Source organism: Halomonas sp. (genome assembly GCF_034520545.1).
Classification (GTDB): domain Bacteria; phylum Pseudomonadota; class Gammaproteobacteria; order Pseudomonadales; family Halomonadaceae; genus Halomonas.
Map to the genome: position 1 here is coordinate 55,557 of NZ_JAXHNN010000015.1, position 57,671 is coordinate 113,227.

At 61.5% G+C, this 57,671-nt stretch carries 48 protein-coding genes and 2 pseudogenes (1 of these 50 only partly in view); 37 read left to right on the top strand and 13 right to left on the bottom strand.

From position 1 onward, the window contains the following. Nucleotides 1-78: 78 nt before the first annotated feature. The gene (locus U5L98_RS16335) at nt 79-1,137 is read right to left on the bottom strand and encodes an NAD(P)/FAD-dependent oxidoreductase (protein ID WP_322559328.1); all 1,059 of its coding nucleotides are present in this window, start codon (nt 1,135-1,137) and stop codon (nt 79-81) included. 105 nt (nt 1,138-1,242) lie between these two features. On the opposite strand from U5L98_RS16335, the gene U5L98_RS16340 reads away from it, so the two are divergent. Further along, a complete protein-coding gene (locus tag U5L98_RS16340) occupies nt 1,243-2,148 on the top strand; it encodes a TIGR01777 family oxidoreductase (RefSeq protein WP_322559329.1) in 906 nt (301 codons plus the stop codon). Here U5L98_RS16340 and rapA read toward each other — a convergent pair. Both rapA and U5L98_RS16350 read right to left on the bottom strand, forming a co-directional pair. Beyond that, the gene (gene rapA, locus U5L98_RS16345) at nt 2,145-5,093 is read right to left on the bottom strand and encodes an RNA polymerase-associated protein RapA (protein ID WP_322559330.1); all 2,949 of its coding nucleotides are present in this window, start codon (nt 5,091-5,093) and stop codon (nt 2,145-2,147) included. The genes U5L98_RS16340 and rapA overlap by 4 nt on opposite strands. Before the next feature lie 126 nt (nt 5,094-5,219). After that, nucleotides 5,220-6,020 carry a TlpA disulfide reductase family protein gene (locus tag U5L98_RS16350; RefSeq protein ID WP_322559331.1) on the bottom strand — a complete coding sequence of 267 codons (801 nt, stop codon included), beginning with the start codon at nt 6,018-6,020 and terminating at the stop codon, nt 5,220-5,222. A gap of 115 nt (nt 6,021-6,135) precedes the next feature. Between U5L98_RS16350 and U5L98_RS16355 the strand changes: the two genes are divergently transcribed. The 3 genes from U5L98_RS16355 to U5L98_RS16365 all read left to right on the top strand — a co-directional run bounded on the left by U5L98_RS16355 (nt 6,136) and on the right by U5L98_RS16365 (nt 8,567). Then, entirely contained in the window at nt 6,136-6,375 is a 240-nt protein-coding gene (locus tag U5L98_RS16355) for a hypothetical protein (RefSeq protein WP_322559332.1), read from the top strand. 148 nt (nt 6,376-6,523) lie between these two features. Then, on the top strand, nt 6,524-8,020 hold the full coding sequence (locus U5L98_RS16360) for a DASS family sodium-coupled anion symporter (protein ID WP_322559333.1): 1,497 nt from the start codon (nt 6,524-6,526) through the stop codon (nt 8,018-8,020). Between the two features lie 94 nt (nt 8,021-8,114). Then, nucleotides 8,115-8,567, top strand: a complete 453-nt coding sequence (locus U5L98_RS16365) for a universal stress protein (RefSeq protein ID WP_322559334.1) — start codon at nt 8,115-8,117, stop codon at nt 8,565-8,567. A 68-nt stretch (nt 8,568-8,635) separates the two neighbouring features. Here U5L98_RS16365 and U5L98_RS16370 read toward each other — a convergent pair whose 3' ends face one another. After that, nucleotides 8,636-10,219, bottom strand: a complete 1,584-nt coding sequence (locus tag U5L98_RS16370; RefSeq protein ID WP_322559335.1) for a BCCT family transporter — start codon at nt 10,217-10,219, stop codon at nt 8,636-8,638. Between the two features lie 421 nt (nt 10,220-10,640). Here U5L98_RS16370 and U5L98_RS16375 point away from each other — a divergent pair, with 421 nt between their 5' ends. The 7 genes from U5L98_RS16375 (at nt 10,641) to U5L98_RS16405 (ending at nt 15,924) form a co-directional block, all read left to right on the top strand. Further along, nucleotides 10,641-11,948, top strand: coding sequence for a site-specific integrase (locus U5L98_RS16375; protein ID WP_322559336.1), 1,308 nt, complete (start codon nt 10,641-10,643; stop codon nt 11,946-11,948). 150 nt (nt 11,949-12,098) lie between these two features. Next, nucleotides 12,099-12,755, top strand: coding sequence for a hypothetical protein (locus tag U5L98_RS16380; RefSeq protein ID WP_322559337.1), 657 nt, complete (start codon nt 12,099-12,101; stop codon nt 12,753-12,755). An 87-nt stretch (nt 12,756-12,842) separates the two neighbouring features. After that, a complete protein-coding gene (locus U5L98_RS16385; RefSeq protein WP_322559338.1) occupies nt 12,843-13,151 on the top strand; it encodes a hypothetical protein in 309 nt (102 codons plus the stop codon). After that, on the top strand, nt 13,148-13,564 hold the full coding sequence (locus U5L98_RS16390; protein WP_322559339.1) for a hypothetical protein: 417 nt from the start codon (nt 13,148-13,150) through the stop codon (nt 13,562-13,564). The genes U5L98_RS16385 and U5L98_RS16390 overlap by 4 nt, the downstream gene beginning before the upstream one ends. Nucleotides 13,565-13,640: 76 nt before the next feature. Beyond that, complete coding sequence (locus U5L98_RS16395) at nt 13,641-14,159, top strand: hypothetical protein (protein WP_322559340.1); 519 nt, start codon at nt 13,641-13,643, stop codon at nt 14,157-14,159. A 113-nt stretch (nt 14,160-14,272) separates the two neighbouring features. Further along, nucleotides 14,273-15,334: a helicase RepA family protein gene (locus U5L98_RS16400; RefSeq protein ID WP_322559341.1), complete on the top strand. Its 1,062-nt coding sequence runs from the start codon at nt 14,273-14,275 to the stop codon at nt 15,332-15,334. Nucleotides 15,335-15,567: 233 nt separating this feature from the next. Next, the gene (locus U5L98_RS16405; RefSeq protein WP_322559342.1) at nt 15,568-15,924 is read left to right on the top strand and encodes a hypothetical protein; all 357 of its coding nucleotides are present in this window, start codon (nt 15,568-15,570) and stop codon (nt 15,922-15,924) included. Nucleotides 15,925-15,974: 50 nt separating this feature from the next. On the opposite strand, the gene istB is transcribed toward U5L98_RS16405, so the two are convergent. Next, nucleotides 15,975-16,730 carry an IS21-like element helper ATPase IstB gene (gene istB / locus U5L98_RS16410; protein ID WP_322559343.1) on the bottom strand — a complete coding sequence of 252 codons (756 nt, stop codon included), beginning with the start codon at nt 16,728-16,730 and terminating at the stop codon, nt 15,975-15,977. Between the two features lie 16 nt (nt 16,731-16,746). Continuing rightward, nucleotides 16,747-18,285, bottom strand: a complete 1,539-nt coding sequence (istA, locus tag U5L98_RS16415) for an IS21 family transposase (protein ID WP_322559344.1) — start codon at nt 18,283-18,285, stop codon at nt 16,747-16,749. A 376-nt stretch (nt 18,286-18,661) separates the two neighbouring features. On the opposite strand from istA, the gene U5L98_RS16420 reads away from it, so the two are divergent. The 17 genes from U5L98_RS16420 (at nt 18,662) to U5L98_RS16500 (ending at nt 42,730) form a co-directional block, all read left to right on the top strand. After that, on the top strand, nt 18,662-19,159 hold the full coding sequence (locus tag U5L98_RS16420) for a BrxE family protein (RefSeq protein WP_322559345.1): 498 nt from the start codon (nt 18,662-18,664) through the stop codon (nt 19,157-19,159). After that, complete coding sequence (locus U5L98_RS16425; protein WP_322559346.1) at nt 19,156-19,941, top strand: BrxA family protein; 786 nt, start codon at nt 19,156-19,158, stop codon at nt 19,939-19,941. The genes U5L98_RS16420 and U5L98_RS16425 overlap by 4 nt, the downstream gene beginning before the upstream one ends. Beyond that, nucleotides 19,922-20,494: a BREX protein BrxB domain-containing protein gene (locus U5L98_RS16430; protein ID WP_322559347.1), complete on the top strand. Its 573-nt coding sequence runs from the start codon at nt 19,922-19,924 to the stop codon at nt 20,492-20,494. The genes U5L98_RS16425 and U5L98_RS16430 overlap by 20 nt, the downstream gene beginning before the upstream one ends. 14 nt (nt 20,495-20,508) lie before the next feature. After that, the gene (brxC, locus tag U5L98_RS16435; RefSeq protein WP_322559348.1) at nt 20,509-24,183 is read left to right on the top strand and encodes a BREX system P-loop protein BrxC; all 3,675 of its coding nucleotides are present in this window, start codon (nt 20,509-20,511) and stop codon (nt 24,181-24,183) included. Nucleotides 24,184-24,186: 3 nt separating this feature from the next. Further along, nucleotides 24,187-26,088, top strand: coding sequence for an Eco57I restriction-modification methylase domain-containing protein (locus tag U5L98_RS16440; RefSeq protein WP_322559349.1), 1,902 nt, complete (start codon nt 24,187-24,189; stop codon nt 26,086-26,088). After that, nucleotides 26,085-27,965: a hypothetical protein gene (locus tag U5L98_RS16445; protein WP_322559350.1), complete on the top strand. Its 1,881-nt coding sequence runs from the start codon at nt 26,085-26,087 to the stop codon at nt 27,963-27,965. Before U5L98_RS16440 ends, U5L98_RS16445 begins: the two co-directional genes overlap by 4 nt. Next, complete coding sequence (locus U5L98_RS16450) at nt 27,962-28,384, top strand: hypothetical protein (RefSeq protein WP_322559351.1); 423 nt, start codon at nt 27,962-27,964, stop codon at nt 28,382-28,384. Before U5L98_RS16445 ends, U5L98_RS16450 begins: the two co-directional genes overlap by 4 nt. Continuing rightward, entirely contained in the window at nt 28,384-29,694 is a 1,311-nt protein-coding gene (locus U5L98_RS16455) for a KGGVGR-motif variant AAA ATPase (RefSeq protein ID WP_322559352.1), read from the top strand. Before U5L98_RS16450 ends, U5L98_RS16455 begins: the two co-directional genes overlap by 1 nt. Next, entirely contained in the window at nt 29,691-31,151 is a 1,461-nt protein-coding gene (locus tag U5L98_RS16460) for a hypothetical protein (RefSeq protein WP_322559353.1), read from the top strand. Before U5L98_RS16455 ends, U5L98_RS16460 begins: the two co-directional genes overlap by 4 nt. 56 nt (nt 31,152-31,207) lie before the next feature. Beyond that, on the top strand, nt 31,208-33,154 hold the full coding sequence (locus U5L98_RS16465; RefSeq protein ID WP_322559354.1) for a DUF262 domain-containing protein: 1,947 nt from the start codon (nt 31,208-31,210) through the stop codon (nt 33,152-33,154). Continuing rightward, a complete protein-coding gene (locus tag U5L98_RS16470; RefSeq protein WP_322559355.1) occupies nt 33,151-35,676 on the top strand; it encodes a PglZ domain-containing protein in 2,526 nt (841 codons plus the stop codon). The genes U5L98_RS16465 and U5L98_RS16470 overlap by 4 nt, the downstream gene beginning before the upstream one ends. A gap of 3 nt (nt 35,677-35,679) precedes the next feature. Next, entirely contained in the window at nt 35,680-37,773 is a 2,094-nt protein-coding gene (gene brxL, locus U5L98_RS16475; RefSeq protein WP_322559356.1) for a BREX system Lon protease-like protein BrxL, read from the top strand. Nucleotides 37,774-37,871: 98 nt separating this feature from the next. Continuing rightward, complete coding sequence (locus tag U5L98_RS16480) at nt 37,872-38,168, top strand: SOS response-associated peptidase family protein (protein WP_322559357.1); 297 nt, start codon at nt 37,872-37,874, stop codon at nt 38,166-38,168. Between the two features lie 553 nt (nt 38,169-38,721). Continuing rightward, entirely contained in the window at nt 38,722-39,180 is a 459-nt protein-coding gene (locus tag U5L98_RS16485) for a translesion error-prone DNA polymerase V autoproteolytic subunit (protein ID WP_322559358.1), read from the top strand. Beyond that, on the top strand, nt 39,177-40,451 hold the full coding sequence (locus tag U5L98_RS16490; RefSeq protein ID WP_322559359.1) for a Y-family DNA polymerase: 1,275 nt from the start codon (nt 39,177-39,179) through the stop codon (nt 40,449-40,451). Before U5L98_RS16485 ends, U5L98_RS16490 begins: the two co-directional genes overlap by 4 nt. A gap of 127 nt (nt 40,452-40,578) precedes the next feature. Next, nucleotides 40,579-41,880, top strand: coding sequence for a hypothetical protein (locus tag U5L98_RS16495; protein ID WP_322559360.1), 1,302 nt, complete (start codon nt 40,579-40,581; stop codon nt 41,878-41,880). Between the two features lie 82 nt (nt 41,881-41,962). Then, nucleotides 41,963-42,730: a DUF1883 domain-containing protein gene (locus U5L98_RS16500; RefSeq protein ID WP_322559361.1), complete on the top strand. Its 768-nt coding sequence runs from the start codon at nt 41,963-41,965 to the stop codon at nt 42,728-42,730. A gap of 283 nt (nt 42,731-43,013) precedes the next feature. Here the strand turns inward: U5L98_RS16500 and U5L98_RS16505 are convergent, their stop codons facing one another. From U5L98_RS16505 to U5L98_RS16525, 5 genes and pseudogenes are all read right to left on the bottom strand, one after another. Continuing rightward, a complete protein-coding gene (locus tag U5L98_RS16505) occupies nt 43,014-44,375 on the bottom strand; it encodes an IS1380 family transposase (RefSeq protein WP_322559362.1) in 1,362 nt (453 codons plus the stop codon). Between the two features lie 216 nt (nt 44,376-44,591). After that, the gene (locus tag U5L98_RS16510; RefSeq protein ID WP_322559363.1) at nt 44,592-44,966 is read right to left on the bottom strand and encodes a histone-like nucleoid-structuring protein, MvaT/MvaU family; all 375 of its coding nucleotides are present in this window, start codon (nt 44,964-44,966) and stop codon (nt 44,592-44,594) included. A gap of 387 nt (nt 44,967-45,353) precedes the next feature. Then, the gene (locus U5L98_RS16515) at nt 45,354-46,223 is read right to left on the bottom strand and encodes a hypothetical protein (RefSeq protein WP_322559364.1); all 870 of its coding nucleotides are present in this window, start codon (nt 46,221-46,223) and stop codon (nt 45,354-45,356) included. A 165-nt stretch (nt 46,224-46,388) separates the two neighbouring features. Continuing rightward, nucleotides 46,389-47,564: pseudogene (metK, locus tag U5L98_RS16520) on the bottom strand (methionine adenosyltransferase); the annotation flags it as partial. Further along, entirely contained in the window at nt 47,561-48,238 is a 678-nt protein-coding gene (locus U5L98_RS16525; RefSeq protein WP_322559366.1) for a hypothetical protein, read from the bottom strand. The pseudogene metK and the gene U5L98_RS16525, both read right to left, overlap by 4 nt. Nucleotides 48,239-48,633: 395 nt before the next feature. Here U5L98_RS16525 and U5L98_RS16530 point away from each other — a divergent pair, with 395 nt between their 5' ends. Further along, a complete protein-coding gene (locus U5L98_RS16530) occupies nt 48,634-48,975 on the top strand; it encodes a YbjQ family protein (RefSeq protein ID WP_322559367.1) in 342 nt (113 codons plus the stop codon). A 79-nt stretch (nt 48,976-49,054) separates the two neighbouring features. Here the strand turns inward: U5L98_RS16530 and U5L98_RS16535 are convergent, their stop codons facing one another. Next, nucleotides 49,055-49,954 carry a LysR family transcriptional regulator gene (locus U5L98_RS16535; protein ID WP_322559368.1) on the bottom strand — a complete coding sequence of 300 codons (900 nt, stop codon included), beginning with the start codon at nt 49,952-49,954 and terminating at the stop codon, nt 49,055-49,057. Nucleotides 49,955-50,149: 195 nt separating this feature from the next. On the opposite strand from U5L98_RS16535, the pseudogene U5L98_RS16540 reads away from it, so the two are divergent. The 6 genes and pseudogenes from U5L98_RS16540 to U5L98_RS16565 all read left to right on the top strand — a co-directional run bounded on the left by U5L98_RS16540 (nt 50,150) and on the right by U5L98_RS16565 (nt 56,581). Further along, nucleotides 50,150-51,115: pseudogene (locus U5L98_RS16540) on the top strand (TAXI family TRAP transporter solute-binding subunit). Nucleotides 51,116-51,136: 21 nt separating this feature from the next. Continuing rightward, the gene (locus U5L98_RS16545) at nt 51,137-53,035 is read left to right on the top strand and encodes a TRAP transporter fused permease subunit (protein WP_322559369.1); all 1,899 of its coding nucleotides are present in this window, start codon (nt 51,137-51,139) and stop codon (nt 53,033-53,035) included. Next, nucleotides 53,032-54,435: an acyclic terpene utilization AtuA family protein gene (locus U5L98_RS16550; protein WP_322559370.1), complete on the top strand. Its 1,404-nt coding sequence runs from the start codon at nt 53,032-53,034 to the stop codon at nt 54,433-54,435. Before U5L98_RS16545 ends, U5L98_RS16550 begins: the two co-directional genes overlap by 4 nt. Beyond that, nucleotides 54,422-54,772, top strand: coding sequence for a hypothetical protein (locus tag U5L98_RS16555; RefSeq protein ID WP_322559371.1), 351 nt, complete (start codon nt 54,422-54,424; stop codon nt 54,770-54,772). The genes U5L98_RS16550 and U5L98_RS16555 overlap by 14 nt, the downstream gene beginning before the upstream one ends. Nucleotides 54,773-55,037: 265 nt before the next feature. Continuing rightward, nucleotides 55,038-55,409, top strand: coding sequence for a hypothetical protein (locus U5L98_RS16560; protein WP_322559372.1), 372 nt, complete (start codon nt 55,038-55,040; stop codon nt 55,407-55,409). Nucleotides 55,410-55,762: 353 nt separating this feature from the next. Continuing rightward, nucleotides 55,763-56,581, top strand: coding sequence for a hypothetical protein (locus U5L98_RS16565; protein ID WP_322559373.1), 819 nt, complete (start codon nt 55,763-55,765; stop codon nt 56,579-56,581). Between the two features lie 404 nt (nt 56,582-56,985). Here U5L98_RS16565 and U5L98_RS16570 read toward each other — a convergent pair whose 3' ends face one another. Beyond that, entirely contained in the window at nt 56,986-57,186 is a 201-nt protein-coding gene (locus U5L98_RS16570; protein ID WP_322559374.1) for a hypothetical protein, read from the bottom strand. Between the two features lie 127 nt (nt 57,187-57,313). Between U5L98_RS16570 and U5L98_RS16575 the strand changes: the two genes are divergently transcribed. Both U5L98_RS16575 and U5L98_RS16580 read left to right on the top strand, forming a co-directional pair. Beyond that, complete coding sequence (locus U5L98_RS16575; protein ID WP_322559375.1) at nt 57,314-57,568, top strand: hypothetical protein; 255 nt, start codon at nt 57,314-57,316, stop codon at nt 57,566-57,568. A 23-nt stretch (nt 57,569-57,591) separates the two neighbouring features. Beyond that, nucleotides 57,592-57,671, top strand: partial view of an McrB family protein gene (locus U5L98_RS16580; RefSeq protein ID WP_322559376.1) — the beginning only. 2,431 nt of this gene lie beyond the right edge of the window; the window shows 80 of its 2,511 coding nt (coding positions 1-80); the start codon lies at nt 57,592-57,594; its stop codon lies off the right edge, out of view.

The following is a 57,671-nucleotide window of genomic DNA, read 5'->3' on the forward strand; positions in this document are numbered from 1 at the left end:
GCTCGACAGTTCGGATAGCGGTAGCCGTGGGCGAGCAGGATCAGGGCGTTGGGCATGGAAGTCTCCAGTCGCGATGGGTCAGGGGGTGTCGGCCGCCAGGGCCTTGCCGAGGTGATGGCCGGAGAGCCAGGCATCTTCGACCCGTGGCCCGCGCCAGCCGTCGCCGCAGAGTGCCAGGCCCGTGGACGAGCGCTGGTAGTCGAGGTTGACGGCCTCGCCTGCGGCAAAGACATCCGGCTGGGCGTAGCGCCAGAGGTGGGCGCCCAGGTCGCTGGGCTCGGGCAGGGTGGCACCACTCGGGAGATGCTCGCGGAAGGCCTCGAGCAGTTGGCGGGCCACGGCCTCGGCGTCGAGCGTCAGGTGGGCCTCGCTCCACTCGAGCCTTGCCAGCAGGCTGAGGCTTTCGCCTTGCCCGTGTCGGCCGGGCTTGTGGTCGTTGCGGGTGACGAAGCGCAGAAGGTCGGCGGTCGGTGTCCGGTCAGGGCCGGGATCCAGACGCACCGCCTGCCAATCGTCGTCGACTCCCGGCAGGGACGGCAAGGGGGCGTCGAAGCATGCCCAGGCGGTCCAGCACGGGCGCTGGATCACCGCCTCGCAGGCCTCCGCCATGGCCGGCTCATGGTCGACCAGCAGTTCCGCGGCCTGTGGCGTGGGTATGGCGATCACTACACGCGCGAAGGGGCCATGGCGCTGCTGATGCTGGTCCAGTAGCCACCACCCGTCTTCTCGAGAATCGAGGTGTTCGATACGTGTGGCGGTGACGATGTCGAGTCCCTCGGCCAGTCGGCGGGGCACGGCACTCATGCTCGGGATGCCGATGAAACGTTCTACATCGTCCCGGTGACGCTGCCAGCCCGTCTCGGCCACTTGCCACAGGGCCTCGGGCCAGGTGGCGACATGGCCAGCATCCTGCCAGTCGGTCACCCGGCGACCGAAGGCCGGGTCGCGCACGCTGAAGAATTGGGCGCCAAGATCGACCACGGCGGCCGGCAGACGCCGGCTGGACATTCGGCCTCCAGGGGCTCGGCCCTTGTCGAACAGGCGCACAGGCAGGTCGGCAGATCGCAGGGCCTGGCCGCAGGCGAGGCCGGCAATACCTGCGCCGATGATGGCGGTGGAATCGTGAGGCTGGGGCATGGTCATCTCGTGCAGTCAACGACGTTGATGGCTAGACTAGCAGAAGTGTACAACGGCTGTATAACTCACGGTGGCTTGTCTTAATGGCATGGGGAGGGATTCTGGATGCGAGTGCTGATCACGGGCGGCAGCGGTTTTGTCGGGCAGCGGCTCTGCCGGCGACTGAAGGAGGCTGGGCATCGCCTGCTGGTGGTGTCGCGGGAGCCGGAGCAGGTGCGCGATCGCCTGCCTGAAGGTAGCGACATTCGCCGTTCGGTGCTGGACTTTGTCGATACGCCGCCGGACGCCATCGTCAATTTGGCTGGCGAGCCGATCGCCGCTAAACGCTGGAGTGACGACCAGAAGAAGCGCCTGATCGATTCCCGGGTCAACATCACCCGGGATCTGGTAACGCTCTGCGAACAGCTTCAGTCCAGCCAAGGTCGCACACCTCAAGTTATGGTGTCGGCGTCAGCCATGGGCTACTACGGTGACCAGGGCGAGCACGAGGTCACCGAAGAGACACCGCCCCATGACGAATTCGCGCACCGTCTCTGCAAGCGCTGGGAGGATACCGCCCGGAAGGTTGAGGACTACGGCGTTCGCGTGGCTCTGCTGCGCATTGGCTTGGTGCTGGATGTTGGCGGCGGCAGCCTGGAGAAGATGTTGCCGCCCTTCAAGATGGGGCTAGGCGGCCGTTTCGGCGACGGCAAGCAGTTCATGCCCTGGGTCCACCGTGAGGATCTGGTCAGGGCTATTATCTTCCTGCTAGAGCGCGACGACCTGGAGGGGCCCTTCAACGGCAGCGCGCCCCACCCGGTCACCAACGCCGAGTTCAGCCGCACCCTGGCGAAGCAGCTGGGGCGCCCGGCGATCTTCCCGGTGCCGGCCATCGTGCTTGAGACCGCCTTCGGCGAAATGTCGCGGCTGCTGCTCACCGGGGCCGATATGCGCCCGGCCCGATTGCTCGAGGCCGGCTTCGAGTTCAAGTTCGAGACCCTGGAGGCTGCCCTGGCAGACATCCTGGGCTAGCGTGTTTCATCGCTCACGGTCACAATCACCCGCACCGCGTCGAGGCGCAGTCGTGTGCCCTCGATGGCCGCGTCCAGGGCGGCACGTTCGGCACGCAGTGCCTCCAACTCGTCGGCGCGTACCGCCGGGTTGAGACGTGAGAGCGCCTCGAGGCGGCTGAGCTCGGCATCCAGATCGGCCCGCATGCGTCCCTGAGCGGCTTCCACGATGCTGGGCAGTTCCCGCTCGGCCTCCGCCTCGGCCCCGTCGAGCAGCTCGCGCAGCTGCTCGTGGCGGCTCTTGATCAGATCTCGGGCCACTGCCTTCTTGACCTTCTGCACCGCTTTGGAGAGGCCGGTAAAGGAGATCTTGGCGGTCAGGTTGGCGCCGGATTCATCGAGCAGCACTCGCACCGCGGTGGGCGGCAGGAAGCGGTTGAGGTGCAGGTGCTTCGGTGCCGGGCAGTGGGTGCGGAAGACCAGCTCGACCATCAGCCGGCCGGCGGGAATCGCCGGGTGCTTGAGCAGGGCCAGGGCAGTGTTGCCCATGGGCCCGTCGAGAATACGCCCCATCATCTCGCGCAGCAGCGGGTGCTCCCAGGAGAGGCGCTGGACATCGTCCCGGGCGAGTGCCCGGGCGCGGGAGAAGGTGGCCGAGAAGCCCTCCTCGCCCTTCACCAGGCCCGGCAGGCCGTCTAGCATCTGCGGGCTCGGCTGCAGGTGCAGGATGTCGCCGCCCAGCTCCTGGCTGTCGACGCCGAAGATATCCAGCGCCTGGTCCAGGTAGCGGGCCAGGGCCTTGTCGGCGTCGAGCTCGCGGATCGCTTCGATCACCGTATCGGCGCGTTCATGGCGGCAGGCGTTGAGCTCCAGCAGGCGATTGCGGCCGGCGTCGCGCTCGGCCAGTCGCGCCTCGAAAAGCGCCCGGGTCTCGCCGATCACCTCCTCGAGGCTCTCGTCGTCGAGCAAGCTGTCGGCCAGGGTATCGCCGAAAGCGGCGTAGATCTCGCTGCCCAGGCCATGAGGCGCGCTGAAGGCGTCCATGCCCTGATGGTACCAGCGCAGCAGCTTCTCGCCGGGGCTGTCGGTGAACACCGGCACATGTAGCTCGATGGCGTGGCGCTGGCCGATGCGGTCGAGCCGGCCGATGCGCTGCTCCAGCTGGTCGGGGTGCAGCGGCAGATCGAACATCACCAGGTGGCGGCAGAACTGGAAGTTGCGCCCTTCGGAGCCGATCTCCGAGCAGACCAGCACCTGACAACCCTCCTCCGGGTCGGCGAAGGCCGCCGCGGCGCGGTCGCGTTCCACCAGCGAGAGCCCTTCGTGGAAGACCGGAGCCTGGTAGCCGCCGAGGACCCGCAGCCCCTCGGCCAGGCCCAGGGCGGTCTGGCGGTCATGGGCGATCACCAGCACCTTGTCGTCGGCGAAGCCGCCCTCGGTGTCGTCGGCGAGTCGCTCCAGCAGCCAGGTCACCCGCGGATCGAACTGCCACCAGGGTTCGGTGTTGAGCGGGTCGTCGGTCAGCGCCCGGTACATGGCATCCGGGTAAATCAGCACCTCCGGATGGTCGAGGCCGGTCTCGATCAGCAGCTCGTCCAGGTAGTCCTCGTCGTGGGCCAGGCGGCGCAGCACTCGGCGATAGGAGGAGGGCGCCTCGAGCGCAGCGATGTGCAGGTGGCGCTCCGGGAAGCCACCCACGTGGCGGCGACTGTTGCGAAACATCACCCGGCCGGTGCCGTGGCGGTCCAGCAGCTGGTCGCGCAGCTGATCGCGGGCGGCGGCGTGCTGGTCGTCGCCGCGCTCGGGGTCGGCCAGGGTATCGAGCAGGGCCAGACTGTCGCGCTCGACGATCACCGCGGCGACCCGTCGGCGATCGGCGTCTTCTCCCGGCAGGCGTTCCAGGGCGTCGATCGCCCCGGCCACTTCAACGTAGTGCTGCTCCTCCTCGCGGAAGGCTTCGAGGCTGTGGTAGCGGTCCGGGTCGAGCAGACGCAGCCGCGCGAAGTGGCTGGTGAGGCCCATCTGCTCCGGGGTGGCAGTGAGCAGCAGGATGCCGGGCACCTGGGCGGCGAGGCGTCCTACACAGTCATAGCCGGGGCCGCTTTGCTCCGGGCTCCAGTCAAGGTGGTGGGCCTCGTCGACGATCAGCAGGTCCCAGTCGCAGGCCAGTGCCTGATGTTGGCGGTGGGGGTTGGCGAATAGCCAGTCCTGGCTGGCCAGCACCAGCTGGCCGGTGTCGAAGGGGTTGGCATCGCCGTGGGCCTGGCTCTGCTGCTCGTCGAGCAAGGTGACCTCGAGAGCGAAGCGGCGCAGCAGTTCCACCAGCCACTGGTGGGTCAGGCTCGCCGGCACCAGGATCAGTGCTCGCTCGGCGCGACCGGTGAGCAGCAGGCGATGCAGGATAAGGCCCGCCTCTATGGTCTTGCCCAGCCCTACCTCATCGGCCAGCAGTACCCGCGGCGCGTGGCGGCGGGCCACCTCGTCGGCGATGTAGAGCTGGTGGGGTATCAGGTCGATGCGCGGGCCGGCCAGGCCGAGCGCCGGGTTCTGCTCGATGCGGTGGAAGTGGTGCAGGGTGCGAAAGCGCAGATCGAACCAGTCGTTGCGGTCGACCTGACCGGTGAGCAGGCGGTCGCGGGCCTGGTCGAACTGCATGGTGTCGGCGAGCCGCGCCTCGGGCATCTCGCAGAGCTCGCCGGCGTCGTCCTCGCCAATATAGACGATCAGGCCGCCGACCTCCTTGCTGTCGTCGACGGTCATCTGCCAGCCCTCGGCGGACTGGATGCGGTCGCCGCTGCCGAAGGCCACCCGGGTCAGGGGGGCGTTGCGACTGCTGTAGGTGCGGGTTTCCTGGCTGGCGCCGAAGAGCACGGTGACGCTACGGGCATCGCTATTGAGAATGGTGCCCAGGCCGAGTTCGGCCTCGCCGTCGCTGATCCAGCGCTGGCCGGGAGAGAAATCGCTCATGGTGCCTCGAGGATGCTTGAGATCGTTTCGGTGCCGCTGACCACACCCGGCCCGGCGGCAGCAGGGCGCGATATCTTACAGCAAAGCCCGCCGCGGCTTAAGCATCGGTGATGACCTCTGCGATGATCAGCGATCCTCCAGCCACGTCGAGAGCTGGGCACGAGTAAGTTCCCCCACGTGCTGCTCTAGGGCGCGCCCCTCACCGTCGAACAGCAGGGTGGTGGGCAGACCCGGGGACTCGGCCAGCACCATCAGCCGCTGGCGCGGGTCGAGCAGGGCATGGCCGAAGTCGAGGCCCTGCTCGTCGAGGTAGCGCACCACCTGCAGCAGCTCCTCGCCCTGGTTGACGATCACCACGGTAACCCCCTCGCGGGCATCGGCCTCGGCCAGCAGCGGCATCTCGCGGAGACAGGGCGGGCACCAGGTGGCCCAGAGATTGACCACCACCCGCTCGTCGGACAGCGATTGCAGGTTCACCTCCTCGCCCTCGAGGTTCTCCAGGGCGAGGTCGGGCAGCTCGCGCAGCGCCATGCCGCCGCCGAACGGGGCCAGGGTGACCAGCGTCAGCCAGAGCAGCGAGGCGCCCAGCGCCAGGCCCATGCCGCCCAGCATCGCCCCCAGCCGATCGCGCAGCGACCAGGCGGTCCAGCCCAGTGCGGCCAGCAGGCCCCAGAGGCCATGGTAGCCGGGCTGCCAGAGCTTGAGGATGTCCAGCGGCGCTTCGGCATAGGCACCCAGGTTCATCAGCACATGCCCCAGGCGGGCGCCGATTAGCCAGGCCAGCAGCAGACCGTTGAACCAGCGCGTATGGCGGCCCCGCGGGAGGCCGAGCAGGAAGGCGCTGGCCGCCAGCAGGAACAGGGCGGCGAAAAAGGCATAGAGGCGGGGTAGCGCGATCAGGACGGGCCCCAGGGCGATGGCATCCATGTCGTGACGGTGACTCCGAGAGGTCGGCGGCGGGCGCCGCAGCGGTTACACTGAGCGCATTCGTTTCGCCAAGCCTACTGCCGGCGGGCAGGGCTGTCATCCAGCGGGAGCACTCATGGCACGACCGGCCTTCGATACCCTGCGCGCCCTGGCGATCGCCAGCCAAGCAACGGGTTTCATCCTGATCATCACCCTGGAGACCCTGATGGGCGATGCCGCGCGTCCCTGGCAGGGCTGGACCCTGGCGGCCATGGTGCTGGCCGCACTGTGGCTTGCTCTGGTGCGGCTCTACCGGCGTAACAGGGCGCGCAAGGCTATGGCCAGGCGCCTGGCTGACGACGATGATGGGAGCTGACCTCCTAATGCGCGCACAACAAGTTGACACGCGTCGCGCGCCACGCCTTGCACGACTCGAGAGCCTGCCGGGGCTGGAGCGCTGACGCCATACGCTGACCGTGTATGCTGGAAAATAACCGACGACATGGAGAACAGGGAGCGGAGCCATGACCGACTCGACGCCCGAGGATGCCTCGGAGGCATCGCCGTCACGCCTGGTACGCTTAAAGGTTCCGCTGGGGCTGGCCCTGGGACCGTTGGCCTTCCTGCTGTTGGCGCTGATGGAGGCACCGGCTGATATGCCGCCAGCGGCCTGGCAGGTGGTGGCGCTGACCGCCTGGATGGCGATCTGGTGGGTGCTGGAGCCGGTGCCTATCGCGGTCACCGCGCTGCTGCCGGTGGCCGTGCTGCCGCTCATGGGCGTGGCACCCATCGACCAGGTGGCGGCGCCCTACGCCAATCCGCTGATCTTTCTCTTCCTCGGCGGCTTCCTGCTGGCCGAGGCAATCCAGCGCTGGAGCCTACATCGGCGCATCGCCATGTTGGTGCTACGCCTCTCCGGGCTACGCCCGGACCGGCTGGTGGGCGGCTTCATGGTTGCCACGGCGGGGCTGAGCATGTGGGTCAGCAATACCGCCACCGCGGCGTTGATGGTGCCTATCGGTATCTCGGTACTCGCCATGCTGGAGCGAGAGGGTGGCGAGGGCGCCAGCCATAACATGGCCCTGACCCTGCTGCTGGGGATCGCCCTGGCTGCCAATATCGGCGGCATGGGCACCCTGATCGGTACGCCGCCTAATGCGCTGTTGGCGGGCTTCATGGCTGATAACTACGACATCAAGATCGGCTTCGCCCAATGGATGCTGGTGGCCGTGCCTCCCGCCCTTTTGCTTCTGGTGCTGGCCTGGTGGCTGCTGACTCGCTGGATCTACCCGGTGAGCCACAACGAGTTGCCCGGCGTGGCGCAGATGCTCCGAGAACAGACCCAGGACCTGGGGCGCATGAGCCCTCCCGAGCAGCGAGTGGCGGCGGTCTTCGCCCTTGTTGCCCTGGCCTGGGTCACCCGGCCGCTGCTGGAGGCCTGGCTGCAGGTGCCGCTCAGTGATGCCGGCATCGCCGTAATCGGGGCCCTGCTGCTGTTCGTGGTGCCGGCTCGCTGGCGCCAGCGCCAGTTTCTGATGGACTGGGACAGCGCTCGTCAGCTGCCCTGGGGGGTGCTGGTGCTGGTTGGAGGCGGGCTCAGCCTGGGCACGGCGATTGAAGGAAGTGGCCTTGCTGCGGCGGTGGCCGAGGGGCTGGGGGCCTTCGGCGCCTGGCCGACCTGGGGCATGGTGGCGATGGTCGTGGTCGTAGTGATGCTGATGAGCCATGTAACCAGCAACACGGCCACTGCCGCAGCGATCCTGCCGTTGACCGCTGCACTGACCGTGAGCCTGGGGGCCAGCCCGCTGTTGCTTTCGGTCCCGGTGGCTATGGCGGCGAGTTGCGCCTTCATGCTGCCGGTGGCGACTCCGCCCAATGCCGTGGTGTTCGGCAGCGGTCGGCTGAGCGTGGCCGAGATGATGCGCGCTGGGGCACTGGTGGGGCTGGCTGCGATCCTTGTCATCACTCTGGTGGTGTTTGTCCTGGCTATGCCGGTGCTGGGATTCGGCTGGAGTGCTTGACCCAAAACAATGCTGGATCGTCATCAGCGTCTAGGCTTAAGTCAGGAGGGGTGCCGTGGGGTATCCCGACATATCACCAAAAAGGGCAGCTATCATGTACCAGTCAATCCTTGTTCCCGTCGACGGTTCCAGCCATGCCGAGCAGGCGCTACAGGTAGCCGCTCAGCTGGCGAGGGGGACATCAGCCACCCTGCACTTGATGACCGTAGCCGAGTTCCCGCCGGACAACCTCGGTCTGTTCACCGGCGGTACTCCCGAACCCTTCACCGAGGAGGAGCGCGAGAAGCTGGCGGCCGGGATGAAGGAGGAGGCCCACAAGACGATCGACAAGGCGCGAGCAGCGGTCGACCTCGCCGACATCGAAGTCAAGGAGGTGGTCCGTCAGGGCCGCGAGGCGGAATTGATCGTTAAGGAGGCCGAGGCGCTCGGTGTCGATGCCATCGTCATGGGCAGCCGCGGCGTCAGCGACGTGCGCGGCATGGTGTTCGGCAGCGTCTCCCACAAGGTCAGTCATACTGCTGGCTGTTCGGTCATCACCGTGACGTGACGAGGGGTCTCCTTCTGGTGTGTTTTTCGCGCCCGTGTCGCTCTCCTGCAGCGACCGGGCTTGGTACCTTACTCCCGTGGCGGTGAGGGGTAGACATAGTGGTCGCGGCGCCCGGAACTGTGTGCCTGCTCCTGGTTCAAGCCCCTGATCAACCCCCAACCCATCAGTACCAACGCCAGCGAGAAGGGTAGCCCCATGGCCACAGCAGCAGTCTGAAGGGGATTGAGTGCCGCGGTGGCGTCGCCGGCGACGGCCCAGCCAGCAGCCAGCAGCACCGCGGCGATCACGCCCTCCAGTACCGCCCAGAACAGGCGTTGTGCCTTTTTGGGGTGCGGGTCGCCGCCATTGGTCAGCATGTCCACCACCAAGGAGCCAGAATCCGACGAGGTGGCAAAGAACAGCGAGATCACCAGGATCGCCAGCAGGGATGCCAGGGTGCCCAGCACGGGCCAGATGGGCAACTGGTTGAGCAGGATGAACATGGCGTCGTTGGTGCCGGCATTCACCAGGGGATTTTCCGGGTCATTCAGGATTCGCTCCAGAGCACTGCCCCCGAAAATGGCGAACCAGACGATGGAAGCGCCGACTGGTGCCATCAGCGTGCCGCCGATGAAGGAACGGATAGTGCGACCCCGGGAGACGCGCGCGATGAAGATGCCGACAAAGGGCGACCAGGAGATCCACCAGCCCCAGTAGAAGAGCGTCCAGTTACCTAGCCATTCCGATCCTGCTGGCGAGAAGGAATACATCTGGAAGCTGTTCTCCGGCAGATGCTGGAGGTAGTGGCCAGTGCTGTTGACCATCAACTCGAGGATAAAGATCGTCGGCCCGGCCACAAACACGAAGACGGCCAGCAGGCTCGCCAGGTACATGTTGAGCACCGACAGTCGGCGGATGCCGGCGTCGAGGCCCAGCATGACCGAGGTGACCGCGACAGCAGTGATCAGACCGATGATGATGACCTGAGAGGTCGCCCCGATCTCCACGCCGAAGACCTCGTTGAGACCGGCATTGATTTGCGTGGCACCGAGTCCCAGTGAGGTCGCCAGCCCGAAGAGGGTGCCGAAGACGGCCAAGATGTCGATGAGGTGTCCCACGGGACCGTAGATGTGCTTGCCGATCAATGGGTATAGCGCCGCGGCTGGGCGCATGGGGAGGCCCTTGCGGAAGCAGAAGTAACCCAGTGACAGACCGACGACGATGTAGATGGCCCAGGGGTGCAGGCCCCAATGGAAGATAGTGATCTCCATGGACTCTAGAGCGGCCTGACTGGTGCCTCCCTCGCCGATGGGAGGATTATTGAGGTGGAAGACAGGCTCGGCGACGCCGAAGAACACCAGGCCGATGCCCATGCCGGCGGTAAACAGCATCGAAAACCACGAGAGGGTAGACCACTCGGGGCGACTGTCGTCGGGCCCCAGGCGAATTCGCCCCCAGCGGCTGCACATCAGCACCAGTACCAGGACCAGAAAGCCGCTGGCGCTCAACATGTACCACCAGCCGAAGACCTGGGTGATCCAGTTGTTTATATCGGTGGCGATGGTGCCGAGATGAGAAGGCGCCGTCACACCCCAGCTGACGAAGGCCAGCGCCAGGATCGCCGAGAAGAAAAAGACCGGCAGATTGGTATGTTTGCGTAGGTAGTCGCGCATCGCGACACCTCCTAAGCCATTGGTTGTATTAAATAGTGTAGGGCACACTCGCGCGGTAACGCCCGTCATGCAGAGGTCTCTCCCGGAATCAAGAGCGGTGACCGAATGCTGGCGTACGGTCGGAACCCTGCCGTATGTCGCCTGGAACACAACCAACGTAAAACGGCCACTTGCTGCTATGAGCTAAGTGGCCGTTTTTACTATGTTTCTGGTCGGAGTAGCAGGATTAGAACCTACGACCTCTGCCTCCCGAAGGCGTTTAAACCATATTTCAGAAGAAACTAAAAGAAACAATAAGCGCTTATTATATCAATAAAATCAACGTACTATAGATTAAGTCTTGTGTGCTGCTTGTTGCCTGTTTTTGCCTATTATAGCCTGTACTTGCTACCTATTTGCTACCTAGAAAAAGGAGCCAGGCATGGTGGGCAATGGCAACCTGAAGCTGACAACCAAGGCGTTGGAGCAGCTTTCCAAGGCGCCACCGGGTGATAACGTCTTTGACACCGAGCTACCTGGTTTTCATGTGCGGCCCGGTAAGCGCGGTTTAACCTTTCGGCTCTACTACCGCACCAAGACCGGCCGGCAGCGTATCCTGACGCTCGGCCGCTACGGCACCCTGACGGCCGCCCAGGCCCGCAAGAATGCCACCGAGGCGCTTGCCATCGTTGCGCAAGGCGGCGATCCGCGTGCAGTGCTGGAGGAGGCCAAGGCCGAGGAGGAGCGACAGCAGCAGCAGACAGTCGGCGCCTACTTGGATGGCCCCTATGCCGTGGCTCAGCGGCGAAAGAAAGATGGTGATGCCACCTTGCGCCGCATCAAGCATGCGTTCGAGGGCTGGCTAAACAAACCCATGAGCGAGATCACTCGCGCCGATCTTGAGCGCTGGCAGGGTGAGCGTGAGGCCAAGGGCGAGGCATACACCACCAGTAAACGCCACCTCGGCGCGCTCAAGACGATGCTGGCGCATGCTGCCGATCGCAAAGTGATACCCACCAACCCTCTGGTGCGCCTCAACCTGCAACGCCCGGCTATGAGCGAAGAGGAAATGGCCGAGCAGGCGTCAAAGCGTCGCTACCTGGAGGCCGATGAGGTCGAAGCGCTGTTTACCGGCCTGGATGCGTACCAAGACGCCAAGCGCGATCAGCGTCGCAGCAGCCGCGCCCACGGCAAGGCGTATCTTCCCGACCTGGATAGCGTCGTCTATGTCGATCACGTCGCCCCCTGGATTTTGATGATGTACTACACGGGCTTCCGGCCGGGCGACCTGTTCGGCCTACGCTGGGAGCACGTCAATCCGGACTTCAGCACCGTCCGCAAGGTGATTGAGAAGACGGCGCACCACCACCACGAGCCAATGACATTTCCTCTGTCTACTGCCGCTGTGGATGTGCTCAAGGCATGGCATCGGCAGCAGGGCGAACCAAAGACCGGGCTGGTATTCCCATCAGGGCGCAACGGTAAGCGTATGAGCGGGACCGCGATGCAGAAGCCATGGGCGAGCGTGCGCAAGCTGGCCGGCCTGCCCGATGACCTGGTGCTCTACACTCTGAGGCACAACTTCGCGTCTCAGCTTGTCATGGCCGGAATCGACCTGCTGACCGTCAGTAAGCTCATGGCGCACTCGGACATCCAGACGACCATCCAACACTATGCCCACCTGCGACCGGATCACTCGCGCGATGCTGTCGAGGCTTTCGCCAAGGCGGTGCCCAGGGCGCCTGCCTAGGAGGAGGTTGTCAACCACAAGGCGCCAGCGATCCGCATGGCCAACACCGAGTAACCGAATTGGCCGGCTAGGGCCGTACACCCGAAAGCGCGGAGACTCCATCGTGCCCGCCGGCCAGCCTTGCATGGAGTGAGCGCGAGGAGTGGCGTAATGGCACTGACACCGCAACATGTGACTCAATTGTTGAACTTCGACGAGGTTGCTTACCTTCTGGAGGGCCTTGACCCTGAAAAGGTTGAGGAGTGCTTATACTCTGCTGAAGATCTTGCGCGTATTCCGAAATGGCAGCGTGTCATGGCAGACGCAATACAAGATGGCAGCTTGCAGGTGGACAAAGGAGTGTGCGTCATCTTAAGCAAAAGCATGTCAAGCGCAGCTGAGCAAACTCGTGTCTGGCCGGAGGACCTTGCGAGCCTGGACTTTTACGACCCGAGACGGCATGACTTAGTGGCTTGGTTTCGTCGTAAGGATGTGTATTGCTGGTTGAAGTCAAGCGGTGGGACGGATGAAGACATACCTGAGGCGTTGCGCGTCATGCCTGACCTTCCCCAGCCAGCTGAGCCGGGTCAAGGCCAGTCCACCGAAGGCGAGGAGCTGCGAGCCCTTGAGGCGTTTGGCCTGCTGGTGGAGGTGTATGTCGGGCAACGCGGTCCCGACTACCACTATGGTACGCGGCCAAAGGCATCTCGCATTGTCAAAGATATGCTGGCTGCCGTACCCGATGATGTGACCAACATGGGCGACCGTAAGCTGAAAGAGCATGTTGGTGCGGCTATTAAGGCATGGGAGGCCAAGAAACGCCGCTAGTCTGCAATTTGCATTTTGCACCTGCACCACGGCCGCCATGTCCGTTGCCACCATTGAAGCGTCATTCAGCAACAAAGGACGCCTTCAATGACAAGCAAGACTACAGATCCTAGCGACATCTTGGCGAACGCCCTCTCCCGCTACCGTGACGGCCTCGATCCGGCGCTGATCGAGCTGCCAGAGCAGGCCGTCTTCCCTGGTCTGATCCCGGCTCAACCCACCACGGCGCGTAAGGCACGATGCACTGGCACTCTGCTGGGTCGTCCGGCCCCCTGTTTCGTGAAGCGCGGCCATGCCGTGCGCTATCGCTTGAAAGACGTGCTGGACTGGCTGGCCGCTGGCGACGCCTACGGCAGCACGGCCGAGGCCAACGTGGCTGGGAGGGCATTGGTATGAAAACCATCAACCTGACGATTAACGGCGCCAACGCTAGCGACCTAGCACACCACCTCCGGGTTATGGCTTTGCGCATCGAGACCGGGGTAGCCACGCTGCCGCCTGGCACAGAAATTCCCGTGCATATCAATAATGAACAGGTGGGTGTGATCACTGCGGGTAACCGTCCTAGCTTTGAGGACGGTATCAAACTGGCCTACGCAATAAACAAAGAGGTGCATGATGAAAATATCAGGAAGCTGGACCAAGCCCACGAGGGGCTAGAAGCGCTGGTGAAAGCATTGCGCGTTCGTAAATCACCTCCCGCCCAGCATCAGGGTTTGCTGACGGCTATTGATATTGTTGGCGCTGGCCTTCGCGAGCATTCCGACTCACTGAGGGAGATGTTAGAGAAAAACGCCAACGATGCTTGAGCTTTTCTACCTGCTGGCCGGCGCTTGGCGCCGGCTCACTGGCCAAATTGGACGCCGTAGACGTGAGGAGGATGGCATGACCACCAAAACGCACAAGGCCCGGACCCCTGAGAAGGACCGGACCTATACCGAAGCGCCGCCGAAAGCGCCCCCCAAGCATTGCAGTATCGAGGCCGCGCTGGCGGATTCACTGGCTCAGCATGGCGTGACTCTGACGCCCAGCGCGTCAGGGCGCTTCGAGAGATTCGACGCGCCCGACAAGGCCAAGCGCAACGCTAACGGCTGGTTTCGCATCCATAGCCCCCAGGCGACGAGCTTTGGCTTTTGGCAACGGGACGTTACCGAGGTGGTGACGCAGCACAGCTACACCGACACCCTTGATACGTTCAATGATGCCTGCAAGGAAAAGAACCCCCACCCCTCATCTGGCATTTCCTGTGTGGCCCATGTGTCCCAATCCAGCAATGACGAAGGCTCGAGACGGGACATCACCAGGGTCGAGCAGGCAGCGATCCCTGAGCGTTGCGCACGATTGCCGGGGGCTTGGGAATCAACTGAACGCAGAGCCATTCAAGAAGCACGAGGGAGGGTGTGATGACGGCTCACTTACGTAATACGAAGGGCCGCCATAATGGCGTCCCACATGATGCCTTAGACGCCTATAACGGGCTGGATTCTTTTGGCAATGTATTGGCGGAGAGTCCAGTGTTGGATGCCACCCCAGCTAATATGCCCCCCTTCGGCTTCGCTAGCGCTGGGGATATGGTGGCCCACCTGAAGCCGGTAGCCTGGCTGGTGCGGGGATTCATGGAAGCCGATTCCCTGGCGCTGGTGTTTGGTGAGCCTGGACACGGGAAGTCATTCCTGGCCCTGGATTGGGCCGCCAGTGTAGCGACCGGCACCGATTGGCATGGACACCCCACCCGAAGGGGCGCCGTGTTCGTGGTGGCGGGGGAAGGCCATAACGGAATAGCCCGCCGCCTGAAGGCGTGGGAACTGGCCAGGGGCGTGGCCCTGAAGGGCGCGCCGTTGTTCGTGTCCCATGCCGCCGCCAGCCTGGCCGATTGGGAAAGCGCCCGGGAAGTCGTGGCCGCCGTGGAAGCCCGCGCCAAGGCTACCGGCCAGGCGCCTGCCCTTATCGTGGTGGATACCCTGTCTCGGAACCTTGGCCCCGCCGATGAGAACAGCAGCGCCGATATGGCTGCGTTCGTGCGCCACCTGGACGCCATGCGCCAGCATTGGCAGGCGACCGTCTGCGTGGTGCATCACAGCGGCAAGGATAGCGCCAAGGGCGCCAGGGGAAGCACCGTGCTGAAGGGCGCCGTGGATGCAGAATACCGCGTGGCCAAGGATGACGCGGGCGTTGTCTGCCTGGAAGCCACCAAGATGAAGGATGCCGACCTGCCAGCGCTTCAAGCCTTCAAGCTGGAAGGCGTGAAGCTGCCCCTGGTGGACGATGAAGGCGGGGACGTATGGGGTGCCGCCCTGGACCCAGTTCCTGACTACCAACCCGCCGCCAGGTGGAAGGCAGGGCAGGGGAAGAACCAGGCCAAGGCACTGGCCGCCTTGCGGGCCTTGTACGATGACCACCGCGACCGGCTGGCGCGTCGGGACGATGATCCGGAAACCGCCAAGGTGCTGATTGACGATTGGCGAGATGAAGTGGCCGCCCAACGCATCGACCGCAAGCGCTTTTATGACGCAAAGCAAGGGCTGGAACGCGGGGGGTGGGTGCGTCTGGTGCCGCCCTATGTGGAGTTGATGAAATGAAAGCGCGTCCGGTTTATGTCCGGTTTGCGTCCGATTCTGTCACGTCCTGTCCGTGTCCGTCCGTCCGCTTTTCTATAAGCGGGCGGACGGCTATTTCGGACGGAAGCTGCCAAGGTCAACCCCGCCCTGGCCAGGGGGCAAGCATATGCCGATCTGTCCACCCTCTCTGTTGCCGAGTGCTTCGAGTATCTGGGTAGCACACAGGCGCAGGGCGCCAGCAGGCTGAGACGCTGGTGCCACTAGCATCCATCCAGGATGAGGCACTCGGCAGCCTCAGCCAGGCCCGCGTGGATCTTGACGTAGTGCCTCCCTGGTCCAATCTCAAGAAGGCGACTTTTGCCCAGTTGGATGATGGTGCCGGTACCGATGTCGATGTCCTGCTTTCTGAGGTCGATGGGGAGCTGGGCACACGCGAGGACCTTTTGAACGATGACAGCAGAAGACGTGGCTACCTGTGCTGTTTGTTTCCGCAGGGGCAATCGCTACCACCGGTCGCCAGCTATGTGCTGACCCGCCTCCTGCCCCTGGCTAATGGCTATTCGGGCTGTGCGTATTCCGGCGAACGTGACCGGTCATTCCGGCGATCGTGACCGATTTGCTCACCGCTCTCTCGCTGGCTCTGGTTTTGTAAGCTGACCGGTCACGATGGGTCAACTGCTTCCGCCGACGGGGCGGTTTTTTTTCTCATCGATTCTCCTCTGAGTGTCAGGCGGTGGGCGCTGTGCAGCAGCCGGTCGAGGATGGCGTCGGCCACCGTCGCCGCCCCGATGTAGTCGTGCCAGTGCTCGATGGGCAGCTGGCTGGCGATCAGTGTCGAACACCGACCGTGCCGGTCCTCGATCACCTCCATCAGATCCTGGCGCTGCGGGGCGGTCATCTTCTGCATCCCCCAGTCGTCGAGGATCAACAGGTCGGTCTTCTGCAGCTGCCCCATCAGCCGGGCGTAGGAGCCGTCACCCTGGGCGATGCGCAGCTGCTCGAACAGGCGCGGCACCCGCAGGTAGCGCACCGAGTAGCCCTGGCGGCAGGCCTGGTTGCCCAGCGCGCAGGCCAGCCAGGTCTTGCCGCACCCGGTGGGGCCGGTGAGGCACAGGTTGAGGGCTTGGCCGATCCACTCGCCGGTGGCCAACGGCGCCATGCGGCCGCGCTCCAGGCCGCGGGGGTGGCGGTAGTCGATGTCCTCGACGCAGGCCGTGACGCGCAGCTTGGCGGCCTTCAGTAGTCGGTCGAGGCGGCGGTTGTCACGGTGCAGCACCTCGCGGTCGAGCAGCATGCCCAGGCGATCCTCGAACGGCAGGTCGTAGGTGTCCGGCTGGGTGAGCTGGTGGGCCAGGGCATCATGCATGCCGGTCAGCTTGAGGTGGCGCAGGGTGTCGAGCAGGGGCTGGGTCATCATCGGTCGTTTCCTCGGGTCAGTGGTAGTACTCGGCACCGCGCACGTTGGTGTGGGGCGGCAGGTCGTCGAGCGCCTCAGGGAGCGTCAGCATCGGCTGCTGATCCAGCCCCTGCTTGAGGATCGAGGCGATGCTGGCGTAGCGGGTGGTGGGGATCGCCAGCGCATGGGCACAGGCCTGCTCCAGGCGGACCTTGCCGTAGCGCCGGCTGAGCTGCAGCAGGCCCAGGCAGGCGCGGTAGCCATGCTCGGGATGGGGGCGATCCTGGAGCTGTCGCTGGGTCATTTCCCGCGTGGCGACGCCGATGTCCTTCGCCCACGCCAGGAAGCGGCTCGGCGACCAGTCGCGATGGGCCTGGTGGCGCTTGGGCATGTGCTCGGCCAGGGTCGAGAAGCGCCCCGGCGCGTGGCGCGGGTGCGCCGCCACCCGGTGGCCCTTGTGGAACACCTCGACCACGGTGTGGGTCAGGCGAACCTCCAGCACCTGGCCCACCAGGCTGTGGGGCACGCTGTAGAGGCGCTTGTCGATGTCGAGGTGATAGTCGATGCCGGGCTTGGCCTTGCGCCACTCGGCGTACTCGTAGGGCGTCTCCGGCAGGGGGCGCAGCACCGGCCGGTCGATGGCTTCGAACAGGTCGCGCCGGCTCTCCTCGCGCCCCTGGAAGGGCCGCCGGTTGAGGTCCTCCAGCAGCTCGCGGATGGCCTGGTTCAGCATGGTCAGCGTGAAGAAGGTGTGGTGGCGCAGGCGTGCCAGGATCCAGCGCTCCACCAGCAGCACGCCGGCCTCCGCCTTGGCCTTGTCCTTGGGCTTGTAGGGCCGCGCCGGCAGCACCGCGACCTGGTAGTGCTGCGCCATCTCGGCATAGGTGGTGTTGAGCTGGCTCTCGTAGCGGCACGCCCGCGTCACAGCGCTTTTCAGGTTGTCGGGGACCAGCATCTCGGGGACCCCGCCAAGAAACTGGAAGGCGCGCTGATGGGAGGCGATCCAGTCGGGCAGCGACTGGCTCCAGGTCGCCTCGGCGTAGGTGTAGCTGGACGCGCCCAGCACGGCGACGAACACCTGGGCGCTTCGCATCTCGCCGGTGGCCTGGTTGATAATCGGCACGGTCGGGCCGCAGTAGTCGATGAACAGCTTCTCGCCGGCGCGGTGGACCTGGCGCATGCTGCGCCGCTGGCGGTCACGCCAGGCGCGGTAATGATCGCAGAACCGACTATAGCGGTACGCCGTGTCGCCATGGACCTCGACGTACTCCGCCCACAGCAGCTGCAGGGTCACGCCCTTGCGCTTGAGTGCCTGGTGGATCTGAAAGTAGTCCGGTGGCGAGAAGCGTACCGGCGTCGTCTTGGCCGGGAACAGCCGCGCCTCCAGCGCCGCCTCGTCGGTGCCGTCGGGCAGCGGCCAGGTGATGCCCGCGACCTGGGCCAGGCTGACGTACTTGCTGACCACGCCCTTGGAGAGGCCGCAGGCCCGCGCAATCTTCTCGTGGCTGAGGCCGGCGTCGTACTTGAGGCGCAACACCTCGGTGATGGTTCGCATGGGAATCCTCGGTGCTGGCATGTCCCCTCCAGGGGCAAAGGCAAAAGGAGGGGTATGCCGTAAAAGTCCGAATTATTCCAGCGAGTTAGGTGAGATTCCGGGAACGTGACCGATGATTCCGGCATCGTGACCGCGGATTCCGGGAAAGCGGCCGAAATCGGTCACGATGAAACGGAATGGCCGGTCACGTTGGCCTGGAATGGTCGGTCACGAACGATTGGAACGGGCGGTCACGATGGCGCGGAATACGCAGGCTGATCCGCTCTGATCTTGACCTCGCACGCTTTCTTTGCCTGACGTAACATGGCCCACTATGGTGAGGAGGTGTTCATACTAGCGTTAGTTCATTATCAATCAATGGGTTAGCGACCACCTCCGCAGGAACGCAGGGGACAACATGATCAAGGATGCAGCAACGTTGGCCGAGCTTCGTGTGCTCGTCGGCTACCTGGGGGAGCAGTCTCCCGCCTGGTGGGGCTCCCACTTCTTCGGTTCGTCGGCCATGGCCTTTCTCATGCCTGTCTTCGGACGCTCTGCCCACCAGGCCCAGTATCAGGGGGTTCTGGAAGCCGCTCGGCGTATCCATGATGAGCACATCGGGGTGGGGCGCACCCTCCATCTCTTCCATATGCCCGAGCATTATGAGCAGGGGGCGGCGCAGCTGATTGCCGACCGTGAGCGGGGTGAGGCGCTCTTTGCCCATACCGACTCCCCTGAACGCGCTCAGGCACGCCTAGAGGCACTTTCCAGCAGCCAGCAGGCCGAGGAGGGACCGGTGCTCGTCGGCGACTTCAACGGCTCGCTCGACTCGCAACTGGCCGCCATGGCGGGCCTCTATCTCGATGCACACCGACGCGGTATCCAGTGCTACCCCTACCTGCGGGAGGCGCAGTGAGCCAAACGCGCCTCTATACCACTCAGCTGCAGGCCGGCCTTGGCCTGGTGGAAGAGACCCAGCGGCTCTTCGAGCTCTATGAGCCTGGCATGCGCTCCCCGCAGCTGTTTGCCAAGGCGCTCGAATCGGGGCAGTTTCCGCTGGTCTCGGCTCGCCGCTTGGACAATATCGTCCGCGAGTGCTTCGCCCCTCGTTACCTTCGCCACCCCGGGGTGGCAGAAGCCTTGAAGCGCTTGCTGCCTCAGCTCGAGCGCGATGAGCGCCTGCAGGTCATGCTGCTGCACACCGCCCGCGCCAATACCATCCTGGCCGACTTCATTCGTGAGGTGTTCTGGCCGCGCTATAGTTCGGGCCGCGACAGCGTCAATCGCGATGACGCCCTGCAGTTTGTCTTTGAGGCAGTGGGTGAAGGTAAAACCCAGAAGCCCTGGTCGCCCAGCACCATCAGCCGGGTTGCCGGTTATCTGCTGAGTACCTGTGCGGACTTTGGCCTGATCGAAGCGCGTCGGAGCGGTGCCCGGCGCCTCTATTCGGTTCGTCTTGCCAGCCGTGTGGCGGCCTATCTGGCTTATGACCTCAAGTTCCAGGGACTGGGCGACAACCAGGTGCTCAATCATCCCGATTGGCAGCTCTTCGGGCTGGAGCGCTCAGATGTGCGCGAGCAGTTCAAGCGGCTATCGCTAGATGGACACCTGATCATGCAGGCCGCCGGTGATGTCGCGCACATCAGCTGGCAATACACGAATAGGCAGGAGGTGGTCGATGTCCTCACTGGATACTGATTTCAACGAGCTGATGGAGCGGGTGCGCCATGGCCGTGAGTTCGGTCATGCCAGCTTCGAGCCGATCTTCTACCTGGTGTTTCGGCCCGAGCAGATCCTGGCGGTGAAACGCCATCTGCAGGCCTGGCAGAGCCGGCTGCGCAACGAAGGGTGGGACGTCCATACCTTCTCCATCGCCGAGGCGGTCGAGGAGATTCTCACCCAGGCCAAAATGCGCAAGATTTGGCTCGCTGCTGATCAGCGCAACCCCCACGACTGGAAGAAGACCAACACCTCCCTGGCCAACGCAGTCGCCAACGGCGCGCTTCAGGAACGCCTGGAGGCCAGGCTCTCAGAGCTCGAGGGACAGCCGGGCAGCATTCTGCTGGTGACGGATCTCGAGGCGCTGCATCCCTATATGCGCATCGGAGTCATCGAGGGGCAGCTTCAGGGGCGCTTCCACGTTCCCACAGTATTTCTTTATCCAGGCGTGCGCACGGGAAAGACGCGCCTCAAGTTCCTCGGCTTTTACCCGGAAGATGGCAACTATCGCTCGGTTCACGTCGGCGGCTAAGGAAGGAGTGACTCATGGAAATCAAACAGCTATTCGACCCGAGCCGCGATATCTACCGCAGCATCGAGAAGGTGATCGCCTATGGCGTCTCGCATGAGGACCGCCTGCGCAAGGAAATCGCCGAGTACGTGGTCACCGACGCCATCGATGAGCAGTTCAACCAGCTGCTAACCAAGATGCAGGCCGCCATGGAGGCCGGCGGCGAGAACGAGGTCGGGGTATGGGTCTCGGGCTTCTACGGATCGGGCAAAAGCTCCTTTACCAAGTACCTGGGCCTTGCCTTCGACGACAGCGTGACCATCGATGGCGCCCCATTCCGTCAGCATCTGCAGGACCGCCTGAAGAACACCACCACGCGCCAGCTGTTGAGCACCGTGTCCAAACGCTTCCCCGCCGCCGTGCTGATGCTGGATCTGGCCACCGAACAGGTCAGTGGGGCCACTATGGAAGAGGTCTCCAGCGTCCTCTACTACAAGGTACTGCAGTGGGCCGGATACTCCCGCAACCTCAAAGTGGCCGCCCTGGAGCGTCGCCTGAAGCATGAGGGCCGCTACGAGGAGTTCCTGCGCCATTTCGAGGAGAAGACCGGCGGTGAGGCCTGGAGCGACTACCGCAACGATGAGCTGGTGGTCGACAGCCTGATCCCGGAGATCGCCCACGATCTCTATCCCACCCTGTTCACCTCCCCGGGCTCGTTCAACACGGCGACCAGCGAGGTGATCCGCTTCGAGAACGATCGCGTCCAGGAGATGCTCGATATCGTGCGCGAGCACTCCGGCAAGGAGTATGTGATCTTCATAGTGGACGAGGTGGGCCAGTATGTCGGTGCTCGACAGTCGCTGATTCTCAACCTCGACGGTCTGGCCAAGAACATCAAGGCTCTAGGTAACGGAAAGGTGTGGCTGATCGGGACTGCTCAGCAGACCCTGACCGAGGACGACCCCCGCGCCTCGCTGAACGCACCGGAGCTTTTCAGGCTCAAGGACCGCTTCCCCATCGGCATCGACCTGGAAGCGGATGACATCAAGGAGATCTGCTACACGCGCCTGCTCGGCAAGTCGCCGGAGGGCGCCCAGCGGCTTGGCGAGCTGTTCGATCAGCACGGCCAGGCTCTGCGCCACAACACCAAGCTTGAGGATGCCCGCGCCTACGGGGCGGACTTCGACCGCCAGACTTTCATCGATCTCTACCCCTTCCTGCCCGCCCACTTCGATATCCTGCTCCACCTGCTTGGCGCCCTGGCCCGCTCGACCGGTGGCATCGGGCTGCGCTCTGCCATCAAGGTGATCCAGGATATCCTGATCGAAGGTGAGGGCAAGCGGGTGCCCGTGGCTCAGCAGCCGGTGGGCTGGCTGGCCAATACGGTGACCCTCTACGACGCCCTGGAGAAGGACATCGAGCGCGGCTTCTCCAACTGGCAAAAGGCGGTTAACACCGTCACCAAGATTCGCTACAAGGATGAGGAAATCCAACAGCGGGTGGCCAAGACGGTGGCGGTGCTGCAGATCCTCGGCAACCTGCCGATCACCCGGCGCAATGTGGCCAGCCTGATTCACTCCGATGTGGCCAGCGGCAACCAGGTGGAGGAGATCAATGCTGCCATCGAGGCGTTGATCACCGATCCCATCGTACCCTTCGGCGAGCAGGATGGCTTCCTGTGCTTCTTCAGCGAGAAGCTCAACGACATCGAGCAGGAGCGCAGCCAGATCCCGCTGCGCGGCAACGAGCTCAAGCGCATCCTTAACAGGGCGCTAGAAGAGGTGTTCTCGCCGGTGCCCAGCGTTCAGCTGCACGGCTCTCTCTCGGTACAGAGCGGCTTGAAAACTCAGGGCCCCGAGGGGCTTCCCATCTCGCTGGCTGGTGACCGGCATCCGATCCAAACCGTGGTCGAGCTGGTGGAGCCCACCGACTATGAGGCGGCTCGTTCCCGGCTGCAGGATGAGTCTCGTGTGAAGACCAACGAAAACGTGATCTACCTGGTGGGCCGCAAATCACCCGAGCTCGACGATCTCATCGCCGATATCTACCGCTGCCAGGAGGTCGATCTCAAGTTCCGCCACGACCCCGACCAGGAGGTGCGCGACTACTGCCGTGCCCAGGTGGATCGGGCCCGGCGTCTGGGCGCCGACCTGCAGCGCCTGCTCAAGCGCAGTCTGCAGGGCGGGTCGTTCATCTTCCGGGGTCAGGCCAACGCCGTGGACAGCCTGGCCGCTGAACTGGGCGAGGCGGCACGCAAGCAGCTTGCGGCGGTAGCCGGTCAGGTGTTTAGCCGCTATGGCGAGGCGCCGGAGCGGGTGCAGAGCGACCTGGCCGAGCGCTTCCTCAAGGTAGGCAACTTGAGCGGCATCACCTCGAAGCTCGATCCGCTAGGCCTGGTGGTTCAGCAGGGTGGGCAGACCAGCATCAACGTCGATCACCGTGCCCTGGTCAGCATTCGCGATCACATCGACCGTGTCGGCATGGTGGAGGGCAAGAGCCTGGCCAACCGCTTCAGCGATGCCCCTTATGGCTGGTCACAGGACACCCTACGCTATCTGGTGGCGGCCATGCTGCTCGGCGGGGTGATCAAGCTGAAGGTCTCCGGCCGCGAGGTCAGCGTCAATGGCCAGCAGGCCATCGACGCCCTCAAGAGCAACAATGCCTTCAAGAATGTCGGCGTTTCCCTGCGGGAGGACCGCCCCTCCAGGGAAATGCTGGCGCTGGCCGCCGAGCGTTTGACCGAGCTCAGTGGCGATATGGTGGTGCCGCTCGAGGATACCATTAGCAAGGCCGCCACCAAGCTCTTTCCTGAGCTGCAGCAGCGCTATGCCTCGTTGGCCGGCCGGCTTCAGATGCTGGGGATGGCCGGCGCTGACCGCCTGGAGGCCATGAGCCGGGATCTGGCCGATATTCAGCTCACCGACGGTTCCGACGTGCCGCAGCGGCTGGGGCGTGAGGAATCCTCGCTATTCAATAACCTGGTCTGGGCCGGTGAGGTCAAGAAGGCACTGGAACAGGGGCTGGAAGCCACCCTGAAGGAGCTGCGCTCCCTGGCGCAGATGATCGAGGGCCTGCCCTCCAGTGGTGTTCCCGGCGAGCTCAAGGCAGAACTGGCCGAGGTGCTGCAGGATCTCAACGTCCGCCTGGCAACCGAGGAGGCCTACCGCAGCAGTTCGGACTTCAATACTCGGCTGACCGAGATGCGCGGCAAGGTGGGTGCTGCCGCCGAGCGCATGCAACAGGCTCAGCAGCAGCGCCTGCGCCAGGCCGAGCAGGAGCTCAAGCGGGTGCCCGAGTGGCCCGAGCTGACCAACCAGGAACAGCAGGAGCTGCTGGGTCGCCTGGACGAGTTGCTGCTGGAAGTAGAACTCGATATTCAAGGCCTGCGTGCCCTGGTCAATCGCGACTATGAGCTGCAGGGCGAGGTCGCCTCTCTCAAGGACCGCATCGAGCGGGTCGGGCGGGAGCGCCAGCAGGAGCGCATCCTCGAAGAGCAAAAGGAGCTCGAGGAAGAGAGCGAGGCGGGGTGCCAGGAGAAGAAGAAGGTGCTCAGCCGCCACTTCAAAGCACGCCCACGTATTACCTCACTGGAAGAGTTGGATGCCATGATTCGCGAGCTGCAGAAACTGCGTGGCGAGCTGGAATACGCCCATGCCTTCGAGCTCGACCTGGCCCTCGGCGAGGCCCCAGCACACAGCGGCAAGGAGTAAGCCATGGCCTTCGATCAAGCCACCCGCAACCGGCTGCAGAAGCTGGTCAGCGATAGCCGCAAGCGGCTGACCGAGGAGTTCACACTGCAACTGCAGCAGGATTACGGACTCGACCCCAGAACGGGGGAGGTGACCGAGCTCGAGCGCCTGACCCATCTCAGCGACCGAGAGCGCCATACCGCGGCCTTGCTGCGCGAAACCCTGGCTCACTATCTCGCTGGCGAGAGTGAGACCAAGGCCCAGCGTCAGGCGGCCATAGAACGCATCATCCGTGAGCAGGCCTTTACCGTGCTCAACCGCCTGGCGGCGCTGCTGATGATGGAGGCGCGCGGCCTGCTGCGGGAGTCGGTTAGTCAGGGCACCCAGTCCCAGGCCTTCGAGCTCTATCGCCATCTGGCGGGCACAGCGCTGGGCGAGACCGGCGAGGCCTACGAGACCTTCCTGTTTAGCCTGTTCGACGAGTTTGCCATTGACCTGCCGGCGCTGTTCGACCGCTTCGCCCCCCAGGGGCGGCTGTTCCCCCGGGAGACGGCGCTCAATGCGCTGCTCGAGCTGCTCAACGATCACGAGATCGAGCCGCTGTGGGCCCTGGATGAAACCATTGGCTGGATCTACCAGTACTTCAACAGCCAGGAAGAGCGCAAGGCGATGCGCAAGGCCAGCCAGGCCCCGCGCAACAGCCGCGAGCTGGCGGTGCGCAACCAGTTCTTCACCCCGCGCTATGTGGTGGAGTTCCTGGTGGACAATACCCTGGGCCGGCAGTGGTTCAACGCCACCGGCGGCACCACGCCGCTGCGCGATAGCTGCCAGTACCTGCTGGTCAAGCCGGACGAGGAGCCCGAGGCCGGCATCAAGCTGCGCGACCCGCGCACCCTCAAGCTGCTGGACCCAGCCTGTGGGTCCATGCACTTCGGGCTCTACGCCTTCGATCTCTTCCTGCAGATCTATCGCGACGCCTGGCAGTGGGAGCAGCAGCACGGCCCCGGCGCGCTGGATGTCTCCACCCAGCCGGAGGCCGGCCTCGAACCGCTCTGCCACACCTACGCCGATGAAGCGGCCTACTTGCGCGACGTACCGCGGCTGATCATCGAGCACAACATCTACGGGGTGGAGATCGACCCCCGCGCCGCCCAGATCGCCTCGTTGGCGCTGTGGCTGCGGGCCCAGCGCGCCTGGCACGAGGCCGATGTGAAGGCCCAGCAGCGCCCGGACGTGGGACAGGGCAATGTGATTGCCGCCGTGGCACCGCCCGCCGAGAAAGCGCTGCGAGAGGCCTTCATGGCCCGCTTGGATAGCCGGGACGCCGAGCTCTTCGAGAAGACATTGCAGATGCTCAAGGGGCTGCCCGAACTCGGCGTGCTGCTGCGCGCCGAGAAGGAGCTCCTCGCGCTGATCCGTCAGGTCTATGTGGGCAAGGGGAGCGACCTCTTCGCCGCGCAAGAGCAGGAGACCTGGCAGAAGGCCGAAGAGCGCCTGCGTCGGGCCCTGCTGGAGTTCTCCGATGAAGCCGGCGCCACCTACCAGAGCCGCCTTTTCAGCCAGGATGCGCTGCAGGGGCTGCGGATGATTGACCTCTGCCGGGTAGTCTTCGATGTGGTGGTGATGAATCCGCCCTTTGGTGCGCTGAGTGCAGGCGTCAAGACCAAGCTGGGCAAGGAATACCCCAATAGCAAGAATGATCTGTTGGCCATTTTCGTGGAGCGCGGCGTGGAAGTTATACGAAAAGGTGGGCGTCTGGGTGCGATTACTTCACGGACCTGCTTCTTCCTATCAAGCTACCGTAACTGGCGTGAACAGGTGGTTCTTGGAATCGCACGTCCCGAGGTTATGGCCGATCTAGGTTATGGGGTAATGGACGATGCCATGGTTGAAGCCGCGGCCTATGTTTTGGAGAAATCCAAATGACCAATTTTTTGCGTTTGTTGAGCGAGAGCAGCAAAGCGGCGCCATTGGCCGAGGTATGCGCTTGCCTGCGCGATGGGCGGCCCGACTCGCGGATATACACTGTAGCACCCGAGGCCTTCGATGCTGTCCCGGGCAAGCCCTTTGCCTACTGGGTGAGTGATGAAATCCGGGAAAATTTCAAGCGATTTGACCGCTTTGAGCGCAACGGTCGCTTTGTTAAACATGGGCTAACTACTGGTGATGACGAGCGATTCGTACGAGCATGGTGGGAAGTTGTAAGTGCTGAACAATGGTTACCTTTCGCGAAAGGCGGCAATCACTCGCCTTACTATGTGGATCAAAGTCTTCTACTTAAGTGGCTGAGTGGAGGCGCAGAGCTTCGTGCTGGCTATCAAACCAAATCGATACTTGGAACTCGCTTAGATGGTTGCGATTACTTCGGGCGGCTAGGGTTGACTTGGCCACTGCGCTCACGAAGCTTTTCACCTCAGGTGCTCGAACGTGGAAGTAGTTTTTCGGCTCGTGGCTATTGCGCGTTCCTCCCAGAGGGGACGGAGTTATCTGCGCTGGCTTTGTTCAACAGTAAAGCCTTTGATTACCTTTTTAAGGTAGCTCTTGGTCGATTCGGATATCCTGAATTCATTGTAGGTATATTGCAATTGGTCCCGTGGCCATTGATCGAAGATGAGCAATCAAAACGCTTAGCTAGTTTAGCCATAAAAGCTTGGTCGCTGAATCGGACTCTGGATACAGTTGTAGAGGTTACTCACGCGTTTCTCATACCACAAGTGTTGCGCTATCGGCTTGGCGATTACAATCCAGCGGCCATTGAAGCAAAGATTTCGGACATTCAGGACGAGATTGATAATATTGCTTTTGATTTATATGGCTTCTCAGAAGAAGATCGCCAAGCTGCTCTGGGAAATATTGACCCAGCGAGCGACTTTGAAGAAGTCAGCGACGATGAAGAACAGAAAGAAGAGGCACCACCCCTGGACGCGCTGCTCTCCTGGGCAGCCGGTGTCACGTTTGGCCGCTTCGACTGGCGCCTGGCTACAGGCGAACGCGAAGCTCCACCCGAGCCGGACCCCTTCGATCCGCTACCGGCCAAGAGCCCGGGGATGCTCCCCGATGGTGCCGAGCCCTACCATCGCCATGCCAGTATTCTTGTCGATGATCAGGGCCATAAGCACGACCTGCCGCGATTGATGGCCGATGTGCTGGAGACCGTCGATGTTCAGGTGGATGAGGACCTGCGCCGCTGGCTGCGCCGCGACTTCTTCAAGTACCACTTGCAGCAGTACTCCAAGAGCCGCCGCAAGGCACCGATCTACTGGCCGATGGCGACGGCTTCGGGCAGTTACACTCTGTGGCTGTACTACCCGGACCTGACCGACCAGACCCTTTTCACCGCGGTCAACGACTTCGTCGAGCCCAAGCTCAAGCAGGTCGACAGCGAACTGGCCAATCTGTGTGCTGCCGGTGCCAATCGAAGCCGTGAGGATGAGAAGCGCCTGGAGGAGCTAAGCGACTTCCGCGACGAGTTGGCCGATCTGCGCGATACGCTGCTCGAGATCGCCCCCAGCTACAAACCCAACCACGACGACGGCGTGCAGATCACCGCAGCACCGCTATGGCGGCTGTTCCGCCATCGCCCCTGGCAGAACGTGCTCAAAGAGACCTGGGAGAAGCTGGAGCAGGGTGATTATGACTGGGCCCACCTGGCCATGGCCTACTGGCCCGACCGTGTGCGTGAGAAATGCGTCACCGACAAGTCGCTGGCCATCGCCCACGATCTCGAACACCTCTACGTCGAACCCGAGCCGGCGCCCAAGAAGACGCGCGGCCGCAAGAAAAGCACAGGGAGTAGTGAATGAACCCGGACTTCGCCGATGCTGCCGAGCGCCATTGGGATGACGCCCATTGTCTGTTTCAAGATGATCGTTTCGCCAACGCGGATCATCTGTTGGGTCTGTCGGCCGAGTGTTCGTTGAAGGCGATTATGCTGGGCTTGGGAATGCAACTGAATGAGACTACCGGTGCGCCGGTAGAACGAAAGTACCGAGTACATATCGACAAGCTCTGGGACGAGTTTCAGACATTCGCGACAAATCGTGATGGGGCACGATATGCTGCCATTTTGAGGAATGATTGGGCTCCCTTCGATGACTGGAGCGTCAATGACCGCTATGCAAGCCGTAGTGATATTCGGCAAGAGAGAGTATGGGTCCATAACTCTGGGGCTGGTTATGCTCGAATATGCTTGCAGACGGCCTGGTTGGATGGAGTGCTGTGATGAATAACCAAAAAGAAACGGTGCTCTTTCACAACGCTCTGCAGCGAGCTGAGGAGCTGACCCTTCGCTGGCGCAACAAACTGCCTGATGAGATCACCCTGGTTCGCGACTTGCGAGGGCGCATTCGTCCAGTACTGAGGGGTCGCCGCGACCAGATCGATACGACCGCGCTGGATGGTTACAGCCGGGCGCTGTCCGAGTCGTTGGGTCGCTATGGATTCCCGCCACAGCGTGCGCTGCTGTTCGAGGATGAGCTGGCCGAGCCCGATGCGGTCCTGGCGGAAAGACGACAACTCGGTGACGAGCCAGAGAGTGAGGGCCTTTACCTGCTGGATCGCCAGGTGATCGGCCAGGACTGGATGCGCGACTCGCTGGCGCGAATCACCACCAATCCTCGCGTGACCTTCTATGGCATCAAGGGCGGCGTGGGCCGCTCCACTGCCCTGGTCAACTGGGCGTGGCATCTGGCCGAGCAGGGCAAACGGGTGCTGGTGTTCGACCTCGATCTGGAATCGCCGGGTGTCAGCAGCACCTTGTTGCCGGAGCAACATCGACCTGACTTCGGGATCGTTGACTGGTTTGTGGAAGATGGCGTGGGTCAGGCGGATATCATCGAGCCCGAGCTGGTGGGCATAAGCCCACTGGCCCAAGAGCTGGCCGGCGAGGTGATGGTGGTGCCAGCCTACGGCAGTAAGACAGGGGGCTATTTACCCAAGCTGGCGCGCTGCTATGCCGAGTTCAGTGGCAGCCAGCCTATGTCCTGGGCTGAACGCCTCAATCGTCTGGTCGAGGTGCTGGAACGGCACCACGCGCCGGACCTGGTGATTCTCGATAGTCGCGCCGGCCTCCACGATATCGCCGCGGTACTGGTCACTCGCATGGACGCCGATACCCTGCTGTTCGGGATCGATTCGACTCAGACCTGGGCGGGGTATCGGATGCTGTTCGAGCACTGGAACCGTCACCCCAACGTGGAGGCCTTCCGTCACAGATTACAGGTGGTGGCCAGTCTGGTGCCCGAGACTGGACGTGATGAGTATCTACGTCGGTTTCGGGAGCATGCCTGGGACGTCTTTCGTGACCAGCTCTACGACCAGGCCGAGCCAGATGACCTGGAGGCGTTCTCCTTCGACCTTCACGATGAGGCCGCGCCGCACGCTCCCTGGCCGATCTTCTGGCATCGCGCGCTCCAGGAGTTCGATCCCGCCAAGGGCGGCATCGATGCCCGTACCGCACAGGAGTCTCTCGGTCGCTTCATGGAGGCCGTCGATCAATGGGTGATAGCCGCCATCGGTGAGGAGAGGACATGAGCGAATACCGTTTTCCCCAGGCGCTGCGAGAAGCGCTGCGCTCGGCGCTACCAGTCGATACTTCTCTGCACGGCGAGGCTCCGCAGGCCGAGTATCTCTACCTGCCTGCCGTTCATGCTAAGGCACTGACTCCCAATAATATGCTGGTGCAGGGCATTCGTGGCTCCGGCAAGAGCTTCTGGTGTGCCGCTCTGCAGAGTGCCGATCTGCGCAGTTTGCTGGGTAAAGCCGCAGGCCTGCCAGCGGAGTGTGTGGTCACCACCGGCTTCAGCGAAAAGCCCGCCGGCAACCTTTTTCCCGGCAAGCACACTCTGAGCAAGCTGTTGGATGATCGCCATGAGGCGTGGCGTATCTGGCAGGCGGTGATCTTCCAGCAGGTAATGGGAGAACAGGCGCCTGTTGAGTTCGCCGCGCTCAGCGATTGGGCCGCACGAATCGAATGGCTGTCACACCACCCCGAACAGATCGACCAGGTCCTGTATGAATGCGACCAACGATTGCAACGGCAGGGCGCCATGCATCTAGTACTCTTCGATGCCCTGGATCGCAGCGCCGACGACTGGCACAAGATGAACGGTTTATTGCGTGGCCTGTTGCAGATGATCTTGGAGTTCCGCCCCTACCGAGCCATCCGTCTTAAGGTATTCGTGCGACCCGATCAGTTGGAAGATGCCGCAGTCAGAAGCTTCCCAGATGCCTCCAAGGTGATGGCACAGAAGGTGACGCTGGAATGGCTGCGCCGGGATCTGTACGGCTTGCTGTGGCAGTACTTGGCCAATGCCGAACAGGGTGGCAAGCTGTTCCGCGAAGGTGCGGTGGAGTGCGCGCCGGGCATCATCTGGCAACAGGAAAGCGGTGCCTGGCGTGTGCCGGAGCCGATGCGTTTCGAGGAAAGCGTGCAGCGGCAAGTTTTTCATGCCCTTACCGGCCCCTGGATGGGGCGCGACAAGCGTCGAGGGCTGCCTTACTCCTGGCTACCTAATCATCTGGCGGACTCGCGCAGTGAGGTGAGTCCGCGCAGTTTTCTGGCCGCTTTGCGCCAAGCTGCCGAAGATCCCCCCCGTGTACAGCAGGAGATGGTACTGCATTTCGAGAGCATCAAGCGTGGCGTGCAGGAGGCCTCCAGGATTCGCGTACAGGAGATTGAGGAGGACTACCCCTGGATACGTACTCTGCTCGTACCCCTTGAGGACATGTCCTTGCCGGTCGAGATCAAAGATATCCAAGCGAAATGGCAAGCGGCTGGCGCCTTGGATGCGCTGCAACAGGGTATCGATGCCAAGACCGTACGATTGCCACCGCTTCATATCGAAGAAGGTCCGGTAGGAGTGCTCGATGATCTGATAGCGCTAGGCCTGATGGAGCGGCTGAAGGATGGGAGGATCAACATGCCGGATGTCTATCGTGTCGGTTATGGACTTAGGCGCAAGGGCGGGGTTAGACCAGTCCGGACTTAAGACAAAGTTTTCTTAGATTTGAATAGTGAGGACGCATGCAGAGAAGCAGGGGGCAAGTGAACGGTCAGAGTTTTGGTGCCGAACTGATGACGCTACCAGAAATCTTCCAGGATCATTTCTTTGTGGTTCCAGACTACCAGCGCAGTTATGCCTGGGGAGAAAAACAAGTGGGTGACCTCCTCGAGGATCTTAGTCACTTGCTGGAAAGCCGTTCTGGTGTGCGTCACTACACTGGCACGATGGTACTGTCGAGGCCAGAAGATCAGCCAGATACCTTCTATGTGGTTGACGGCCAGCAGAGGTTGACGACTCTTGTTATTTTGTTGAGAGAACTTTGCGATCGGTGGGAAGAACGTTGTGATCATCTGCTAGAGAGTTTTATCTACCGAGGCAGCATTGGTAACCAACGGTTGGTGTTCACCCTGAACCAAGATACACATGCTTTCTATGAAAAATACATTATAAACAAGCAGCGACTTGATGAATCTGATATTACTGTCAGTGGCCACAAGAGATTGCTTAGGGCAAAAAAATTGATTGCGGGGTGGCTAGACGAACATATTGTCGATACTGAGTCAGCCAAGAGAGTTTATAATGCGGTATCCGAGCGACTTGGATTTATAGTCTATGCACCGGAAGAAACATCTGAAACTGGTATCATGTTTGAGGTAATTAATAATCGGGGCAAAGAGCTTAGTGAGCTTGAGAAGGTCAAAAATTACCTTATCTACTGTAGTGTTAAGCTTGGTGCGAGAAAATTGCGGAATGATATAGATCAGAACTGGTCAAATATCCTTCATAATCTGACACAGGCAAAGAAGACTTCCCCCGGAGAAGAAAGCGCTTTTCTACGCTACTGCTTGGTTGTACATTATCAGGTTAATAAGACAGATAGTCAGTATGGCTATGACACGATAAAAAAACGCCTTTCAATTGGACGGCATTTGGGTAAAAAGAAAGAACAAGAAGCGCTGATAAGAAAGATAGAAAAGTTTGTTGGATTTCTTGAAATGGCGTCGCGATGGTATGTCAAGCTTTATGCCAAGGATCATCGCGGTCTTATCAGCGGGGTGCGTAGGCAGCTCGACCGTATTCGCGCCCAAGCCCGTCAAGCATCTATTATGCCGATTTTTATTGCTCTTGTCGTCAAGCTTGGTGATGATCAGGAAAAATTGTCTCGCTTGCTGGAGCTCGTCGAGAAACTTAACTTTCGCGTATATTTAGCGCGGGACATTATGAGTCGAAATGATAGTGGGCAGGCATATCTATATAATTGTGCTTCAGGCTATTATCATGGCAAGCTGCTCGCTGGGTTTTCAGAAGAAGAGAGAATATTAGGTAAGTCTTTCATCGGTAGTGAAGAAGATGCGCTTGAGTACCGTTTGGTGGAATTTTCTCTCGGTAACTCGCCAGATCACCTGTTTGAAGAGTCTTTAGTGCTATCCCAAGATGAAAATTTTGACTTCTTTAAATGGGGGTCTCTGCGCTATTTTCTTATGAGCTATGAGGAGTATCTCCAGGAAAATAAAACAATACCTATCGATAAGATTTTGTTGACCAGGAAAGAAGGGCTCAGCAGTGACTACCTTTCCGTCGAGCACCTTTGGGCAAGGCGAAACCGTGTCGATGAAGGACATAATGATCGATATAAAGACTGGTATCAGCGCAGGCGTTTGGGAAATTTTGTGCTGTTAGAGCTTCGGTTGAATATTCAAGGGCGTAATGATGATATTGAAGATAAAGTGGAGCATTATTTGAATGGTGATAATAAGGAGCCGCCAACTGATTTATTCCATGTTAGGAAAGCGGCGCGAGATATAAAGAAAGTCCTCAAGGATTATGAAGGTAGAAAGCGGACAAAGAATTTTTATTACGACCTGTATGATGGCATCAATGAGCTGCAAGAGAGTCGCTATAGGAAGTTTGCACTGAAACGCTGGTCCCTTAGTGAGTTTCTTGGCAGCAGAAAAGTCACACGCCAGCTTTCCATGGAGATGGCATGAGTATTGAGGCCTACATCCAGGAGCAGGTGCTGGCGGAGCGACTGCGCCAGCACTTGGTCGTGGTGGTCTATGATCCCGAGCGTCTCTATCGCCGCCTATGCCAGGGGCTGGCTACGGAGCGGCGGGCAGTGGTGGATGCCACCGAGAGCAGCATCGAGAGCCGCGAGCAGGCGCTGCGCGGGCTCCAGGCCCTCGGGCGGGGTGAGCTGGAAGGGTTGCTGGTGTACGTGCCGGTCACGGCGCCGTTGGATGATGAGCACAAGCAAGTCGACCCCTTTGCGCCCTATGTCGCCTGTGGCGCGATGTTCCCCGATGGAGATGGCGACAGCTACCAAACCCTGTGCTTGAAGGCCAAGCCGGAGCATGGCGATGAGATCCGCCAGCTATTCGCCAATGACCCGAACCCCGAATTTGCGGTGATCGATGCTGTGGGTGGCGGTGTCGGCTGGCCCAACCTGCGTGCGCAGCTGGGGGCTGAGTCGAGTCGCGACATCCTGCTCTGCCTGCTGGCGCCCAGCGCCAGCCAGCGGGAAGCCCTGAAGGCCAGCGACGCCTGGGTGAGTGAGGCGCGAGACCTGTTCCAGCGCTCCTTGGGCCTGACGCTGCGCACCCGGGGCAAGACCTTGTCCTCCATCGGAGAAGAGCTTTGGCGCTTCGTGCTGTTCAGTGAGTTTGCTTTTGACCTGCCCGAGAGTCTGCCCGATGCACTTGCCGATATGCCCCGGGCGCCCGAGAGTGCTCGGCCGATCGTCGAGGTGCTTTGTGAGGCGCTGCGTAACGACCGGCGTACCCAGGATCTCTATATCGAGAAGGCCGAGGCGATCGAGCGGGACCTGGAGTTGCCCCGTTATTGTGAGGGCCTTAGTGATCTGGGCGTGCTCGACACCTTTCCGTTCGAGGAGCGCACCTTCCTGGCCCAGGCTGTGGCGGCCTTCGAGCAGAATGACCTCGATGGGGTGCGGCGCATCCTCTCACAGCACGAGCGCTCGGTCTGGTCCGCCAAGGGTGAAAGCCGCGCCAAGTGGTATCTGGTGGAGACGGCGGCAGCGCTGGCCCAGTGCTGTGAGGACCTTGAGCAGCAGCTGCCCGACCATACCGATAGCCTTGAGCCGCTCGTGCAGTTCTACGTGGGCAGGCTGCGGGAGATGGATCGTCTGCATCGAGAGTTCGAGCAGGCGGTCAGCGAGTATGAGTGGCAGGACACCCTGCGCGAGATGAGTGGCCTGATGCAGCGGGCCCGCAAGCACTATGACAAATTGGCCGATGCCACGCAGGGTAGCTTCATGCGACTGGTCGGCAAGACTGGATGGCCGCTGCCCGGCATGTTGGCCAATGGGCAGGTGTTTGATCGCCTGGTCGCCCCGGGGCTTAAGCAAAACGGCCACCGGGTGGCGTACTTCATGGTGGATGCCCTGCGCTATGAGCTCGGCGTGGCGCTGGAGAAGCAGTTGGCCGAGGACGGTGTCATCGAGATGCAGCCTGCGCTGGCGCAGCTGCCCAGCATTACCCCGGTGGGGATGGCTAGCCTACTGCCAGGGGCTGCCGACCTGCTCACCTTGGAGAAGGGCGAGAAAGACTTGACGCCCCTGCTGGAGGGTAAGCCGGTGGGCAACGTGCCCCAGCGCATGGAGGCGTTCCGCCGCCGCTATGGGCAGCGCTTTGCCGAGATGCGTCTCGAGGACTTTGTACGTAACAAGGCGCCTGAGGTCGCCGAGGAGACAGACCTGCTGGTGTTGCGCTCGGTGGAGATCGATAGCCACTTCGAGAATCACCCTGAGACGGCACCCGCCGAGATAACCAATGCGTTGAAGCGCATCCGTATGGCAGTGCATCGCCTGATCGAGTTTGGCTTCCATGAGGTGGTGATCGCGACCGATCACGGCTTCGTGATGAATACCCATGCCGATGCCGGCGATATCGCGACCAAGCCCCACGGCGACTGGCTGATGGTGCATGATCGCTGTGCCCTGGGAGATGGCTCCGCCGATGCCCACCACCTGGTGATGGAGGCCCAGCGGCTTGGGATACGCGGTAATGCGTCGAGACTGGCGGCGCCGTTGAGCCTGGTGCCTTACCGTGCCGGCCTTGATTACTTCCATGGGGGGCTGTCGCTGCAGGAGTGTGTGCTTCCGGTGATTCGCATGCAGATCAAGGGGCGCGAGCAGCCGAGTGTGACCCGGGCGAGCGTGATGATCGGCTACAAGAACGGAGCGACTCGCATCACCACCCGGGTGCCGGTCATCGACGTGGCCGTGGAGGCCGCAGACATGTTCTCCAGCGAGGGCAGCTACGAAATTCTGCTGGAGGCACAGGACAAGAAGGGCAACGTGGTGGGTGAGGCGCGCACCGGTGGCCCGGTGAACCCGGCCACCGGGACCCTGGCGCTGCAGGCGGGCGAGTCGGTTAAGGTGACTTTGAAGATGCAGATGGAGTTCGAGGGCAAGTTCAGTGTGAAGGCCCTCGATCCTCGGACCCATACTGTTTACAGCAAGATTGATCTCGAAACGGACTATGCGGTGTAAGCCATGAGCCAGTTTGATCAGGATAAGCTCGACCAGCAGCTGACCTCGCTCTTCGATGGCAAGGTGGTGCGCAAGGACCTTTTGCACCGCATCAAGAAGGGCACCAACGTCCCCACTTTTGTGCTCGAGTTCTTGCTGGCGCGCTACTGCGCCAGCGACGAGCCCGAGGAGATCCAGGCCGGAATGGAGGCAGTGCTGGACACCCTCAACGACAACTACGTGCGGCCCAATGAGGCCAACGCAGCCCAGTCCCGGGTGGCCACCAAGGGTAAGCACCGCTTCATCGACAAGGTCCACGTCAACTACGTGGAGAAGGACCGTCGCCACTGGGCCGCCCTCGAGAACTTCGATTCCCGCCGCGTGGCGATCAGCGAGAAGTTCTATCGGGATAACGAGCGCTTGCTGCAGGGTGGGCTGTGGGCCGAGGTGACCATCGCCTACAACGAGATCGAGGACGACGACTACGCCTTCTTTGTCGAGGACCTGCGCCCGATACAGCTGAGCCGCTTCGATTTCGACCGCTACTGTGAGGGCCGAGGGGCCTTCAGCCGTGACGACTGGCTGGATGTGATCCTGCGTTCGGTGGGCCTGGAGCCCAGCAAACTCTCCAAGCGGGTGAAGTTCCACTTCATCGCCCGTCTGGCGCCACTGATCGAGCCCAACTTCAACTTCATCGAGTTGGGTCCGCGGGGCACCGGTAAGTCGTACTTCTACAGTGAGTTCTCACCCTACTCGACGCTCATCAGTGGCGGGCAGGCAACCAAGGCGACGCTGTTTTACAACGTGCAGCGCCGCAAGATCGGCTTGGTCGGGTTCTGGGACACCGTGGCCTTCGATGAGGTGGGGGGCATTAAGATCAAGGACCCTGACACCATCCAGATCATGAAGGACTTCTTGGCCAACGGCCGCTTTTCCCGCGGCGTCGAGGTGATCGCCGAGGCCTCCATGACCTTCGTGGGCAACCTGGACCTCTCCGTGGAGCAGATCGTCAACTCCGAGGTGTACGACCTCTTCCAGCCGCTACCCAAGGAGTTCGATCTGGCCGTGCAGGACCGCTTCGCCTGCTACCTACCCGGCTGGGAGATGCCCAAGAACAGCAGCGAGTTCCTGACCGGCAACTACGGCTTCATCACCGACTACCTGGCGGAGGCCTTCCACTACCAGTTCAAGCAGACCAACCGCTATGAAGAGGTCTCCAGCCGAGTGAAGCTGGGTGACGCCGTGGAGGGGAGAGACGAGAAGGGCATCAAGAAGACGCTGTGCGCCTTCCTGAAGATCCTCCACCCCAACGGCAAGCCGACCGATGAGGAGTTCGAGGAGTACGTGGCCTATGCGGTCGAGAGCCGCCGTCGAATCAAGGAGCAGATGAACAAGCGCAAGACCGATGACGAGTTCTCGCGCATCAATCTCTCCTACTTCAATGCCTCTGGTAAGGAAGTGGTGGTCTATTGCCCGGAATCCAAGACTGCCAATGCCACCCAGGAACCGAGTCGGCGCAATATCCATGCGGGGGACGAAGAGGTTGAGTCCAAGGCTGCCCTGTCTACCCTTCCCAGTGCTGAAGCAGAGTTGAAGCCAGAGGCGTTGGCGCCTGCGGCTGAGGCCGTGCCTGATGCGGCGGCAGCCGAGCCAAAGGAGCAGCACTTCACGATCCATTATGGAGATACCGGCAATAGCTATGAGTCGCTGTTGCTCCCGTACCTTCAGAGAGCCAAGCTGGTGGAGATCGACGATCCCTACATCAGGGCTAACCATCAGGTGCACAACTTCGTGCGCTTCTGTGAAGCAGTGATCAAGTCGCCGACGGTACGCAAGATCGTGCTGACCACCAGCTATGACCAGGACACCGACCTACAGGGTCTCAATGATCGGTTCGAGGAGCTCAAGCAGAGTCTGCTGGAGCTGGATATCGAGCTGAAGATTCTGATCAACGAGAACCTGCATGATCGTGAGATTCGCATCGACAACGGTTGGGTGATCAAGATTGGCCGTGGTCTCGACTTCTACCAGAAGCCAGATCTGTGGTTCGGGGTAGGGGCGCATGACCTCTCCATGCGCCGTTGCCTGGAGACGAAGGTGGATATTTTTCAGGCCTAGATTTATTGAATAATGGCAGGTCTTTAGACCACGCGTGAGAGGTGGAGGCTCAGAGCCGGTCGGCGTCGTGATTTACCTTCCAGAGCTGATTCGATTGTGTGGCGAATAACGCAACGCCACCACAAAAACGCAACGGAACGCAACGGCTAAGTAGCCGGTCATGCAACACGATCATTACTGCACTAGCCCGGTGTATCGCCAAGAACATCCACGACCGCATGCTGCTGGTGCTGGATGATGCCAGCCTCGAGGCGTGGCTGAATCCTGACCTGGTGGAGCGCGACGCCTTTCGTGCCGCCGTGCATCACCTGAAGGCTGAGGACTTGACGGCGTCGACACGTGTCAATCGCTCGGATCAGGAGGGGGCCAGCCTGTTGGAGCCTTTGGCGACGTAGCGCAGCCGTTGTTCCATGCAGCGCCCGCAGGCTCGGCAGGTGACGCGGTAGCGCCCAATCGGCAGCATCGTCGCCTCGAAGTGTTGCCATCTCCTGCCGCCGCGCCCGCGGATTTCAGTCTGCCCACAGGGGCAGCTCATGATCCAGGTGCCATCGGGGGCAGGGATCATATCGATCTCATGCACGATTGCTCTCCCACCGTTTCAGAAAACCGTAGCCTGGCTGACACATTCTCGCCGTAGGCCATCACCGACAGCAGCTGTGCGCCCTCGGAGACCCTGAGCCTCGCGATGTGAGACATCGCTTACACCGCAACGCTGAGATGTCGTCTGGTTCCCAAGCATGTGGTGGATCACAGTGAGGCCTTGGTGAGCCTCATTCAGCGTGTCGACGCACCTTCTTCAGGATGAGCGCCATGGATGGCATCGCCCAGGGATGGGCCCCACATCACACTTCGCCTCGGTTTCGGCCGGGGCGACATCGTTCCAGGCCTTGCAGACGGCTGGGAGCCTCTGGATACTGTTTATATATACAGTTAAAAAGAGGTTCGCCCATGTCGTCCATCCACCAGACCACCGCGGCGGTAATCGGTCCCGCCCAGGCCTTTACTCTCCAGCATCACCAGCCCTTGCTGGGCTGCCGCGTCAGGGCAGGCTTCCCCAGCCCCGCCGACGATCATCTCGACACCGATATCGACCTGCATGCTCACGTGGTGAAGCGACCTGCAGCGACCTTCTTCGTGCGGGCCGAGGGCGACTCCATGCTGGGTGATGGGATACACCACGGCGACCTGATGGTGGTGGATCGCAGCCTGGAGGCATTACCGGACAGGGCTATCGTCATCGCCGTGGATGGCGAGCTGACCGTCAAGCGCCTGGAACGGGTCGGACAGCGCACCTACCTGACCGCCAGCAACCCACGTTTCCGGCCGATCCCGCTGGACGGCCGCGAGGCCCATGTGTGGGGCGTGGTAACCCATGTCGTCCATGCGCTGCCGGGTGCGTCGGCATGATCGCGCTGGTCGACTGCAACAACTTCTACGTCAGCTGCGAGCGGGTCTTCGATCCTCGATTGGAGGGGCGGTCTGTGGGTGTGCTCTCCAACAACGACGGCTGTGTGGTCGCCCGCAGCAACGAGCTCAAGGCCCTGGGTGTGGAGATGGGCGCCGCCATGCACCTGCTACCGTCCGAGATTCGTCGCCAGGTCATACTGCTCTCCAGCAACTACGCGCTCTACGGCGACATGAGCCAGCGGGTGACCCGCACGCTCGGTGAGTTCTCGCCTCATGTAGAGGTCTACTCTATCGACGAGAGCTTCGTCGGCTTCCAGGGCTTCGATCCTGCCACCCTGGAGGCGCGCGGTGATCGGCTGCGTCATACCGTCCGTCAGTGGACAGGCATCCCGGTATCGGTGGGCTTCGCCCCGACCCGGGTGCTCGCCAAGGTGGCCAACCGGGCGGCCAAGAAGATCCCGGCCTACGAGGGTGTGTGCAAGCTCGAGGCTGACTGCCCCGCCACCCGTGCGCTCCTCCGGCAGCTGCCTGTGACCGAGCTGTGGGGAGTGGCGAGGCGTACCGGCGAACGCCTGGCACTCATGAATATCAACTCTGCCTGGGAGCTTCGTGAGGCAGACCCCAAGCGCATTCGAAAGGCCTTCTCGGTGGTGATGGAGCGGATCGTCTGGGAACTGCGTGGCCACACCGCCATCGAGCTGGACGACATGACCGCGCCGAAGAAGCAGATCATGGTGTCGCGAAGCTTCGGGCGAATGACCAGCAATCCCGACGACCTGCGCGAGGCTATTAGACAGCACGCCGCCAGGGCAGGGGAGAAGCTGCGCCGCCAGGGCAGCGTCACCAGCGCGGTGATGGTGTTCGTCAATACCAACCGCTTTCAGCTCGACCAGCCCCAGTATCGCAACAGCGTCGTGGTGCCGCTGATCCGTCCCACCGACGACTCCCGCGACATCGTCCAGGCCGCCACCCACGGACTGCAGGCGATCTTCTTGGAGGGCTACCGATACCAGAAGGTCGGCGTGATGCTGCTCGACCTCAGCGCCGACGCCAACCGCCAGCTCTCCCTGGCCGACACCCCGCTGAGCGAAGTCGACCGGCAGCGCAGTCAGCGGCTCATGGCTACCGTCGACAAGCTTAACCGCGAGCTGGGACGAGACACCGTCAGGCTGGGTTTACCGAGACAGGGCAATGCCTGGGCGCTACGCTGTGAGCGGCGGACGCCGAGGTACACGACGCGGTGGGAGGAACTGGTGAGGGTGAGGGGATGAGGGGCTGAATGCCAGCAATCGACCCAAAGCTGACATGCGGGAAAAGCTGCAGGCACGTTCATTGGGGATATGCAGCATGCACGATATTTTGTGTAGCGGGGGAATCGTCGATAACGGAGATTGAATTTTGATTCGCGATGAGTATTCAATTGAAACAAGGGCTGCGGAGATTTTCGATCACCGTACGAAAGAGTACTTTCGTGAAGTGGTCAGTTCCTATCAGCAAGGAAATTGGCGCTCAGCAACTGTCATGCTTTGGTCAGTAGCTGTTTGCGACATCATATACAAGCTTCAGTATCTCCGGGATATATCAGGGGACGAAATTGGGAAGGAAATACTAGATGAAATAGAGCGACTTCAAGAAGCTAATGCCAGATCGTCCGAATGGGAAGGGCGTTTAATTGATGAGATTGAGGAGCGCACGCGACTTCTCGATTTGGCAGACTTGGACCATCTTAAGTACTTGCAGAGACAACGCCATTTGGCAGCGCACCCCGTCCTTTCTGGGAATTCAGAGCTGCATCAACCGAACAAGGACTCAGTCCGTGCGCTAATTCGCAATACCTTAGATGGATTGCTCACTAAACCTCCAATATACACAAATCGAGTCTTTAATGCCCTTGTTGAAGACCTTGCAGAATCTAAAAGCGTACTTGTAACTGACGAAAAGCTCAGATCATATATTGAGAGCAAATACTTATCCAGAGCGGATCTGAAGTTGGAAATAGGCCTTATCCGATCGCTATGGAAGCTCGTATTTCGATTGCAGAATGATGATTGTGACGCACATAGGGAAATAAACTATCGTGCTATCAAGCTCTTAGTGGGCCGCAACCCATCAGACGTGCGTGACGCGGTGGCAAGTGAGTCAGATTACTATAGCCACATCGCTCAAGAGGGGGAGCCGGCGAGGCTTTTAATTCGGCTGTTATCCCAGCATCCATCGCTCTATGACTGCCTAAATGATGCGGCAAAGGTCATAGTTGAGCATGTTGCGGAAATAGATGCCGACGCAAGAATATTTGCGTGGTTCCTAAACGGATCCCTACAAGACCATTCGGAAAAACTCATAGAGTGGATCGGGTCTGACGAGCATCCGGGACTGTCAAACGAGGTTGTTGTATCCCTCCAGAATATAAGCGATTCGGCGGAATGGAAAAAGCAAGTCTATGCTATCTTTAACTCGTACTATGGGGGTAGTTGGTCGTACGATGAGGCAGATGAAAGGTTCAGTGTGGCGATTTCTCCGTTCCTATCGAAATATGACGCGAAGGATATAGAGGACCTTTTATCCATGATTGATGGAAATAGCCAAACCTATGATAGGCGGGGTGCGCGTCGGGACCATGGATTCGTGAGGGACCGCTGCAATGAGCTTGGGGTGAACTTCGATGTGTACCGAAATTTCTCACGCTCCGTCGCTCGCTAACAATGCCATACAACTGACGCTCGTCCCTCGCGCGGCTGATTTCAAGCGTTATGCCCCTCTGGCTACAAAGGAGTAGTTATAAATGCAGTTTATTCACACTGACCTTGGACAAAGGAAAAGAGGGGATATAGTAGAGGTGACCCTTACCAGTGGCGCTAATGTCCGGCTGATGGATGGCAGCAACTTTAATAGCTACAAGAGAGGGCGTCGCCATAGTTATACAGGAGGATTGGCTAAAAAGACCCCAGTAAGGCTGCAGATTCCATCAACAGGACATTGGCATGTTGCCGTTGATATGCAGGGGCTAAGAGGTAGCACTAAAGCGTCGGTTCGTGTTTTGCCTGGAGTGTTACCGGAAATACAAGAACGGCCATTAAGCGAGGTCCCAGGCCTCGTTAGAGACAATGTTCCCCCGCCCACCGAGACAAGTGGTGAAACGCATGATGTTTTCATTTCTCATGCATCAGAAGACAAAGATGACTTTGTCCGTCCCTTAGCGAACGCTTTAGTGGCCGAAGGTTTAAACGTATGGTTTGACGAAATGACACTTCGAATCGGTGACAGTCTTAGGCAAAAAATTGACAAGGGATTAGCAAATAGTCGCGTCGGCCTAGTGGTCTTATCCCCTGAATTTATTAACAAGGGTTGGACGAATTACGAGCTGGATGGGATTGTCACGCGCACAGTGTCAAGTGAACAGATACTTCTCCCGATATGGCACAACATAACTAAGCAGCAGGTTGTGGACTTCAGTCCATCATTGGCTGATAAAGTGGCCCGAAGTACTGCTACCCACACGATAGAAGAGATTGCTTATGAAATAGCAGAGCTAATCAGATCAAAGGCATGACCAGTGCAGTCAAGGGGCGCGCCTGACGTCGCGCCACTGCTGCAAACGTTATCCTGAATCCGTGAAGTCGGCGCTGACACTTTCCCTATCACTGCCAGTCGGCATTTTTTGACCATCCACCCCGCCACGATCGACCACCGCGAGCCTGTCATAACCGAAAATTGCCGTCTTGGCCGGCGCTGACGGCCCCTTTTGTTATGCATTTCTACCCGTCGGGCACGATAGACTTGGCGATCGCGTGTCGCTTGGAAGTGCCTGTGGATAGCGTGCCTTCGGCCGGTGGTCAACATGGCGAACCTCGCGGGTACCGCAGGCGAGCCCGCAGGGTGGTCAGCACCGTCATGCGCCCGATGTCCTGCCCGAAGTCGAGGATGATCTGGCGGGCCTTGTGGCTCACCACGGCGGCACGATGGACCAGTTCCTGCAGCACGGTGCGCAGCCGGCGCCGCTTGGCCGGGTGGCGCACCGGGCTCAGCTCACCGGTCATGCCCAGCTGCCCCATCAGGCGCAAGATGTTGTAGGCCAGCTGGGCGAGATGCAGGATCAGATCGTTGGTGGCGAACTTGCCCGAGGGCAGCCGCTCCAGGTCGAGATCGGTCTTGATCTCGCTGTGGAACTGCTCGTGGGTGGCATGCGCCTGGTAGCGCTTGATCACCGCCTCCGGCGCCTCGTCCAGGCTGGTCCACCAGCCCTCCAGCTCATAGTCGGGTTCGAGCAGCAGTTGGCCATCGTGATCGGCGGTGCGCTCCACCAGACGCATCACGCGCTTGACCACGTATTCGACCTTGGCCTCGTCGCGGATCGAGACGGTCTGGGTCCACAGCGCTTGGCGCTTGCCAGGGCGCAGTTCTTCCCAATAATCCGCCGCCACTGCAAGCCAGGTGTCCCGATCGGCCTTGGCCGAGTCGCGTGGGTTCCATTTGACGAGATAGTCCAGCTGGCGGCCCGCCTCGGCAAAGGCCTGCCGCTGCCGTTCAAGCAGTGCCACGTGGGCCTGGCTGTCGAAACCGCTGTCCTCGCGCAGCAGGATCGGTTGCTCGGTCAGGCCCTGGGCACGGGGCAGCACCCGCGCCAGGAAGGCGTTGCTCTCCTTCATGGTGTGCTGCTTACCAGGACGCAGCTCCAGACCCAGACACCAGCCTTCGTTGCCCAGATAGGCGGCGATCGGGGTGTAGCCGTCAACTTTCTGGTAGGTCCGCGAGACGCCTTCTTTCTTGGAGTTGCTGTTGTCCATGACGAAGGTGTCGATGTCCAGGCACACATACCCCTCGTGGGCAGTGATGGGCGCCTCGACCAGCGACAGCAGGGTGGTGGACAGGGCCGGAAGCTGAGCCTGTAGACCACAGACGGCGGGTTTCTCCATGCGCTGACGTAGCGTCGCGGCGCTCGGCACCTTGTGAATATCCAGCAATTGCCGGAAGGGTTTATCACGGCGGAAATTCTCGATGGCGTCAAAGTCGCTCATGCCCAGGCAAAGCAGGCCCAAGTAGCTCTTGAGCACGTCGCTATTGGGTATGCCCAGGGTGGTGGGCAGGTGCGCATCGAGGCTATCGACGCCGGCGATCTCGAGGCACTGGCCGATGATCGACAGCCCGGCATGGCTGGTGAGAGTGCGGCGACTGGCGCGAAACGTGACGTTGGGCATGGGACGGTCCGGGTGAACGGCGATATCGGCTATATTGCCATGCACATCAGCGAGTTAGAAGCGTTTTAGGGTGCCGGTCTCACGGATTCAGGGTTATATCAGCTTTGACCGATCGTCCGCTCCTGGCCGAAATTGTCTATTCAGTTGAAAGCTCTCTTTTTCAGATACGATGATCCCAGCGCAGCCTAGCCGCGCTGGGATCATCCTTCCTCCTTTTCAGGCTTCAGTCCTGACCAGCCACTCTTCTACGGTCTCAGCGCCGTGCTCATCCTTCCACGCCTTCAGGGTCTTCTGGTTGCCGCCGCGGGTCTCGACCACTTCGCCGGTGTTGGGATTCTTGTAGATCTTCAGCTTGCGCTTTGCGCGGCCCGCGCCCTTGGCCGTGCTGGAGCCCTGGCCAGCCTTCTGCGTGGGGTCCAGCAGCTTGATGACATCGGCGGCTGATTTGTCGAACTCACGCATCAGTGTCTCTAGGTGGTTCTTGAAATCCAGCTCGGTCTTGAGCCGCTCGTCGTTCTTCAGTCTGTCCAGCTCATCCTGAAGCTGCTCGATCTGTTGTTCTTTCTGCAAGTAGGTATTGAGAATTGACATGGTTGGCTTTGCCTCTGATGAATATCGAAGACAATTATGAGGGTGGAGCATAAGTGATTCAATAAGTAGCCGGATATTTTTCAGGCAGCCTGACCGATAGCGACTTGATCAAGTCTTCCTGTTTACTGCATATCTTGATGTCAATGCCATGCCGTACCATCAGAAACGAAGTAGGGTGATGTCGGTGGCAGTTGCTATCCGCTACCACACGACTCGTTGTCCTCATCAGAGCGTCGCTGGTCCGCTTTGACCTTATCGCGTCGCGGCTTCTCCCCGAGCAACTGAACGTTCTGGTGGCGCAAGCGTGCAATGCGTAAACGCCCAACTCCTTTGGCATCGTTCTCGGTCTCGGGTGCATTTATGTCGTCGTTACCCATGAGGTTTTTTCTATTTTCGGGTTGCATCGCGCTGATTGTCCCTCAGTGCGAGACGGAGCTGCCTGGCGATGGCGTACCAGTTGTTGATGGCGTCATCCGGTGACCTGCCTGAGACGGCGAGCCGGATGACGGGCTCGTCGAATACCGGCGGGGTGCAGAAGCCGACTCGGCGGTTGACCTGCTGATAGATTCGGCACAGGCATTGCTTATCCTCACGCGACTTGCGCTTAGGGTGTGTCTTCCCTCGCCGCTGGAGCGGCCAGTCGACCTCATAGGGCTCCATCGGCAGTACGTTCTCGGCGAACAACTCATAGATCAGCAAGATGCCATGCCAGCGCCCCTCGACCAGGGTGGCGATGATCTCTTGCGCATCGTGGCGCTCCCAGAAGAGGAACATCCCGCGGTCCACCCCGTGGCCCTCGGACAGTCCGAAGTGGTTATGGAACCGGGCGGGCAGCGGGTGCCAACGTTCTGGCGCGCCAGGCAATAGCTCCCGCACGATGGGGATCGAGAAATCGAGCCGCTCCAGGGTGGCCCGGATGTCGTCATTCGTCACCCACCACTGCTGCCGGGACTTGAGGAACAGCTCGATGAGTCCATCGGTAATGGCCTGCAGGTTCTTGCAGGGCGGGTCGGACATCCAGGCGACCAGGTCAGCAGGATCCAGCACCTCCATCGGGGCTTCCGCATCCACGGCCAGCAGCGTCCATACGCCGAAGTCGGGGGATCGGCCCAGGAAAAAGTCATAATCCATGCACAGCTCCTGTATCGCCGGATCTTTGCCCATCGCCAAGCTGGGGCGAACGTTTTCGACACTGTCGGTCAGAACCATGCACTCGTAGCGGTCATCCTCGGTGCGGATAATATCGGCGCTCAGCATCGTCACCTCCCTGGGTCATGACCCGCACGCCACCCAGAGCGGCGGGCCGCTCCGTCAGTAGCGCTTGTCCCACCACGCGGCCATCTCGTCGGATAGCCCCTGCGAGCTGCGAGATTCCATCAGGAACCGGCTCAGGCGCTGCTGATCCGGCGGTGGTCGACGGGTCACGCCTGCCGCTTCCTTCAGCTCGCGGAGCCGCGGCGTCTGCTCCCAGGGCAGGGCGATGTCCTCGCGGCCAACGTGACCGAAGGCAGCGGTGTCGTAGTAGCGCAGTGTCTGGAGCGAGAGGTCATTGAGGATCCCGGTCACCGAGAGGTCGAAGGTCTCGCGCACGGCACGCTCCAGGATCTCGTCGGGCACCTTGCCGGTGCCGTGGCTATCCACCAGCAGCGAGACGGGATCGGGTCGCCCGATGACATAGGCCAGTTGGATCGTGACGCGCCGAGCCAGTCCCGCGGCCACCAGATGCTTGGCGACCCAGCGCGCGGCATAGGCGCCGGAGCGATCCACCTTGGTGGGGTCCTTGCCGGAGAAGGCGCCCCCGCCATGCGGACAGCGCCCGCCATAGGTGTCAACGATGATCTTGCGCCCGGTCAGGCCGGCATCGGCCTGCGGACCGCCGATCTCGAAACGACCGGCGGGGTTGATCAGATAGCGGATCGTCACGCTGCGCAGCCCCTCGGGAATCACCGGTTCGATCAGCTCGCGGATCACCGCCTGTTCGATGGTCTCACTGGACACGGACTCGTCGTGTTGGGTCGAGAGCACCACGGTTTCCACCGCGACCGGCTCATCGCCCCGGTAGCGCACTGTCACCTGGGCCTTGGCGTCCGGGCGCAGCCAGGGCAGGGCACGGCTCTTGCGCAGCTGGCGATGCCTCAGCATCAGCTGGTGGGCGAGATGGATCGGCAGGGGCATCAGGGTCTCGGTCTCGTCGCAGGCATAACCGACCATCAGCCCTTGGTCGCCGGCCCCGACCTCGCCACCGTCCCGTGCGACGCCACCAGCGATCTGAGCCGACTGGCGATTGACCAGCACTTGGATCTCGCACCCCTCGGGGTCGATGCCGGGGAAGGCCGCGCTGTAGCCGGTATCGCGCAGAACGCGGCGAGTGAGGCTCGGAATCTCCTCCAAGACCTGCGCGTGGCGCTGACTCGACGACATGCCCAGCTCGCCGGCCACCACCACTTGGTGGGGCGTCACCAGAGTCTCGCAGGCGACCCGGGCCTCTGGTTCGATCTCCCGGCAGCGGTCCAGGATGGCATCCGAGATGCGGTCGGCCAGCTTGTCCGGGTGTCCCTCTGAAACCGACTCTGAGGTAAAGAGGTAAGTGCGGCTCATGAGCGGGCCTCCTTGCGCTGCTTGGCCAGCGCTTCCAGTTCGGCGGTCTCGCCCTTCACCCGGCAGTACCCGCAGCCGAACTGATCCGAGCTGCTACTGATCATCAGTCGGTGGCGCTTTCCAGGGCAGTCGGCGTACCAGGCGGAAGGCGACTTGCCGGCTGGTTCGGGCCGCAGACCCAGCTGGCGGGCCAGCACCAGGATCGGCGCCTGGGACTGCGCCTCCGCCTCCTCCAGATTGCGCTCAATCTCGGCCTCCAGCTCCCCGACGATGCGGCAATGAGCGGCTTCTGTGATCAGCGGGCCCTCGAGGAAACCATCGGGCCAGACATGGCCTTGGCGGGCGGCGGTCAGCGCGCGAAACAGGAGCTCTGCCCCCGTGGCGCGGGACCCCTGGCTGCCGGCCCAAGCCACGCGACCCTGTTGGTAGGCCTTGGCCAGCTGCTCCTCCCGCGGCTTGCCGGGGGCGCCATGAGTCAGTCCCGCTGCCCACAGCTCATCCTGGTCGGCGTACCGGCGGAAGAACAGCGCCTCGGGGATCACGTCAACGACGCCCAGATGGATCTCCTGCAGGCAGGCAATCTCGGCATCGTCGGGCACGCTGACGCGGTTCTCGGGCTGCTTGAGCCAGACATCCAGCTCGAGGTCGTGGGGTTGCGCATTGATGTGGGTCATGTGAACTCCTTGTTCCCCCCATGGGATCGGTCGGCAAGCGCCGACTCGGGGGAAAGGGGAGTCACGGCGCCGCTTTAGCTGCATTTCTATCCCGCCCGCAAGTTGGTGCTTAAATCGGCGGCAGCCCGGTAGCCGGGCAACAAAAAACCCGCTCAGCAGGTGCTAAAGCGGGCCTCTTGGCATCGCTTTAGCTGCATTTGTAGAGCGCCCGCAAGCTGAGACTCAAATCGGCGCTGATCGGAAGATACTGACGGGGTCTGTGCTGTGTCAACCTATACCCTGGTAGCGTATTGCACTTCGGCACAGCATGATCATGCTGGAAATGCCACCTCGTGCACGTCAGCGCCGCCGCGATACATCGGCACTGTTGCCACAACGTCAGAAGGAGCCCGTTCATGTCGGACCGCGTGATCCTCACCACTTCCTCGCACCTCGAGGGCTACCGTGTCACCGAGCACATCGACATCGTGTCAGCCGAGTGCGTGTTCGGGATGAACATCCTCAAAGACATGTTCGCCGGCTTCCGCGACTTCTTCGGCGGCCGCAACAAGTCCTCCCAAGATGCGCTTCGCGACGCCAGGGTGGCCTGTCTGGACGAGCTGCGGCGAGAGGCGGGAGAGATGGGAGCCAACGCCGTGATCGGCATCGACCTCGACTACAGCGAGATCTCCGGCGGCGGGAAGTCGATGCTGTTTCTGGTGGCCACCGGCACGGCCGTGAAGGTCGCCAAGGTCTGAGCCATTGTTGATGCGCTGGGCAATCCCCACGCCCTCGCGACTGTCGCCATACGCGGGACTGCATACAAAACGCGGGAATTCAGGCGCCCGTGATTCGGGAGACATCCATAATCATCTCGCGAAGCGCCACCGCAGCCGTGGAGAGCGCATGCCGTCGGCGTTGGACGATACCGAGTGGGCGGCTTACGTCGGGTGACATCAGTGGGCGATAGTCGATGCCGTGGGTGGCGATCTGCCGGAAGCTGAGCTTAGGTAGTACGCTAATTCCCACGCCGGCCGCCACCATCCTTCCCACGGTGGCGATCTGGCTGGCATCGCAAATGATATCGAGTGGCTGACCCACTTCGGCCATGATCCTGTCGATATCCTGCCGCGAGCTGGAGAGTCGGTTGATGCCTATGAAAGGGTGGCCGGCCAGCTGGTGCCAGGTGATCTGCGGTCGTTCAAGCAGCGGGTGGCCTAGCGGACAGACCGCCACGTAGCGGTCCTCCAACACCGGCTCGAAGGCGAGGTCATCGGAATCGAAGGGCGGCACCGATAGCCCCAGGTCAGCGCGCCCTTCACGCACCATCATGTTCACCTGCTCGGCCAGCACGTCGTGCAGGGCGAAGTTGATGCGCGGATGTCGGGCGTGAAACGCGGCGATCACGCCCGGCAGCAAGCCGGCGGCGAGGGTGGGCAGCGCGGCGATCGTGACCTTGCCACGCTTCTTCGAGAACAGCTCGTCGAGATCCTCGAAGGCTTCGGTCCAGTCATGCAGCAGGCGGATCGCCACCGGCAGAAAGGCTTCGCCCTCCGGCGTAAGGGTGAGCTGGCGCGTGCTGCGCGAGAACAGTGCGCCGCCCACCGTCTCTTCCAGTTTGCGCAGGGCAATCGAGATGGCCGGTTGGGAGAGGTGGATGCGCTCGCTGGCCTCGGCCAGGCTGCGCGACTGTGCCACCGCGACGAAGGCGCCGAGCTGTCGGATGCTGGGGTTCATTTAGAAAGTAAAACAGATTTTAAAAACAATTCAATGTACAAAATTGAGGGCGGCGACCACCCTGCATTGAGTGGCGCTCTGTCGACGCACTGTCCTGAAGCGCCGCCGTGTGGATCGTGCACCGTCACGAGACGCTGTTTCACACCATGATTCGTTACAACAACAAGCCCGCTACCGGGCCAGGAGCCAACCACCATGAAAACGCTGCTCACCGCCGTGGCCGCCAGTGCCACGCTTCTCGCCGCCGCTTCCGCCACTGCTCAGGAGCGCCTGCTGATCGGCTCGACCTCCAGCTCGTCGAGCCACTATGGCTACTTCGTGGCGGTCAATCAGATCATCAACAGCGAGCTCGAAGGCGTCAGCTCCTCAGTCGCGGAGACCGGGGCCACCGTCGATAACCTGCGCCGGCTCAGCCGCGACCAGATGGACATGGGGTTGGTGACGACCAACACCGGCTATCACGCCTACGCCGGCCAGGGCGATTTCGCGGAACGTCCGGTAGATACGCGCCTGCTATGGGTCTACACCGTGGCACCTCAGAACGTCGTCATGCGTGAGGATGCCGGGATTGAGAGCATGCAGGAGCTGGATGGGGTGCGCCTCAATCCGGGCATCACCGGCTCGGCTACCGAGAGCACCACCGAGGCGGTAATGAAGACGCTGGGGATCACTCCTGACTACGTTCGCGGCTCTACCACCGATGTGGTCGATTCCATCAAGGATGGGCGCATCGCCGGTTACGTGAAGTCCGGCGTGGGTAATCGTCTGGACGGTTCGACCATGGACATCGCCACCTTCACGCCGATTAATGTGCTGTCACTCACTGACGAGCAGGCCGATACCTTGCGCAGCTAGATGCCCGATATCGCGGTCGTGGACATTCCCGAGGGCGCAGCCGACGGCATCCCGGCCTTCACCACCTGGGCCTTCGGCGTGGCCGTTCATGCTCATCCGGACATGGACGAAGAGACCGCCTACCAGATCACCAAGGCGGTGATGGAAAATCTCGAGCCCCAGGCCAATGCCTTCTCCGCGATCAAGGATGCCGACCTTGCGCAGATGACCCTCGATGTCGGTACTGTACCGCTGCATGCCGGCGCCGCACGCTACTTCGAAGAGCAGGGCATGGACATCCCTGATGCCCTGCAGCCTGTCGAATAACGGCCGTCGAAGGAGTTTTCCGTGCGCGAGCATCTGACACGGGGGCTGGCCCTCACGCTGGGTGGGCTGATTCTGTATACCGCCGCCACCGGACCCTTCGATAGCCTGATCCAGCGCAGCATCTTTCTTGCGCTGGTGATCCTGCTGGGGCTGACAGTCTATCCGCTGGGGGTCGGTACGCGTTGGCGTCCACTGGGTGTGGCTTTCGATCTCGCCCTGGCGGTGGGGGCGGTGCTCGCCTGCGGCTACGTGGCGATGAACTCAGAGCGCATCCTGGTGGAGCTACCCTGGGCATCGACTCGCGACATGGTCTTCACCGGGGTGCTGCTGGTGGCGATCCTCGAGCTGTCGCGGCGTGCCATCGGCCTGATCTTTCCGTTTCTGGTGGTCGCCGGCTTGGCCTATGCCTGGTTCGGCGCTGCCATACCTGGCCCGCTGGGGCACCGCGGCTTCGATCTGGCCTACATCACCGAGACCATCTACCTGGGTGATCTCGGGGTGTGGGGCATGCTGGTGGGCGTGGCTGCAACCACCATCGCCGCCTTCGTGCTGTTCGGCAGCCTGCTGCTTCACACCGGTGGCGGTCAGACCTTCATGGACCTGGCGCTGCGCATTAGCGGCCGTTCCCCGGGTGGGGCCGCCAAGGTGGCCACGGTCGCCTCGGGGCTGTTCGGCATGGTCAGCGGCAGCGCGGTGGCCAACGTGGCCACCACCGGCAACTTCACCATTCCCATGATGAAGCGCCTCGACTACCCGCGGCCTTTCGCCGCCGCCGTGGAGGCCGTGGCCTCGACGGGCGGGCAGATCGCGCCGCCGATTCTCGGCGCGGCGGCCTTCATCATGGCCGAGATCCTCGGCGAGAGTTACCTGCGCATCGCGCTGGCGGCGCTACTACCGGCGATCCTGTTCTACCTGGGCGTGTTCCTGACCATCCACTTGGTCGCGCAGCGGCGCAACCTGCGTGTCGTGCCTGCCGATGAGCTGCCCGGCTGGCACGAGGTGCTGCGCCCCGAACGCATCGTGCCGATCCTCGCGGCGCTAGGCGGTCTCTTCTTCGGCGTACTCAACGGCCGCTCGATCCAGCTCTCGGCCTTCTACGGCATCATGATGACGGTGCTCACCTTCGTGCCCTTTGCCCTGCTGGTACGGACGCCGGTACAGGAGATCCTCGGCAAGCTGCTGTCGGGATTGATGGATGCCGGCAGAGGCATGGTGATCATCGGCGTGTTGCTGGCCGGGGCGCAGATTCTGGTGGCAATGATCGGCATGACCGGTATCGGCGTGACGCTCGCCAGCCTGATCGTCAACGTCGGTGGCGAGTCGCTGTTCCTGGTGGCGGGAATCGTGGGTGGCGTGTGCCTGATCCTGGGCATGGGCATTCCCACCACCGCCGCCTATGTGCTTGTGGCCTCGGTGCTGGCGCCGGCGCTGACCACCATCGGCGTGGAGCCGCTGATCGCGCATCTCTTCGTTTTCTATTTCGCCACCCTCTCGGTGATCACCCCGCCGGTGTGCGTGGCGGTATTTGTCGCCTCGGGCATCGCCGGTACCAACTGGTTACCGGCGGCGGGTGAGGCCGTGCGCCTGGCGGCGGCGATCTACGTCATTCCCTTCCTGCTGCTGATCTATCCAGCGCTGGCCGGCTTCAGCGGAGCGTTCGATATCGCGCTGGCGATCTGTCAGGGGGTAGTCTTCGTGATCGCCTTCGCCTCGCTCATGTCGCGGGTGGCGATAACCGGCAATCGAGCACTGGATATCATCGGTCTGATCGTGGTGATCGGCCTGGCACTGACGCCAGGCTGGCTGACGACGGTGGCGGCGCTGCTGGCGATGGCGGGCATGTATGCCGTGCATCGGCGCCGGCCGGTATCCATCGGCAACACCGCGCGAGATGTTCCGGTCAAGGAGACAAACCCATGACCTTCCTGCTGGGCAGCGGTGCCGGCTTCTCCGGCGACCGCACCGACGCAGCAATTCCCGTTGTGGCTGAACTGATCCGCCGCGGCCAGCCCGCCGCGCTGCTCTTCGAGACACTGGGGGAGCGAACCCTGGCTGCCGCCCATCGGGCGCGGCATGATGATCCCGACGCCGGCTTCGAGCCGCTGCTCGACGAATTGCTGGAGCCCGTGCTCGACGACTGCTTGGCCAACGACATCGCCATCCTTGGCAACTTCGGTGCCGCCAACCCGGCAGGAGCCTGCGAACGAGTCAAGGCTCTTGCCGAGCGGGCGGGGCGGGCCGATATTCGCATCGGTCACGTACAGGGCGACGACATCCGCTCGCGACTCTCGCGTATCGATCTGCAGCGCTGGGAGGGGGAGAGCGGCGAGATGCCCGGCGAGGAGGCGCTGATCTCGGCCAACGTCTACCTTGGCGCCGCGCCCCTGGTCGAGGCACTGGCCCAAGGCGCCGAGGTGGTGGTGACCGGTCGGGTGGCCGACCCGTCGCTGTTCCTGGCCCCGCTGATGCACCACTTCGGCTGGGCCTGGGATGACTGGGACCGCCTGGCGGCGGGCACGATGGCAGGGCATCTGGGCGAGTGCGGGTCCCAGGTGAGCGGCGGCTACTTCGCCGACCCGGGGCTCAAGGACGTGCCTGACCTGGCCACGGTGGGTTATCCGATCATCGAGGTGGAGGAAGATGGCAGCCTGGTGGTGACAAAGCCGCCCGGCACCGGGGGCTGCGTGACCGAGCGTACGGTGAAGGAGCAACTGCTCTACGAGGTCCACGATCCGAGCGGCTATCTGACGCCGGATGTGGTCGTGGATCTCTCCGATGCCCGGGTTGTCCAGATCGGCCCCGATCGGGTCGCGGTCAGCGGCATTCGCGGCAGGCCGGCGCCCGAGCGGCTCAAGACCACCGTGTGCTACGCGGGTGGTTGGCAGGGAGAAGCGGAGATCTCTTACGCCGGCCCCAATGCGTTCGGCAGAGCGCGACTGGCGGCCGAGGTGCTGCGCGAAAGGCTCACCTTCCGTGCGCCCCCCGAGTTGCGCTCGCGTCTCGACATCATCGGTCACGCCAGCGTCTTCGACAGCGATACCGGCGATCTTCAGCGTCACACAGTGGGGCAGGAGAACGGCGACTACCGGCTGCGGCTCGCCGTGGGGCACCCAGAGAGACGCTGGGTGGAGCGCGCCACTCAGGAACTGCTGGCACTCTACTGCGCTGGCCCGGCCGGCGGGGGAGGGGTGCGCCGTCAGTTCCAGCGGCGGATCTGTACGGCTTCCTACCTGGTCAAGCGCAGCGACGTCGAGGCCTTCGCCACCTTGTACGATACCTCGCAGAACGACGACAGGAGCTACGGCCATGGCGCCCAATGATGATGTGAACGTCATGTCGCTGCACCGCCTTGCGCACGCCCGCGCCGGCGACAAGGGCGAGCGGCTCAACTTGGCGCTGTTCGCCTATGATCCCCGCCACTACGACACTCTGCTCGCTCAGGTCACCGAAGCGCGTGTTCAGGCGCTGTTTGCCCACCGTGGTGTCAGTCGGGTGCGGCGCTATCCTCTGCCCGGCCTTGCCGGCATGAACCTGGTGCTCGACGATGTGCTTCAGGGCGGGGTCAACGGAGCGTTGAACCTGGACGGCCACGGCAAGACGCTCTCCTTTCTGTTGCTCGGCATGGAGATCGCCATGCCGGCGACACATCGGGAGTGAATGGGACTGGTTCGATAGGCTGGGATTTGGGTGATCTTGCCCAGCATTAGTGGATATCTCTTCATGGCGGGCTGAGACCGTCTTGAACATCACCACGTGGTTTCTCCTCCAGGCCAACCACGGCCCTGAGCGCCCCGGGTGGCACGTCGCTGGTGTGGTGCCAGCCCCCATTCCGCCCCCGGCTGACGCCGGCGGCTGCGACGGTGCCCTCCGTCCCGTGGTTGCGGTACCCTGACGCCATCGCCTCCACCGTCACGAGCCGTGCATGTCCCAATCCACCTATCACCACTACCCCAGCTTCACCCGCCGCTACGTCCGATCGGTACTCAAGTACATGGGGCTACCAAAGAAGCCCAAGGTCGAGGCGGAGCTATTTGGGGAGATCCTGCAGGACCAGGAAGTCGCGCTGTCGATCAACGGCGAGATTTCCATGTTGGAATGGCACCATGGCCGCGAGGGCAGGGTGGTGGTCCCAGAGCCGACGTTGTCCACCTGGCTGCAGACGGTGCAGCTGAGCAAGGTGCAGGGCGACGCGTGGGACTGCAAGTATCGCCGACGGAACGCGCCGGTGCGAAGTCGGTCTCGCCAGTGGCTTCGTCGAGTGTCGGCTGGCCGGAAACGCGCAGCAAGCCATTGATCAGCGCACAGGATTTCCCAGCGGTGGCGGCCTCCAGGCGACCCAGCTTGGCAATCACGCGTTGGTGCGGCCTTCCTCCTCCATCGAGGTAGGACTCGACGAGCTTCACGTAGCGACGAGGGTCGGATGTAGTGACTTTGACGAAAATACCCACCTCTATAGACCGCCTACGTCATTTACAGCAGGGCGCCAAGAAAAAATGTTAGTACAGCAAATTCGATAACGATGCGCTAATTCACTGAATTCTCAAACCAAAGCTCGCTTTCAGACCAAAATCCGGCTCGGAATGTCGAATTCGGAGCGGCGAATAGGTTTCTGTACTATGATTCAACTTTATTGGAGGGAGATTAGTTATGATTAGTTTGGTTATCATCGCTATTATTTTCTTTTTTCCTTTAGCAGGTTATGCTAATGAACCTATAAAGCGTTTTTGCGAGACAGAGATCGGAGGAATCCAAGTTCGTTTTGTTGGTCAGCGTGGAGATCTGATCGAAGTGCATGACACTGTCAATCGAAAGCATTATCGTGCTTACCAGGAGTCTCGTGCCGATATGGACGGCGCAAAGGGGGAGTTGGGCTGCGGTGATGTGTTTTCTGGTGGAAACCTAATTGTTATTCGGACGGGTCGAAAAAATGATTATGTTCAGATTTACGGCGTTTCACGCAACGAGCGTGGAATAGTTTCGCTATATCAGTATCGGTGGAAACCCTTGGATCATACCATCGATGTGACGGTATCATCACTGAGCGTAGCAAGGTTGAGGAATGGCCGAAAACGCAACAGATTTTACACGGTTTGCTGGGATGTTGGGAGCAGATCTTTTATGCACTCAGTTGCCGCCAATCAATTTACTGGTGGGCATCTAAAATGCAATAAATCAATTCCTCGTAATCAAGTTAGGCACTTGGAACTTTCAAATATTTCTCAAGACTTGCCGGCCCCGCCACCTCCGATCCCTGAGCAACCGGCACCCCAGATAACTGGCTACAGGTTGTTTTGCCAAAGTGGGACAGGGACTGGGAACATTGAGTACTGGGGGCGTGGTTTTTCTTGCGATACCGCTTTGAACGACGCTAGAAATGAGATTTCGCGACAGGGTGGTTGCTTACAAATAGGTTCAAACTATTTGGAGATTCGTCGAGAAAAACTAAACACCTCGGTATGCCGTTAATGCCTATGGCTGGTCAATAACGTTAGTATTGGTCTCTGAAATGGGTGCGAAGAAGAAATTCTAGGCTGGCGGCTTGGCACTGGAAGTCTACGCCAAGTGCTTAAGAAACTGCCGCCGGGTCAGAGCACTCTTCAATAGCTTTGCACTTGGAACTTGAGACCGCCATGCCTGTCAGCCTGGCTTATTCGTGCGCCAGGAAAAGCCTGGTCACTTGGAAATCGGCTGTGAGCAGCCGAGGAAATTGTGTTTGGAGTCTTGTGGGTAGCCAATCCCACCCAGTCAAGGTGCAGGGCGACGCCTGGTCGTGGCCCTGAGAGTTCAGCACCCTGTCCTTCCCAACCGGGCAGACGTTCCACGGCCACCCCGTCGACGGGGCCCTGGTCGTTTGGGTGGACTCCACCACGCTACCCGGCCGCTATGAAGCCTTCCTTAGCGCCCACGACAGCTCGCACGGTGTAGACATGGCGGGGCTGGGCGAGCTGTAGCTGATCGTTGCCATCCACAACCAGCTCAATGACAAGCCGAGCCTGAATCCGACCATGCTTCGCGGTGCCTTCAAGCCCTCGCAGATCAGCGACTTCATCAATCGCGAGGCCATCGGGCATGCCGGCCGCCGCGCCTCTGGCCGACGAGGAGGGCATGATACTGCGTGAGGTGGTTCCGCTACCTGCTGTCGCTCGGCATGTATCTCTCACCTATCCTGAGGCACAGTCGAGCGGTATACCGGCGTAGATGAATAACAAGCACCCCGAGGGAAGGAGGGGTGTACCCTTCGCCCAGATCGGCGTCGACCGTGAGGACCGCAAGCTAAAGCTGGCCATGACCGCCCATCACCCGATGTCGCCCTACTGGCGGCAGCTGAGCGATGCACTCTACTACCGCGGCAAGTGGGCCAATCATCGCCCTGGCAGCAGTTATGTGCTGGTCAACGGCTATGAGGTCGGGGTAGGGGAAACTGTTAGGGTGAGGGCAGCAGTTATTCGATGAATCCAGGGAGGATAGGTACAGACATGGAACAGGTTTTGCAGCAGCTATCGCGCACCGATGTGATTCGCACTATCGATGCGAACGGCACGCGCATACCGCCTGG

Coding starts and splice junctions, on each gene's coding strand:
- U5L98_RS16335 (WP_322559328.1), bottom strand. CDS start 1,137: ATGCCCCAGCCTCACGATTCCACCGCCATCATCGGCGCAGGTATTGCC.
- U5L98_RS16340 (WP_322559329.1), top strand. CDS start 1,243: ATGCGAGTGCTGATCACGGGCGGCAGCGGTTTTGTCGGGCAGCGGCTC.
- rapA (WP_322559330.1), bottom strand. CDS start 5,093: ATGAGCGATTTCTCTCCCGGCCAGCGCTGGATCAGCGACGGCGAGGCC.
- U5L98_RS16350 (WP_322559331.1), bottom strand. CDS start 6,020: ATGGATGCCATCGCCCTGGGGCCCGTCCTGATCGCGCTACCCCGCCTC.
- U5L98_RS16355 (WP_322559332.1), top strand. CDS start 6,136: ATGGCACGACCGGCCTTCGATACCCTGCGCGCCCTGGCGATCGCCAGC.
- U5L98_RS16360 (WP_322559333.1), top strand. CDS start 6,524: ATGACCGACTCGACGCCCGAGGATGCCTCGGAGGCATCGCCGTCACGC.
- U5L98_RS16365 (WP_322559334.1), top strand. CDS start 8,115: ATGTACCAGTCAATCCTTGTTCCCGTCGACGGTTCCAGCCATGCCGAG.
- U5L98_RS16370 (WP_322559335.1), bottom strand. CDS start 10,219: ATGCGCGACTACCTACGCAAACATACCAATCTGCCGGTCTTTTTCTTC.
- U5L98_RS16375 (WP_322559336.1), top strand. CDS start 10,641: ATGGTGGGCAATGGCAACCTGAAGCTGACAACCAAGGCGTTGGAGCAG.
- U5L98_RS16380 (WP_322559337.1), top strand. CDS start 12,099: ATGGCACTGACACCGCAACATGTGACTCAATTGTTGAACTTCGACGAG.
- U5L98_RS16385 (WP_322559338.1), top strand. CDS start 12,843: ATGACAAGCAAGACTACAGATCCTAGCGACATCTTGGCGAACGCCCTC.
- U5L98_RS16390 (WP_322559339.1), top strand. CDS start 13,148: ATGAAAACCATCAACCTGACGATTAACGGCGCCAACGCTAGCGACCTA.
- U5L98_RS16395 (WP_322559340.1), top strand. CDS start 13,641: ATGACCACCAAAACGCACAAGGCCCGGACCCCTGAGAAGGACCGGACC.
- istB (WP_322559343.1), bottom strand. CDS start 16,730: ATGATGACCCAGCCCCTGCTCGACACCCTGCGCCACCTCAAGCTGACC.
- istA (WP_322559344.1), bottom strand. CDS start 18,285: ATGCCAGCACCGAGGATTCCCATGCGAACCATCACCGAGGTGTTGCGC.
- U5L98_RS16420 (WP_322559345.1), top strand. CDS start 18,662: ATGATCAAGGATGCAGCAACGTTGGCCGAGCTTCGTGTGCTCGTCGGC.
- U5L98_RS16430 (WP_322559347.1), top strand. CDS start 19,922: ATGTCCTCACTGGATACTGATTTCAACGAGCTGATGGAGCGGGTGCGC.
- brxC (WP_322559348.1), top strand. CDS start 20,509: ATGGAAATCAAACAGCTATTCGACCCGAGCCGCGATATCTACCGCAGC.
- U5L98_RS16440 (WP_322559349.1), top strand. CDS start 24,187: ATGGCCTTCGATCAAGCCACCCGCAACCGGCTGCAGAAGCTGGTCAGC.
- U5L98_RS16445 (WP_322559350.1), top strand. CDS start 26,085: ATGACCAATTTTTTGCGTTTGTTGAGCGAGAGCAGCAAAGCGGCGCCA.
- U5L98_RS16450 (WP_322559351.1), top strand. CDS start 27,962: ATGAACCCGGACTTCGCCGATGCTGCCGAGCGCCATTGGGATGACGCC.
- U5L98_RS16455 (WP_322559352.1), top strand. CDS start 28,384: ATGAATAACCAAAAAGAAACGGTGCTCTTTCACAACGCTCTGCAGCGA.
- U5L98_RS16460 (WP_322559353.1), top strand. CDS start 29,691: ATGAGCGAATACCGTTTTCCCCAGGCGCTGCGAGAAGCGCTGCGCTCG.
- U5L98_RS16470 (WP_322559355.1), top strand. CDS start 33,151: ATGAGTATTGAGGCCTACATCCAGGAGCAGGTGCTGGCGGAGCGACTG.
- brxL (WP_322559356.1), top strand. CDS start 35,680: ATGAGCCAGTTTGATCAGGATAAGCTCGACCAGCAGCTGACCTCGCTC.
- U5L98_RS16485 (WP_322559358.1), top strand. CDS start 38,722: ATGTCGTCCATCCACCAGACCACCGCGGCGGTAATCGGTCCCGCCCAG.
- U5L98_RS16490 (WP_322559359.1), top strand. CDS start 39,177: ATGATCGCGCTGGTCGACTGCAACAACTTCTACGTCAGCTGCGAGCGG.
- U5L98_RS16500 (WP_322559361.1), top strand. CDS start 41,963: ATGCAGTTTATTCACACTGACCTTGGACAAAGGAAAAGAGGGGATATA.
- U5L98_RS16505 (WP_322559362.1), bottom strand. CDS start 44,375: ATGCCCAACGTCACGTTTCGCGCCAGTCGCCGCACTCTCACCAGCCAT.
- U5L98_RS16510 (WP_322559363.1), bottom strand. CDS start 44,966: ATGTCAATTCTCAATACCTACTTGCAGAAAGAACAACAGATCGAGCAG.
- U5L98_RS16515 (WP_322559364.1), bottom strand. CDS start 46,223: ATGCTGAGCGCCGATATTATCCGCACCGAGGATGACCGCTACGAGTGC.
- U5L98_RS16525 (WP_322559366.1), bottom strand. CDS start 48,238: ATGACCCACATCAATGCGCAACCCCACGACCTCGAGCTGGATGTCTGG.
- U5L98_RS16530 (WP_322559367.1), top strand. CDS start 48,634: ATGTCGGACCGCGTGATCCTCACCACTTCCTCGCACCTCGAGGGCTAC.
- U5L98_RS16535 (WP_322559368.1), bottom strand. CDS start 49,954: ATGAACCCCAGCATCCGACAGCTCGGCGCCTTCGTCGCGGTGGCACAG.
- U5L98_RS16550 (WP_322559370.1), top strand. CDS start 53,032: ATGACCTTCCTGCTGGGCAGCGGTGCCGGCTTCTCCGGCGACCGCACC.
- U5L98_RS16555 (WP_322559371.1), top strand. CDS start 54,422: ATGGCGCCCAATGATGATGTGAACGTCATGTCGCTGCACCGCCTTGCG.
- U5L98_RS16560 (WP_322559372.1), top strand. CDS start 55,038: ATGTCCCAATCCACCTATCACCACTACCCCAGCTTCACCCGCCGCTAC.
- U5L98_RS16565 (WP_322559373.1), top strand. CDS start 55,763: ATGATTAGTTTGGTTATCATCGCTATTATTTTCTTTTTTCCTTTAGCA.
- U5L98_RS16570 (WP_322559374.1), bottom strand. CDS start 57,186: ATGCCCGATGGCCTCGCGATTGATGAAGTCGCTGATCTGCGAGGGCTT.
- U5L98_RS16575 (WP_322559375.1), top strand. CDS start 57,314: ATGAATAACAAGCACCCCGAGGGAAGGAGGGGTGTACCCTTCGCCCAG.